Origin of the sequence: Agrobacterium sp. SORGH_AS_0745 (genome assembly GCF_030818995.1) — a bacterium.
GTDB classification, from domain to species: Bacteria; Pseudomonadota; Alphaproteobacteria; order Rhizobiales; family Rhizobiaceae; genus Agrobacterium; species Agrobacterium tumefaciens.
Genome location: NZ_JAUTBI010000003.1, coordinates 618,784 through 675,394 on the forward strand (window position 1 = coordinate 618,784; position 56,611 = coordinate 675,394).

55 protein-coding genes and 1 pseudogene (2 of these 56 running past the window's edge) are annotated in these 56,611 nt (G+C 58.9%); 22 read left to right on the top strand and 34 right to left on the bottom strand.

From position 1 onward, the window contains the following. The 3 genes in view from leuS to holA are tightly spaced (at most 46 nt apart) and all read left to right on the top strand, a layout consistent with a single transcriptional unit that may run on beyond the window. Window positions 1–1,013 carry the end of a leucine--tRNA ligase gene (gene leuS / locus QE432_RS12750; RefSeq protein WP_306624502.1) on the top strand. 1,618 nt of this gene lie to the left of the window's left edge, so only the last 1,013 of its 2,631 coding nucleotides appear in the window; the start codon falls outside the window, past its left edge; it ends in the stop codon at window positions 1,011–1,013. 46 nt (window positions 1,014–1,059) lie between these two features. Beyond that, the gene (lptE, locus tag QE432_RS12755) at window positions 1,060–1,551 is read left to right on the top strand and encodes an LPS assembly lipoprotein LptE (RefSeq protein WP_003516512.1); all 492 of its coding nucleotides are present in this window, start codon (window positions 1,060–1,062) and stop codon (window positions 1,549–1,551) included. A gap of 11 nt (window positions 1,552–1,562) precedes the next feature. Then, on the top strand, window positions 1,563–2,600 hold the full coding sequence (gene holA / locus QE432_RS12760; RefSeq protein ID WP_003516510.1) for a DNA polymerase III subunit delta: 1,038 nt from the start codon (window positions 1,563–1,565) through the stop codon (window positions 2,598–2,600). Between the two features lie 86 nt (window positions 2,601–2,686). Here the strand turns inward: holA and fdxA are convergent, their stop codons facing one another. The 4 genes from fdxA to QE432_RS12780 all read right to left on the bottom strand — a co-directional run bounded on the left by fdxA (window position 2,687) and on the right by QE432_RS12780 (window position 8,504). Continuing rightward, a complete protein-coding gene (gene fdxA, locus QE432_RS12765; protein WP_003516508.1) occupies window positions 2,687–3,025 on the bottom strand; it encodes a ferredoxin FdxA in 339 nt (112 codons plus the stop codon). Between the two features lie 158 nt (window positions 3,026–3,183). Then, on the bottom strand, window positions 3,184–3,600 hold the full coding sequence (locus QE432_RS12770; protein WP_013636959.1) for an RNA-binding S4 domain-containing protein: 417 nt from the start codon (window positions 3,598–3,600) through the stop codon (window positions 3,184–3,186). 3 nt (window positions 3,601–3,603) lie between these two features. Beyond that, window positions 3,604–6,690 carry a helicase-related protein gene (locus tag QE432_RS12775; protein WP_306625934.1) on the bottom strand — a complete coding sequence of 1,029 codons (3,087 nt, stop codon included), beginning with the start codon at window positions 6,688–6,690 and terminating at the stop codon, window positions 3,604–3,606. A gap of 461 nt (window positions 6,691–7,151) precedes the next feature. Continuing rightward, window positions 7,152–8,504 (bottom strand): ubiquinone biosynthesis hydroxylase, encoded by a 1,353-nt coding sequence (locus tag QE432_RS12780; RefSeq protein ID WP_373465137.1) that lies wholly within the window; start codon window positions 8,502–8,504, stop codon window positions 7,152–7,154. Between QE432_RS12780 and tesB the strand changes: the two genes are divergently transcribed. From tesB to QE432_RS12810, 6 genes are all read left to right on the top strand, one after another. Further along, the gene (gene tesB, locus QE432_RS12785) at window positions 8,453–9,337 is read left to right on the top strand and encodes an acyl-CoA thioesterase II (RefSeq protein WP_038492516.1); all 885 of its coding nucleotides are present in this window, start codon (window positions 8,453–8,455) and stop codon (window positions 9,335–9,337) included. The two genes, QE432_RS12780 and tesB, sit on opposite strands and share 52 nt — an antisense overlap. 211 nt (window positions 9,338–9,548) lie before the next feature. After that, window positions 9,549–9,899 (top strand): P-II family nitrogen regulator, encoded by a 351-nt coding sequence (locus tag QE432_RS12790; protein WP_019565993.1) that lies wholly within the window; start codon window positions 9,549–9,551, stop codon window positions 9,897–9,899. Between the two features lie 28 nt (window positions 9,900–9,927). After that, window positions 9,928–11,277: an ammonium transporter gene (locus QE432_RS12795; protein WP_003516494.1), complete on the top strand. Its 1,350-nt coding sequence runs from the start codon at window positions 9,928–9,930 to the stop codon at window positions 11,275–11,277. A 217-nt stretch (window positions 11,278–11,494) separates the two neighbouring features. Next, the gene (locus tag QE432_RS12800) at window positions 11,495–14,170 is read left to right on the top strand and encodes a DNA translocase FtsK (protein ID WP_306624506.1); all 2,676 of its coding nucleotides are present in this window, start codon (window positions 11,495–11,497) and stop codon (window positions 14,168–14,170) included. Window positions 14,171–14,325: 155 nt separating this feature from the next. Continuing rightward, on the top strand, window positions 14,326–15,000 hold the full coding sequence (locus tag QE432_RS12805) for an outer membrane lipoprotein carrier protein LolA (protein ID WP_013636963.1): 675 nt from the start codon (window positions 14,326–14,328) through the stop codon (window positions 14,998–15,000). 164 nt (window positions 15,001–15,164) lie between these two features. After that, window positions 15,165–15,968 (top strand): exodeoxyribonuclease III, encoded by an 804-nt coding sequence (locus tag QE432_RS12810; protein WP_013636964.1) that lies wholly within the window; start codon window positions 15,165–15,167, stop codon window positions 15,966–15,968. Window positions 15,969–15,986: 18 nt separating this feature from the next. Here QE432_RS12810 and QE432_RS12815 read toward each other — a convergent pair whose 3' ends face one another. Further along, complete coding sequence (locus QE432_RS12815) at window positions 15,987–16,442, bottom strand: cyclic nucleotide-binding domain-containing protein (RefSeq protein ID WP_013636965.1); 456 nt, start codon at window positions 16,440–16,442, stop codon at window positions 15,987–15,989. A 117-nt stretch (window positions 16,443–16,559) separates the two neighbouring features. Continuing rightward, window positions 16,560–17,243: a response regulator transcription factor gene (locus QE432_RS12820; RefSeq protein WP_003492637.1), complete on the bottom strand. Its 684-nt coding sequence runs from the start codon at window positions 17,241–17,243 to the stop codon at window positions 16,560–16,562. Between the two features lie 286 nt (window positions 17,244–17,529). On the opposite strand from QE432_RS12820, the gene QE432_RS12825 reads away from it, so the two are divergent. Further along, window positions 17,530–18,033 carry a L,D-transpeptidase family protein gene (locus tag QE432_RS12825; protein ID WP_149910453.1) on the top strand — a complete coding sequence of 168 codons (504 nt, stop codon included), beginning with the start codon at window positions 17,530–17,532 and terminating at the stop codon, window positions 18,031–18,033. A 62-nt stretch (window positions 18,034–18,095) separates the two neighbouring features. On the opposite strand, the gene QE432_RS12830 is transcribed toward QE432_RS12825, so the two are convergent. After that, window positions 18,096–18,665, bottom strand: a complete 570-nt coding sequence (locus tag QE432_RS12830; protein WP_003492641.1) for a CarD family transcriptional regulator — start codon at window positions 18,663–18,665, stop codon at window positions 18,096–18,098. Between the two features lie 541 nt (window positions 18,666–19,206). On the opposite strand from QE432_RS12830, the gene QE432_RS12835 reads away from it, so the two are divergent. Further along, window positions 19,207–23,967 (top strand): NAD-glutamate dehydrogenase, encoded by a 4,761-nt coding sequence (locus QE432_RS12835; RefSeq protein ID WP_306624509.1) that lies wholly within the window; start codon window positions 19,207–19,209, stop codon window positions 23,965–23,967. 108 nt (window positions 23,968–24,075) lie between these two features. Beyond that, a complete protein-coding gene (locus tag QE432_RS12840) occupies window positions 24,076–25,452 on the top strand; it encodes an MFS transporter (protein WP_306624511.1) in 1,377 nt (458 codons plus the stop codon). A gap of 51 nt (window positions 25,453–25,503) precedes the next feature. Here QE432_RS12840 and phaR read toward each other — a convergent pair whose 3' ends face one another. After that, a complete protein-coding gene (gene phaR, locus QE432_RS12845; protein ID WP_306624513.1) occupies window positions 25,504–26,079 on the bottom strand; it encodes a polyhydroxyalkanoate synthesis repressor PhaR in 576 nt (191 codons plus the stop codon). Window positions 26,080–26,320: 241 nt separating this feature from the next. Here phaR and QE432_RS12850 point away from each other — a divergent pair, with 241 nt between their 5' ends. The 4 genes from QE432_RS12850 (at window position 26,321) to bfr (ending at window position 29,378) form a co-directional block, all read left to right on the top strand. Continuing rightward, entirely contained in the window at window positions 26,321–27,499 is a 1,179-nt protein-coding gene (locus QE432_RS12850) for an acetyl-CoA C-acetyltransferase (protein ID WP_306624515.1), read from the top strand. A gap of 128 nt (window positions 27,500–27,627) precedes the next feature. Continuing rightward, complete coding sequence (gene phbB, locus QE432_RS12855) at window positions 27,628–28,353, top strand: acetoacetyl-CoA reductase (RefSeq protein WP_013636970.1); 726 nt, start codon at window positions 27,628–27,630, stop codon at window positions 28,351–28,353. Between the two features lie 262 nt (window positions 28,354–28,615). After that, window positions 28,616–28,927 (top strand): (2Fe-2S)-binding protein, encoded by a 312-nt coding sequence (locus QE432_RS12860; protein WP_013636971.1) that lies wholly within the window; start codon window positions 28,616–28,618, stop codon window positions 28,925–28,927. After that, complete coding sequence (gene bfr, locus QE432_RS12865) at window positions 28,893–29,378, top strand: bacterioferritin (protein ID WP_003516472.1); 486 nt, start codon at window positions 28,893–28,895, stop codon at window positions 29,376–29,378. The genes QE432_RS12860 and bfr overlap by 35 nt, the downstream gene beginning before the upstream one ends. 48 nt (window positions 29,379–29,426) lie before the next feature. Here bfr and QE432_RS12870 read toward each other — a convergent pair whose 3' ends face one another. From QE432_RS12870 to rplU, 14 genes and pseudogenes are all read right to left on the bottom strand, one after another. Then, window positions 29,427–29,939: an RNA pyrophosphohydrolase gene (locus tag QE432_RS12870; RefSeq protein ID WP_013636972.1), complete on the bottom strand. Its 513-nt coding sequence runs from the start codon at window positions 29,937–29,939 to the stop codon at window positions 29,427–29,429. Window positions 29,940–29,997: 58 nt separating this feature from the next. Further along, window positions 29,998–31,197 carry a divergent polysaccharide deacetylase family protein gene (locus QE432_RS12875; protein ID WP_025594653.1) on the bottom strand — a complete coding sequence of 400 codons (1,200 nt, stop codon included), beginning with the start codon at window positions 31,195–31,197 and terminating at the stop codon, window positions 29,998–30,000. Window positions 31,198–31,260: 63 nt separating this feature from the next. After that, the gene (locus QE432_RS12880; RefSeq protein WP_003516467.1) at window positions 31,261–32,586 is read right to left on the bottom strand and encodes a S41 family peptidase; all 1,326 of its coding nucleotides are present in this window, start codon (window positions 32,584–32,586) and stop codon (window positions 31,261–31,263) included. After that, window positions 32,576–33,982, bottom strand: a complete 1,407-nt coding sequence (locus QE432_RS12885) for a murein hydrolase activator EnvC family protein (RefSeq protein WP_065660031.1) — start codon at window positions 33,980–33,982, stop codon at window positions 32,576–32,578. Before QE432_RS12885 ends, QE432_RS12880 begins: the two co-directional genes overlap by 11 nt. 160 nt (window positions 33,983–34,142) lie before the next feature. Further along, window positions 34,143–34,625, bottom strand: a complete 483-nt coding sequence (gene rlmH / locus QE432_RS12890; RefSeq protein WP_003516464.1) for a 23S rRNA (pseudouridine(1915)-N(3))-methyltransferase RlmH — start codon at window positions 34,623–34,625, stop codon at window positions 34,143–34,145. A 158-nt stretch (window positions 34,626–34,783) separates the two neighbouring features. Further along, window positions 34,784–35,228: pseudogene (gene rsfS / locus QE432_RS12895) on the bottom strand (ribosome silencing factor). Window positions 35,229–35,322: 94 nt separating this feature from the next. Further along, window positions 35,323–35,907: a nicotinate-nucleotide adenylyltransferase gene (locus QE432_RS12900; RefSeq protein ID WP_075807713.1), complete on the bottom strand. Its 585-nt coding sequence runs from the start codon at window positions 35,905–35,907 to the stop codon at window positions 35,323–35,325. Window positions 35,908–35,949: 42 nt separating this feature from the next. Next, on the bottom strand, window positions 35,950–37,236 hold the full coding sequence (locus QE432_RS12905) for a glutamate-5-semialdehyde dehydrogenase (protein ID WP_162633734.1): 1,287 nt from the start codon (window positions 37,234–37,236) through the stop codon (window positions 35,950–35,952). Beyond that, on the bottom strand, window positions 37,229–38,398 hold the full coding sequence (gene proB / locus QE432_RS12910; RefSeq protein WP_111795588.1) for a glutamate 5-kinase: 1,170 nt from the start codon (window positions 38,396–38,398) through the stop codon (window positions 37,229–37,231). Before proB ends, QE432_RS12905 begins: the two co-directional genes overlap by 8 nt. After that, entirely contained in the window at window positions 38,395–39,462 is a 1,068-nt protein-coding gene (obgE, locus tag QE432_RS12915; protein ID WP_003516456.1) for a GTPase ObgE, read from the bottom strand. The genes proB and obgE overlap by 4 nt, the downstream gene beginning before the upstream one ends. A gap of 168 nt (window positions 39,463–39,630) precedes the next feature. Next, complete coding sequence (locus tag QE432_RS12920; protein ID WP_003516454.1) at window positions 39,631–40,221, bottom strand: GNAT family N-acetyltransferase; 591 nt, start codon at window positions 40,219–40,221, stop codon at window positions 39,631–39,633. After that, window positions 40,218–40,850 (bottom strand): GNAT family N-acetyltransferase, encoded by a 633-nt coding sequence (locus tag QE432_RS12925; RefSeq protein WP_003516453.1) that lies wholly within the window; start codon window positions 40,848–40,850, stop codon window positions 40,218–40,220. The genes QE432_RS12920 and QE432_RS12925 overlap by 4 nt, the downstream gene beginning before the upstream one ends. Before the next feature lie 131 nt (window positions 40,851–40,981). Further along, on the bottom strand, window positions 40,982–41,251 hold the full coding sequence (gene rpmA, locus QE432_RS12930) for a 50S ribosomal protein L27 (protein WP_003492686.1): 270 nt from the start codon (window positions 41,249–41,251) through the stop codon (window positions 40,982–40,984). A gap of 40 nt (window positions 41,252–41,291) precedes the next feature. Then, complete coding sequence (gene rplU, locus QE432_RS12935; RefSeq protein ID WP_003516451.1) at window positions 41,292–41,606, bottom strand: 50S ribosomal protein L21; 315 nt, start codon at window positions 41,604–41,606, stop codon at window positions 41,292–41,294. A gap of 328 nt (window positions 41,607–41,934) precedes the next feature. On the opposite strand from rplU, the gene QE432_RS12940 reads away from it, so the two are divergent. Next, on the top strand, window positions 41,935–42,375 hold the full coding sequence (locus tag QE432_RS12940) for a metallopeptidase family protein (protein WP_113157570.1): 441 nt from the start codon (window positions 41,935–41,937) through the stop codon (window positions 42,373–42,375). A gap of 21 nt (window positions 42,376–42,396) precedes the next feature. Here the strand turns inward: QE432_RS12940 and QE432_RS12945 are convergent, their stop codons facing one another. Then, window positions 42,397–42,603: a DUF1737 domain-containing protein gene (locus QE432_RS12945; RefSeq protein ID WP_003505258.1), complete on the bottom strand. Its 207-nt coding sequence runs from the start codon at window positions 42,601–42,603 to the stop codon at window positions 42,397–42,399. Then, window positions 42,600–43,511, bottom strand: a complete 912-nt coding sequence (locus QE432_RS12950) for an HpcH/HpaI aldolase/citrate lyase family protein (protein WP_306624531.1) — start codon at window positions 43,509–43,511, stop codon at window positions 42,600–42,602. The genes QE432_RS12945 and QE432_RS12950 overlap by 4 nt, the downstream gene beginning before the upstream one ends. Before the next feature lie 109 nt (window positions 43,512–43,620). On the opposite strand from QE432_RS12950, the gene QE432_RS12955 reads away from it, so the two are divergent. The 3 genes from QE432_RS12955 to leuB all read left to right on the top strand — a co-directional run bounded on the left by QE432_RS12955 (window position 43,621) and on the right by leuB (window position 45,960). Continuing rightward, on the top strand, window positions 43,621–43,851 hold the full coding sequence (locus tag QE432_RS12955; RefSeq protein WP_306624533.1) for a hypothetical protein: 231 nt from the start codon (window positions 43,621–43,623) through the stop codon (window positions 43,849–43,851). Window positions 43,852–44,016: 165 nt separating this feature from the next. Next, window positions 44,017–44,622 (top strand): 3-isopropylmalate dehydratase small subunit, encoded by a 606-nt coding sequence (gene leuD / locus QE432_RS12960; protein WP_025594665.1) that lies wholly within the window; start codon window positions 44,017–44,019, stop codon window positions 44,620–44,622. A 225-nt stretch (window positions 44,623–44,847) separates the two neighbouring features. After that, window positions 44,848–45,960, top strand: coding sequence for a 3-isopropylmalate dehydrogenase (leuB, locus tag QE432_RS12965; RefSeq protein ID WP_113556119.1), 1,113 nt, complete (start codon window positions 44,848–44,850; stop codon window positions 45,958–45,960). On the opposite strand, the gene QE432_RS12970 is transcribed toward leuB, so the two are convergent. The 3 genes from QE432_RS12970 to cobA form a co-directional block, all read right to left on the bottom strand. After that, entirely contained in the window at window positions 45,941–47,191 is a 1,251-nt protein-coding gene (locus tag QE432_RS12970; protein WP_306624536.1) for a cytochrome-c peroxidase, read from the bottom strand. The genes leuB and QE432_RS12970 overlap by 20 nt on opposite strands. Before the next feature lie 123 nt (window positions 47,192–47,314). Then, on the bottom strand, window positions 47,315–48,631 hold the full coding sequence (locus QE432_RS12975) for a cobyrinate a,c-diamide synthase (RefSeq protein ID WP_306624538.1): 1,317 nt from the start codon (window positions 48,629–48,631) through the stop codon (window positions 47,315–47,317). After that, on the bottom strand, window positions 48,628–49,416 hold the full coding sequence (cobA, locus tag QE432_RS12980) for a uroporphyrinogen-III C-methyltransferase (RefSeq protein ID WP_019565976.1): 789 nt from the start codon (window positions 49,414–49,416) through the stop codon (window positions 48,628–48,630). Before cobA ends, QE432_RS12975 begins: the two co-directional genes overlap by 4 nt. A 59-nt stretch (window positions 49,417–49,475) precedes the next feature. Between cobA and QE432_RS12985 the strand changes: the two genes are divergently transcribed. After that, a complete protein-coding gene (locus QE432_RS12985) occupies window positions 49,476–50,606 on the top strand; it encodes a cobalt-precorrin-5B (C(1))-methyltransferase (RefSeq protein WP_013636983.1) in 1,131 nt (376 codons plus the stop codon). Here QE432_RS12985 and cobM read toward each other — a convergent pair. The 3 genes from cobM to cbiE are packed head-to-tail and all read right to left on the bottom strand — an operon-like array spanning window position 50,561 to window position 53,015. Next, on the bottom strand, window positions 50,561–51,334 hold the full coding sequence (gene cobM / locus QE432_RS12990; RefSeq protein WP_111782539.1) for a precorrin-4 C(11)-methyltransferase: 774 nt from the start codon (window positions 51,332–51,334) through the stop codon (window positions 50,561–50,563). The two genes, QE432_RS12985 and cobM, sit on opposite strands and share 46 nt — an antisense overlap. After that, window positions 51,331–51,744 carry a cobalamin biosynthesis protein gene (locus QE432_RS12995; protein WP_306625937.1) on the bottom strand — a complete coding sequence of 138 codons (414 nt, stop codon included), beginning with the start codon at window positions 51,742–51,744 and terminating at the stop codon, window positions 51,331–51,333. The genes cobM and QE432_RS12995 overlap by 4 nt, the downstream gene beginning before the upstream one ends. Further along, on the bottom strand, window positions 51,738–53,015 hold the full coding sequence (gene cbiE / locus QE432_RS13000) for a precorrin-6y C5,15-methyltransferase (decarboxylating) subunit CbiE (protein ID WP_306624540.1): 1,278 nt from the start codon (window positions 53,013–53,015) through the stop codon (window positions 51,738–51,740). Before cbiE ends, QE432_RS12995 begins: the two co-directional genes overlap by 7 nt. Here cbiE and QE432_RS13005 point away from each other — a divergent pair. Next, a complete protein-coding gene (locus tag QE432_RS13005; RefSeq protein ID WP_306624542.1) occupies window positions 53,014–53,796 on the top strand; it encodes a cobalt-precorrin-6A reductase in 783 nt (260 codons plus the stop codon). The two genes, cbiE and QE432_RS13005, sit on opposite strands and share 2 nt — an antisense overlap. Here the strand turns inward: QE432_RS13005 and QE432_RS13010 are convergent. The 4 genes in view from QE432_RS13010 to cobG are tightly spaced (each overlapping or abutting the next) and all read right to left on the bottom strand, a layout consistent with a single transcriptional unit that may run on beyond the window. Continuing rightward, complete coding sequence (locus tag QE432_RS13010; protein ID WP_038492574.1) at window positions 53,763–54,524, bottom strand: precorrin-3B C(17)-methyltransferase; 762 nt, start codon at window positions 54,522–54,524, stop codon at window positions 53,763–53,765. The two genes, QE432_RS13005 and QE432_RS13010, sit on opposite strands and share 34 nt — an antisense overlap. Further along, a complete protein-coding gene (locus QE432_RS13015) occupies window positions 54,521–55,288 on the bottom strand; it encodes a precorrin-2 C(20)-methyltransferase (protein WP_111803856.1) in 768 nt (255 codons plus the stop codon). Before QE432_RS13015 ends, QE432_RS13010 begins: the two co-directional genes overlap by 4 nt. Beyond that, the gene (locus QE432_RS13020) at window positions 55,285–55,917 is read right to left on the bottom strand and encodes a precorrin-8X methylmutase (protein WP_003516424.1); all 633 of its coding nucleotides are present in this window, start codon (window positions 55,915–55,917) and stop codon (window positions 55,285–55,287) included. The genes QE432_RS13015 and QE432_RS13020 overlap by 4 nt, the downstream gene beginning before the upstream one ends. Next, a protein-coding gene (gene cobG, locus QE432_RS13025) for a precorrin-3B synthase (RefSeq protein WP_112153925.1) crosses the window boundary here: on the bottom strand, window positions 55,914–56,611 show its 3' portion. Its footprint extends 661 nt past the window's final position; the window shows 698 of its 1,359 coding nt (coding positions 662–1,359); its start codon lies off the right edge, out of view; its stop codon occupies window positions 55,914–55,916. The genes QE432_RS13020 and cobG overlap by 4 nt, the downstream gene beginning before the upstream one ends.

Consider the following 56,611-nt stretch of genomic DNA (forward strand, 5'->3'; position numbering starts at 1 on the left):
ACCAGTATATCGGCGGCATCGAGCATGCTATTCTCCACTTGCTGTATTCGCGCTTCTTCACCCGCGCCATGCGCGAGACCGGCCATGTCGGCGTCAAGGAGCCCTTCAAGGGCCTGTTCACGCAGGGCATGGTTGTGCACGAGACCTACAGCCACGGTGAAGGCCTGACCCGTGAATGGGTAGCGCCCGCCGACCTGCGCATCGAAGAGACTGACGGTGCCCGCCGGGCATTCCTCTTGTCCTCCGGGGCGGAAGTGAAAATCGGCTCGATCGAGAAGATGTCGAAGTCGAAGAAGAACGTGGTCGACCCGGATGACATCATCGCATCCTATGGTGCGGATACCGCTCGCTTCTTCGTCCTGTCGGATTCTCCGCCCGACCGCGACGTCATCTGGTCCGAAGCCGGTGTGGAAGGCTCAAACCGCTTCGTACAGCGCGTCTGGCGCATCATCGGCGAAGTCGCGACCGAACTGAAGAGCGTCACGCCGAAGCCCGCGAGCGAGGGCGAGGGCCTGGCAGTATCCAAGGCGGCCCACAAGACGCTGAAGGCCGTTCAGGAGGATCTGGACAAGCTTGCCTTCAACAAGGCGATCGCCCGCATCTACGAACTGGTCAACGCGCTCGCAGCTCCGCTGGCGGATGTCGCGGCTGGTGGCAAGCCTGATGACGTCAAGGCGGCGGCGCGTGATGCCGTCGAAATCCTCATTCGCATCATTGCCCCCATGACGCCGCATCTGGCCGAAGAATGCTGGTCGGCGCTGGGCAACGAGGGTCTCGTCGCCCAGACGCCGTGGCCAACTTTTGTACCCTCGCTGGTCGAGGAAAACGATGTGGTCATGCCCGTTCAGGTCAACGGCAAGAAGCGCGGCGAATTGACAATCGCGCGCGATGCGGATCAAGATGCGGTCCGAGCGGCCGCCCTTGCGCTGGATGCCGTCAAATCCATTCTTGCCGGTGGCGAGCCCAAAAAAGTCATCGTGGTTCCGCAGAGGATTGTGAACATTGTTGTCTGACGTTTTTTCGAGATGGAGCCGCGTTGCGGCAGCAGTTTCCGTCGTGATGATGGCCGGTCTTCTGGCAGGCTGCCAGGTCCGCCCGCTTTACGGCGAGGCTTCCGGAACCAAGGAGAGACTGGCGGCTGTCAGCATCTCGAATGCCGGCGACCGCATAACGCAGGAAGTGCGCAATCAGCTGATCTTCCTGGTGTCCGGCGGTGCGGGTGAACCGGCTACGGCTCAGTACAACGTCAAGTTATCCGTAAGCTCGAGCGCCACGTCCACGGAAGTCGAGAACTACGATCTGACGACCCGTACCAACAGCAATTATAACGGCCCTTACCCAGGCCGTGTTGTGATGAACGGTAATTACGTCCTGACGCGTATTTCCGACGGCCAGATCCTGCGCTCCGCGCGGCGTAGCGTAACGGCGCAGGTGGATCTGCCACAGCAGGAATTCGCCAAGATCAGGGCGATCCGCGACGCAGAAAACCGTGCGGCCCGGGAACTGGCTGAAATCATCCGTACCGATATCGCTGCCACCCTTGGCCGCTGAGAGCGGCGGCCGTGGCAGAGATAAAATCGCATGAATTTGAGCGCTTCGCCGAAAATCCGGCGGAGCGCTTTCGCGTTTTCGTGCTCTACGGCCCGGATCGCGGCCTCGTGTCGGAGCGGGCCAACCTCATCGCCAAAAAGACCGGCATTGACCCGGATGACGCCTTTGCATCGTTGAAGCTGAGCGCATCCGACCTGCAGGGCGATCCCGGCCGCCTTCTCGACGAGGTGAACGCCATCGGCCTTTTCGGTGGCGAAAAACTCGTCTGGATCAAAAGTGCCTCGGCTGAAAAGGCGCTGGTGGACGCTCTCCAGATTCTGGCTGAGACGCCGCCCGAAGCCAGCTTCCTCATCATCGAGGCCGGCGACATTAAAAAAGGCACGGGCCTGCGCAAGATCGCAGAACCCGCTCGCTCTATCGCAGCAATCCCGTGTTATGCGGATGACGCCCGTTCGTTGAATGCGTTGATCGATCAGGAACTGTCTGCCGACAATCTGCGCATTGCCCCGGCCGCACGGCAGAGGCTGATCGAGCAGTTGGGCGGCGATCGGATTGCCTCGCGCAACGAGATCCGCAAGCTTGCGCTCTATTGCCGCGGCGCAGAGGTGATCGAGGAAGATGATGTGCTGGCAATCATCGGCGATGCCAGCACGGTTTCGGCTGACGACGCCGTCGATGCCATCCTGAAGGGCGACAGAAACGCCTTTTTCCACGCCACCCAGAAGATCGTCTCGTCGAAGACGCCGATCTTTCTCGTGCTTCAGGGATGCCTCAAGCAATTTCAGTTGCTGGATCAGATGCGCGCCGAAATGGATGAGAAAAAGCAGCAGGCCGGGCAGGTCATGCAAACGCTTGGACGCCACATCCATTTTCGCAGGAAACCGGTTATCGAAAGGGCGTTGCGAACCTGGCAGCCAGCGGCGATCGCCCGTGAGATGAACCGCCTGCAAGCGGCCATATTGCAAAGCCGCCAGCGCCAAAGCCTGGAAGACAGCGTGGCGCTTTTGACCCTGCTATCGACCACATTGCAATCAGGCCGCGGCGGATAACTCGCTGAAGGTCGGCAAAAAGCCCTCACGCTGACGCTGCGAGGGCTTTTAAAATCATGATACCAAGGACACCAGTCGTTGAGAACTCAGTCGCCCTTACCCGGCTCGGCAGAGAAATAAAGCTCGAGCTTGCCTGTCACGCCATCCATTTCCTTGGCTTCCGGCAAGGGGTCGCGCTTGATGGTGATATTCGGCCAGATCGCCGCATATTCCGTATTCAGCTTCAGCCACTTGTCGAGACCCGGCTCAGTGTCGGGCTTGATCGCTTCGGCAGGACATTCCGGTTCGCACACACCACAATCGATGCATTCGTCAGGATTGATAGCGAGGAAATTTTCACCCTCGTAAAAGCAGTCGACAGGGCAGACTTCAACGCAATCGGTGTATTTGCAGCGGATGCAATTGTCGGTCACGACATATGTCATGATGAACTCCAGAATATGCAGGCCGGGTCTGTGGGCTTCGGAACACAAGCCGTCGCCCGGAATTCAGACAGGGCAATTTTGCAAGTGAGGTAATGCCTTTGCCTTCAGATAGCAAGGATAAACAATTCTGAAAAACCGCTAAGACTTGAAGGTTTATTCTATTCTTTGTTTCCGTCGCTGTCCGACAGGAACCTGTCGAGCGCCCTGCGCTCTTTTTTGGTGGGGCGACCGCTTCCCGGCTGACGTATCGCCTGCTCCAGCGGGCTCAGCCTGTCGGAAGGCTCGCGCGGCGGCGTCAGATCGTCGTAGAGAAGTCTGGCCTCTTCATAGGGTCCGCGCCGCTCGCCCCCGGATTTGACGACAAGCACCTTGTCCATGCGCTCGAAACCGATATCGAGCCTGTCACCGGCCTTTACCAGATGGCTGGGCTGGCGAATGGAGACACCGTTGACCTTGACCTTGCCCGACTGAATGTAACTCTGGGCAAGTGAACGGGATTTGGCCATGCGGGCAAAGAACAGCCACTTGTCCAGACGCTGACGCGTGCTTTCGAGTGGCTGTTCGTTGCTCCCCATAGCTTACTTCTTCAGCTGCTCCTTGAGAGCAGCAAGCTTGGCGAAGGGCGAATCCGGATCGATCGGCTTTTCCTTGCGCGGCGGCTTGGCTTCGAAACGCTGCTGACCCTGCGGTTTCCCGCCACGGTCGTTGCGGTCCGGCCTGTCTTTGCGCTCCCCGCGGTCCTGACGATCATTATTGCGGTTGTTGCCACGGTCGGGACGTCCGCCATCACGCTTGCGCTCGCCGTCACCGCCACGATTGGCAGCCTCGCGATTTGCTCCGTCACGATTATCGCGACGGCCTTCGCCACGACGTTCACCCTGTTCGCGTGGCGCCTGATCGCGACCCTCGCCACGGCCTTGACCGCGATTGCCAGGACGACGGTTTTCACCACGCTGGTTTTCGTTGCGACCACCCGGACGCCACAGAAGAACAGGCTTCGGCTCGGCAGCCTCGGCGCTTTCCGTCGGCGCAGCCTCGCTAACAGCAGCCTCTTGGCCCACAGCTTCCGCAACCGGCGCTTCTTCAGCAGCTTCGACAGTCGTCGTCTCGGAAACCTGCTCTTCCGAAGCCGGTTCCTCGTGTTCGGTCTCTGCGCTCTCGTCTTCCGTCACCGCTTCAGAAGCGGCCGGAGCGGCAGCACCGGTCTGGTTGGCGAGGAAGGCCTGCGCCTCTTCCGCCGTTACCTGATCGGCACGATAACCGAGACCCTTGAGGATTTCTTCCATGTCGTCGAGCGTTGCGCCGAGAATGGAAAGCATCGCGGTCGTCGTCGTGAAACGGCGGCCGTCATAAGCGCCTTCCGGACGCGGCTGCTGACCGGGCTTCCACTGCAACAGCGGACGGATGAGATCGGCCAGACGCTCGAGAATGTCGATACGCACGGCGCGCTTTCCGAGGAAACGGAAACCGGCGAGCTTGTAGAACATCCGCTCGAAGGTCGGATCCGTCACGACAGAGGTGCGGCCGGCGGCCAGCACCGGAATGAGATCGCCGTAACCCGGTTTGCCGAGACCATCGTTCTTCAGCGCCCAGAGCAGCGTGACAAGCTCCGCCGGGGCGGGCTTGAGAAGCGCGGGCAGGAAGACGTGATAGGCGCCGAAACGCACGCCGTAGCGGCGCATGGAGGCACGCGCATCCTGATCCAGCGACTTCACGTCTTCGGTGACGTCACGGCGGAACAGGACACCGAGATTTTCGACCAGCTGGAACGCCAGCCCCTTCGCCAGACCCTGAAGGTCTTCGGCGCGCGAAATATCGTCCAGTGGCTTCAGCACGGTCGCAATCTGATGATTGACGAAACGTTCGACGCGCGCCAGCGCATGATCGCGGGCATTGCCGCTCAACTGCTCGTCGGCAAAGAGGATCACGCGCGGCTTCATGATATTGTCGCCTGCCGAAAGGCGGGCCACCGGTTCGCCCAACCAGCGAACCAGACCATCGGAGCTCAAAGCGAGATCACCGTTTCCGCTGGCGTGCAGACGCGCGGCACGCGCCTCGTATTCGAGCGCGAGCGCCTTCTGCGCAGCAGCCTGCACGGCCTTCTGATCCGGCCCTTCCATTCCCGGCACCGGCGTGAACCGGAACCCGGCCAACTGGCCGACGTGATGTCCTTCTACGAAGACATCACCATTTACACTGATTTCAGCTTCAAGCATCGCATTCTCTCTCAGGCGCCTCATGAGCACAGATGTCCTGCGATCAACAAAGCGTTTCGTCAACCTTTCATGTAGAGCATCGGACAATCGATCTTCGATTTCCCGCGTCTTTTCTTGCCAGTGTGTCGGATCGGCAAGCCATCCTGGGCGGTTCGATACATAAGTCCATGTTCTGATCTGCGCAATCCTTGCAGACAAGGTATCGATCTCTCCATCGGTACGATCGGCGCGGCGCACCTGTTCGCCCATGAAATCTTCGTTCACCGTGCCACGTTTTACCAGATCGAAATAGAGCGTTGAGATCAGATCAGCATGTTGAGCGGGCGCAATGCGGCGATAATCCGGAAGCGCGCAGGCCTCCCAGAGTTTTTCCACCCGCGCCTCCGTCGTCGCCACGTCGATGATTTCAGGGTAGCGCGACAGATATTCGAGCGCCTGCTGGTCGATCGCCGGCAAGGCCCGTGACAGTCCCTGGATCGCCGGGGCAGCTTCGAGGCTCAGACGCAGATTGGTGATGGAGGAAAAATCGAAATTTTTCGTCCGCCATTGCAGCACCTTCACCGAGTCGAACTGATGGGTTTCGATACGCTCCACCAACTCGTCGTCAAATGGATCGACGCGCCCCGTCACGCCAAAGGTGCCATCGCGAAGATGGCGGCCGGCGCGGCCGGCGATCTGGCCGATCTCGCCCGGATTGAGATTGCGGAACTGATAGCCGTCGAACTTGCGGTCCTGCGCAAAGGCGACATGATCGACATCAAGGTTGAGGCCCATGCCGATGGCATCAGTCGCCACGAGATATTCTACGTCGCCGGACTGGTAGAGCCCCACCTGGGCGTTGCGCGTACGCGGCGAAAGCGCGCCCATCACAACGGCTGCGCCACCACGCTGGCGGCGTACCAGCTCGGCAATGGCATAGACCTCTTCAGCCGAAAAGGCGACGATTGCCGTGCGTTGCGGCAGGCGGGTTATCTTCTTCTGGCCCGCATAAAAAAGCTGCGACAGGCGCGGACGTTCGACCACGGTAATTCCCGGCAGCAGCTTTTCGAGGATCGGGCGCATCGTGCCCGCACCCAGAAGCAGCGTTTCCTCCCGCCCGCGCAGATGCAGCACGCGGTCGGTAAAGATATGCCCGCGCTCCAGATCACCCGCCAGCTGCACTTCATCGATGGCGACGAATGCGGCCGTCGTCTCGCGCGGCATGGCTTCCACCGTGCAGACGGAATATTTGGCTTTAGGAGGGGCGATCTTTTCTTCGCCGGTTATCAGCGCCACATTCGGCGCGCCCACCTTTTCGACAAGACGGCTATAGACCTCACGCGCCAGAAGGCGCAGCGGAAGGCCGATGACACCGTTGCCATGTGCCACCATGCGCTCGATGGCGTAATGGGTCTTGCCGGTATTGGTGGGGCCGAGAACGGCCGTGACACCGCGGCCGCTCAGGATCATGGGGCGAAAATTCAACGTACTATCCGTGAATCGACTTCATCTGCTTGCTGTACCGCCCGCCATTCACTGATACGGGCCGCACACGCAACACACATGGCAACGCCCGCCGACAAAGGCAATAGGCCTTGTCCGCAAAGTGGTAACAGGTCCTTCCCCGCCGGAATTTTCCTTTTTGATTCAGATAGTTGAAATATTAAAAAGAATCCGGCGAAACCGGAATCGATTCGGATACGGAACAGTCTGCGAACGAATCGAATACGAATCGCTGACTCCAATGGATTCAGCTTTTGTTCTCCGCAACATCTGGTTGGCAGATGCCTGCCCTATACCAGATTGTGAATCCGGATAAGTCCTTGTCCGGATTCAGCTTTGCGGCACCAGCTTCCGGCGGAAAATACCGGAATCGACTGTCAAGCGGCAATCGCTGGAAAGCCGCTCCGGCACAGGCAGGAATGGCAGTATCAGAGCGCCTCGCCGGCAAGCAGGCGCGGCGCGCCCGCATCTGTCGTACCGGCAGCCTGACCGATGAAATAGGATTTCAGACCCGGCAAACGATCGACTACACCCAGACCGAAATCACGCATGACGCGAATGGGACCGACATCATTGGAGAAAAGCCGGTTCAGCACATCCGTCGTCACACCCATCCGCAACGCGTCGAAACGCCGCCAGGACTGGTAACGATCGAGAACGTTGAGAGAGCCGATATCAAGGCCGAGACGGTCGGCCTCGACCACGGTTTCGGCCAGTGCCGCAACATCCTTGAAGCCGAGATTGAGGCCCTGACCGGAAATAGGGTGAATTCCATGCGCCGCATCGCCGGCAAGTGCAAAACGTGGCGCGACGAAGGAACGCGCCAGCGTCAAGCCCAGCGGAAAGGCGCGACGGGGACCGACGGGACGGACCGGACCGAGCTTGTGGCCGAACCGGCGTTCAAGTTCCTCCTCGAACACCAGATCGTCGGCAGCAACCAGCCTGTCGGCATCGGCCGTACGTTCGGTCCAGACAAGCGAGGAGCGGTTCCCTTTCAAGGGAAGCACGGCGAAAGGCCCCGAAGGCAGAAAATGTTCCTCCGCGCAGCCCTCATGCGGCCGCTCGTGTTCAACGGTGGTGACGATCCCGGACTGATCGTAATTCCAGTGCACGGTTTTTATTCCTGCCATATCCCGCAAAGCCGAGCGGACCCCATCGCAGGCTATGAGCAGTCGCGCTTCAAGCGACGAGCCGTCGGAAAGTGAAATAGCCGTCGATTGCGGGCCGGCGGAAAAGCCGGAAACACTGAGACCATGGCGGATTTCGACGCCGAGGCGCTCACACAGGCCTCGCAGCGCACCCACCATCGCGACATTCGGGACCATATGAGCGAAGGGCCTGCCCTCCTCCACCGCGCCGTCGAATGTCAAAAACACCGGGCGAACCGGATCGGCGGTCTTCGAATCGGTGACGATCATCTTGTGGATCGGCTGGGCCTCCGGCTCGATCTCGTTCCATACGCCGAAAACGTCAAGCATGCGCGTGGCCGCCGCGATAATGGCGGAGGCGCGGACGTCCTTCTTCCAGACATCCTCGGGAGCGGCTTCAACCACCTGCACATTAAGATGTCCGGCTGCCTGCTTAATTGCGACAGCAACGGAAAGGCCGACATAACCGCCGCCTGCCACCACCACGTCCAGCATCGCGCTTCTCCTCAAATCTTGTGCACGCATCATCGGCGCACTATAGACCATGTGACGTCTTCCTACAGCCGGAGCAGGCCGAAAAAATGTCGCATCCCTCGCAAACGTCAGATCCGATGGCCAATCTGATCTCCACACTCGATCTCGAGAAGCTGGAAGAAAACCTGTTTCGGGGTGAAAGCCCGCAAATCGGCTGGCAGCGCGTTTTCGGCGGTCAGGTCATCGCGCAGGCATTGATCGCAGCTCAACGAACCGTGGATGACGACCGTTTCGTTCATTCACTGCATTCCTATTTCATGCGCCCCGGCGACCCGCTGGTGCCCATCCTCTACCAGGTGGAGCGCATTCGCGACGGTGCGAGCTTCTGCACCCGGCGCGTGGTCGCCATCCAGCATGGCAAGGCGATCTTTTCCATGTCGGCGTCGTTCCAGATCGTCGAGGACGGATTCGATCATCAGATAAAAATGCCGGATGTGACGCCGCCCGAAAGGCTGATGAGTGAAGATGAGATGCAGGCGGCCTTCCTCGCCAACGCACCCGCTTCGATCCGCAAATACTGGAGCAACAAGCGCCCGATAGAGATCCGGCCGGTTTCGCTGACCCATTATATTTCGAAGGAAAAGCTGGAACCGCAGCAGGATATCTGGGTTCGCGCTGTCGGCAATGTGCCGGACGATCCACGTTTCCAGTCGGCCATTCTCGCTTATCTCTCGGATATGACGTTGCTCGACACGTCGCTCTATGCCCATGGGACGACAATCTTCGATCCGGCCATTCAGGTGGCGAGCCTCGATCACGCCATGTGGTTCCACCGTCCCTGCCGGCTGGACGACTGGCTGCTCTACACGCAGGACAGCCCCAGCGCCTCGGGAGCACGCGGTTTGACCCGTGGCAATATTTTCACCAGACAGGGTGAACTGATCGCCTCCGTCGCACAGGAAGGTTTGATCCGCAAAAGGGCAAATGCTTAAATAATGCGCTTTTTTAAAAAATCGCACATTTAATAGACGAAAATTGCGCCACCCAATGCCCGTTTTTCAGACGTCTGTCATATAATTTTTATATTTCAATAACTTAGATGCCGCATCAAAACTGGCACGCCCCTTGAATGTATGTCCGTAGTCGCTGTTACTGATCTGCCAGCGCGAGGAGAGTCGGCTCCGTGCCGAGGACAAACAAAGGATGGGAAACCAGATGAAAATTGTGATGGCCATTATCAAGCCGTTCAAGCTGGATGAAGTGCGCGAAGCGCTCACCGGCGTCGGCATCCAAGGCCTGACCGTGACCGAGGTAAAGGGTTACGGACGCCAGAAGGGACATACCGAGATTTATCGCGGCACGGAATATGCGGTGAGCTTTCTTCCCAAACTGAAGATCGAGATCGCGGTTGCATCAGACGTCGTCGACAAGGCTGTCGAGGCAATCGCGTCGGCTGCAAAAACCGGGCAGATCGGTGACGGCAAGATCTTCGTCTACTCTATCGAACAGGCCGTGCGCATCCGTACCGGCGAAACCAACACAGAAGCGCTTTGAAGCACGGCTGACAGGGAGTTTTCTAGCTATGCAACTCAACAAGTTTTCAACGCTCGGCAAACTGGGTGCCGGTGTGGCAGCCCTGATGGCCCCGGCAATCGCCTTTGCGCAGGATGCCGCGCCGGCAGTAGCAGCGGCGGCCCCCGTTCCGGAAAAAGCCGATACCGCATTCATGTATGTCGCGACGATCCTCGTGCTTTTCATGATCATTCCGGGTCTCGCCCTGTTTTATGGCGGCCTCGTGCGCACAAAGAACATGCTCTCCGTTCTCATGCAGTGCACGGTCATCGGCGCGGTCATGATGCTCGTCTGGGTAATCTACGGTTACTCCTTCGCCTTCGGCGGCGGCACCGGCCCGTATTTCGGCGGTTTCGGCAAGCTGTTCCTGTCCGGCGTTTCGCTTGACAGCACCTCGGCAACCTTCTCCCAGGGCGTCGTGATCTACGAATACACCTTCATCGCCTTCCAGATGACCTTTGCGGCCATCACGCCCGCGCTGATCATCGGTGCATTCGCGGAACGCGTGAAGTTCTCGGCAGTCATCCTGTTCACCATCCTGTGGGCCACCTTCGTCTACTTCCCGATCGCTCACATGGTCTGGGACGCGAACGGCCTGATCTTCGGCATGGGCGCTCTCGACTTCGCCGGCGGCACCGTCGTCCACATCAATGCCGGTATCGCCGGTCTGATCGGCGCGATCATGGTCGGCAAGCGTACCGGCTTCGGCAAGGACATGATGGCCCCGCACTCCATGACGCTGACGCTGGTTGGCGCAGCCATGCTGTGGTTCGGCTGGTTCGGCTTCAACGCCGGCTCCAACCTCGAAGCATCTGGCGGTGCGGTTCTTGCAACCATGAACACCTTCCTCGCCACTGCAGCAGCCATCGTTTCCTGGTCGCTGGTTGAAAGCTTCACCCGCGGCAAGGCTTCCATGCTGGGCGCAGCTTCGGGCATGATCGCCGGCCTCGTCGCCGTAACGCCTGCGGCCGGTTCCGTCGGACCCATGGGCGCTATCGTTCTCGGCCTCATCGTCTCGCCGATCTGCTACTTCTTCGTCTCGGTTGTGAAGAACAAGTTTGGCTACGATGACACAGCTGACGTCTTCGGTGTCCACGGCATCGGCGGCATCATCGGCGCCCTCGGCACCGGCATCTTCACGTCTCCGCTGCTTGGCGGCACGGGCAAGGCGGACTTCTCCATCTCCTCGCAGCTCTGGACGCAGTTCGTTGCCGTCGCCATCACCATCGTATGGTGCGCAGTCGTCTCGGCAATCCTCTACAAGATCGTCGACGTGATCGTTGGTCTGCGGGTTCCGGTCGAAGCGGAACGCGAAGGTCTCGACCTTGCGACCCACGGCGAAGCCGCCTACCACTCCTGATATCCGGGAAAAGGGGTTCTCCATCCCCTCTCCCAAAAGAAGGCCCGCTTCGGCGGGCCTTTTCTTTGCCGCAAATCCGGAAGCAGCTTTTAAAAAACCGCATGGTTAACACGACATTAACCAGCAAGCTGTTAGTTTTCCCTGTCAATCCGGGATCTGGTCAACTGCCGGATCTTGCCGAAACCACAAAAACTACGGGTTCAGGGACATGGGCAGAATGAATTCTCCGACATTCGACGGTCGTCACACGCGTTTCGTGCTGACGGCGTTTTTCGTGCGGCAGGTCATGGCTCTTGCCGGTTTTGCCTTGCTTGCCACGATTGCGCTGGGGATTACCGCACTTGCCACATGGAACGTGGCGGACCCGAGCCTGTCCTATGCAACAGGCAACCAACCCACCAATCTTCTCGGTTACGGCGGCGCAATCTTCGCCGATATCGTGATGCAGTTCCTCGGCCTTTCCGCAATCATCGCGCTTTTGCCGGTGATTGCCTGGGCGATCGCCCTGATCGCCGGTCGCAAGTTCAACCGGATACCCGCCCGCCTCGTCGCCTGGATCGCCGGCGCCATAGTCTGCGCCGCCTCGCTCGGCTGTTTTCCCGCGCCCGTGACATGGCCGCTGCCGAACGGCATCGGTGGCGTCATAGGCGATATGATCCTGCGCTTCCCTGCTCTCTTCATCGGCGCTTACCCCACCGGCACGATTGCGACGGTGCTGGGCGCTATATTCGCTGCTCCCGCCGCCTTGATGATGCTGTTTGCCGCCGGTCTCGTGGGACGCCCGGAAGATGACCTGGAACAGGAAGAACGCGCGCCGGTCGCAAACAAGGCCCGTGCCACCCGTCAGGTCGAGGAAGAAGACGATGACGAGGGCGAAGGCTTCTTCGCCAATATTCTCGCCTTCGGCGCAATCGCACATTACTGGTACATCTCGCAGGCCCGCCTTCGCCGCCTGTTCGGCCTGAAGTCGAAATCACTGCACGGCGAATTCGAACACCCTTACGATTTCAACGAATATGAATTCGGCACGCTGAACGAACCCTCCCGCCTCAAGACGGCGATCAACCGCCTCGACCAGCGAGCGGAACCGTCTTTCGAAGAACGCGCCGCATCCCGTCGCCAGATGTCGCCTCCCTCCATCGCGCCCGATCATGATGCGGACGGGGACGACGAACCGTCGTTGGACGCAGACGGTCGGCGATTGCCCAACGGCATTCTCTCGGACGACCACAGCTTGGACGAGAACGACCCGAAGTTCGTGGCAAGACAGGCACCTGGGCGCGGCCAGCCCAGAATAACCGCCCCTTCCGCACGCCCGAAGCCCAGCGAGCGCGTGGCAAGGGAAGCGCAGACCTCCTTTATTGCCGCAGACGGTTTCCAGCTGCCCACCGTGCATCTTCTGGCGGAACCCAAGAACGTCGTTCGCGACCATACGCTGAACGAGGAAGTGCTGGAGCAGAATGCCCGCCTTCTGGAAGGGGTTCTCGAGGATTTCGGCGTCAAGGGTGAAATCATTCACGTCCGCCCCGGCCCGGTCGTCACGCTCTACGAACTGGAACCAGCACCCGGCATCAAATCCTCGCGCGTCATTGGCCTTGCCGATGACATCGCCCGCTCCATGAGCGCGATCGCCGCGCGCGTTGCGGTCGTGCCTGGCCGCAACGCCATTGGCATCGAGCTTCCGAACCAGACGCGTGAAACCGTGTTCCTGCGTGAACTGGTCGGCAGCCGCGACTTTGAAAACAGCAAGGCCAAGCTCGCCATGGCGCTCGGCAAGACCATCGGCGGCGAACCCGTCATCGCCGATCTTGCCAAGATGCCGCATCTTCTCGTTGCCGGTACCACGGGTTCGGGCAAGTCGGTCGCCATCAACACCATGATCCTGTCGCTGCTTTACCGCATGTCGCCGGAGCAATGCCGCCTGATCATGATCGACCCGAAAATGCTCGAACTATCGATCTATGACGGTATTCCGCATCTGCTCTCCCCCGTCGTTACCGATCCGAAAAAAGCCGTCGTGGCGCTGAAGTGGACGGTGCGCGAGATGGAGGAGCGCTACAAGAAGATGTCGAAGATCGGTGTGCGCAACATCGATGGCTTCAACAGCCGTGTGCAGCAGGCGATCGACAAGGGCGAAATCCTCACCCGCACGGTGCAGACCGGCTTCGACCGCCAGACCGGCGAGGCAATGTACGAGACGGAAGAATTCGACCTGAAGCCCCTGCCCTATATCGTCGTCATTATCGACGAAATGGCGGATCTTATGATGGTGGCAGGCAAGGATATCGAAGGTGCCGTACAGCGCCTCGCTCAGATGGCGCGTGCCGCCGGCATCCATGTCATCATGGCAACCCAGCGTCCGTCCGTCGACGTCATCACCGGCACCATCAAGGCGAACTTCCCGACCCGCATCTCCTTCCAGGTAACGTCGAAGATCGACAGCCGCACCATTCTGGGCGAACAGGGCGCCGAACAGCTGCTCGGCATGGGCGACATGCTCTATATGGCCGGTGGCGGCCGCATCCAGCGCGTGCACGGTCCCTTCGTCTCCGACAATGAAGTGGAAGAGATCGTCGCCTATCTCAAGACGCAAGGCACGCCGGAATATCTGGAAGCGATCACCGAGGAAGACGATGAGGAAGGCAATGGCGGCGGCCCGGCCGGCGCCGGCAATTTCTCCGATTCGGAAGACCCCTATGATCAGGCCGTGGCTGTCGTGCTGAGGGACGGCAAGGCCTCCACCTCCTACGTCCAGCGGCGTCTCGGCATCGGCTACAACCGCGCCGCCTCGCTGATCGAACGCATGGAGCAGGAAGGCATCATCGGCCCCGCCAATCATGCCGGAAAACGCGCAATACTCGTACCAACGGAAGCAGACATCATCGAGCGGTAATGCACGTCGCCCAAAAGGCTGTCGTTGTTTCGGGATAACGACATGCGTGAGGCGAAGACGGCAACCAAGCGGGGCGAAGAAGCGTTAATACACGCTTTCAACGTCATGAAGCCGCCGCCTTTATGCGGAAAATCGCTGCGATGAAGGAGAACAGAATGAACGACCTCACTACCGGCGAGATTGCCACCGCAAACACACCAGAGAACGGCGTGACGCGACGTGGCGTGCTGACGGCGTTTTCCATGGCTGCGGTCATGGCCGGCCTGTCGCCGCTCAACGCATTTGCTCAGGCTGCCGGTAACAGCGCGACCGCGCAGAAAATTGCCAATCACTTCTCGTCGGTCAAAACCATGATGGGAGAGTTTGTCCAGTTTGGCCCGCGCGGTGAACAGACCGGCGGCAAATTTTACATCGAACGGCCCGGCAAGCTTCGATTCAATTATGAAGACCCCTCGCCCATGCGGGTCATCTCCGACGGCAAGAATGTCGTCATCGGCAACATGAAGCTGAAGACATGGGATTTGTATCCACTGTCAAAGACCCCGCTCAGCCTGCTTTTGTCCGACAAGATCGATCTGAGCAACCAGAAGGTCCGGAACGTGAAGGAAGAGTCGGACCTGACCACCATCGTACTGGGTGACAAGAGCGTGTTCGGCGATTCCACCATTACCCTGATGTTTGACCCGAAAACCTTCGATCTGAGGCAATGGACGACGACCGATGCGCAGAACAAGGACACGACTGTCATGATCTTCAACGTGCAGACGGGCGTTAACCTCGACGAACGCGTTTTCAACATCAACTACGAAGAAGTCCGCAAACGCGGCTAAAGGCCGGGCGGTCCACGGCGACAGTTCAAAAGGCGGCCCTGCGGTCGCCTTTTTTATTTTGCCGCTAAAATGCATTCCCGTTTTCATCGCGATGTTATAAGCCTGCGCCCCGGAAACATGCCTCGAAACAATCGGCTTCGAGGCTATAGAAGCGGAGCACATGCATGTCGTTTTCGATAACCACCTGGAACATCAACTCGGTCAGGCTCAGAATGCCGATCGTGGAGCAGTTTCTGGTGCGTTACAAACCCGACATTCTCTGCCTGCAGGAAACGAAATGCCCGAATGGCGAGTTTCCGATGAAGCCGCTGAAGGCGCTCGGTTACGAGCACGTCATCATCCATGGCCAGAAGGGCTACCACGGTGTGGCGATCGCTTCGAAAATTCCGCTGACAGAAGATCATCGTCAGGACTATTGCGGTATAGGCGATGCACGACACATTTCCGCGATTTTTCAGGTTGGATCGCGCCGCATACGGCTGCATAATTTTTATGTTCCGGCTGGCGGTGACGAACCCGACCGGTCGATAAACCCGAAATTCGGCCACAAGCTGGATTTCATCGAAGAGATGAAGGCGCTTCGCGCCGACGGCGTGCCCGGCACCTCGTCCATTCTCGTAGGCGATCTCAACATCGCGCCGCTTGAAAATGACGTCTGGTCGCACAAGCAACTGCTGAAGATCGTCAGCCATACACCGGTGGAAACCGACGGCATGCTCGATATCATGAAGAAGGGCAACTGGCTCGACCTGATGCGGCTGAACGTGCCTGATAGTGAAAAGATTTATACCTGGTGGAGCTACCGCGCCAAGGATTGGGAAGCCGCAGACCGTGGCCGCCGTCTTGACCATATCTGGTCGTCGCAGGATCTCGGCCCTTCGCTTGAAAAGATCGATATCTTGCGCGAAGCACGCGGCTGGAACCGGCCATCCGACCACGTTCCGGTTACGGCCCATTTCCGTTTCTGAAGCGCCAGCTCTATAAAATCAGGAGAAACGGTTCTGCAAACGGGCCGCGCCCGCCGCGAGTGCGGCGATATTATCGCGAATGCGTGCCGTCACGATATCGGCAACCTCGGGAAACTCCTCCACCAGCCGGTGAAAGAGAATGCGCGTTATCCGGATGACCTCGGAATCCTCCGCGGCAATGGCGGTGAATTTCCTCTCACAGAGCGTGAAAAGCGCCAGCTCCGAAAGAAGCGCCCCCTTGCCCGGTGTCGCCTGCAACGCGGGTTTGCCATCCCGCCCGGCCGTGAATAGCTCGAAATGGCCTGACGTCACCGCAAAGGCGCATTCGGCCGGGGAATGTTCCCGGAACAAAGTCTGACCCGCCGCCACGCGGCGGCGTTCCGCGCCGAAGGCGATCAGCCGCAACTGATCGTCGCTGAAGCCCGCAAACAACGGCACTTGCCCCAGAAGCATGATGTCATCCGTCAAGGCCATGTCGATTGCTACTCCAGAAAACCGCCTGCACCACTATAGCGGTTTTCGGATATCGGCCTTCAAAATACAAGATGTTAGAATATTCTGCGTCCTTTCGAACGCAGAAAGGGCGTTCGTTCAGGGAACGATCTTGTATCCGCCGTTCTCGGTCACCAGAATTTCGGCATTGGAGGGGTCTCGCTCGATCTTCTGGCGCAGACGATACACATGCGTTTCGAGCGTATGCGTCGTCACTCCGGAATTGTAACCCCAGACCTCTTCCAGCAAGACGTCGCGGGTGACGACGGCGCTCCCGGCTCGGTACAGATAACGGATGATCGCCGCTTCCTTTTCCGTCAGCCGGATTTTTTTGCCGTCTTCAGTTGTCAGCAGCTTCTGGCTGGGTTTGAACTGATAGGGGCCAACGGTGAAAACCGCATCTTCGCTCTGCTCGTATTGACGCAGCTGCGCCCGGATGCGGGCCAGAAGGACGGCGAAGCGGAATGGCTTCGTCACATAATCATTGGCGCCCGCTTCGAGACCGAGAATAGTGTCGGAATCGGTATCGTGCCCGGTCAGCATGATGATCGGTGCCTTGAAGCCACCCTTGCGCAGCAGCTTCACCGCCTCGCGGCCATCCATGTCAGGAAGACCGACATCCATGATCAGAAGATCGACCTGGGCAGTCTTTGCGGTCTGCATCGCCTGCGCAGCGTTTGCGCCGCTCAGAAGCGAGAATTCCTCATAGGGAGATAGTTGCTCAGTCAGCGTCTCCCGAAGATCGTCGTCGTCGTCCACCAAAAGGATAGTGCGAGCCGTCATTCGGATTCTCAGCCTTTCTTACTTTAGCGCATCGGCCCAAAAATCGCCGTTGATTTTCGGAAAGCGCAATGCGTAGTTTAAAAGAGTTAGAGCATCCATTGTGCCTCCGAAATAAGGCACGGCGCTCTAATTGTCAGCCAATTCAGCGGTTTGCCGATAAAAGGTCAACCCATTGCCATGATATTACGAAGTGCTATGACTTCACGTTAGATAACCTGCAAAGCAAAATCTCGTGAAAAACATGAGCAGACAGCCCGTAAAGCAACATAAACGCGCGTCGACGCTCATGGTTCGGCCGGCGCCTTTGAAAATAAGCAGGGCCATCGTTCAGCTCGGGCATCTCACCTTTCCCGCAGCGATCGGGCGCAACGGCCGTACCGTGCTCAAACGCGAGGGAGATGGAAAGTCACCGATTTCCGTCACGCGCCTGCTGCACGGATTTTATCGCGGCGACCGAAACGCCGCCATCGCCACGACATTGCCGATGCAACGGACACAGCAATCCATGCTTTGGTGCGACGAGCCACGCAGCGCCAGTTACAACAGGTTGGTCAAGTCCCCTTTCGCACTGAGCCACGAGGAGATGATGCGAAAGGACGGCCTTTATGACGTTTGCCTCGTCCTCGATTGGAACATCACGTCGAGAAGTCGGAACCGCGGTTCGGCAATCTTCATGCATATGATCCGCCCGGGATATGAGCCGACCGCCGGCTGCGTCGCTCTCCATCCCCGCGACATGAGGCGCATTCTGCCTCATATGCGCAAGGGTACGAAAATTCGCATCCTGTAGATCAGGCACAAAAAAACCCGCCGTTCTTGGCGGGTTTTTTTAAAAAAGGAGAAAGCCGGTGATTACGCGGCTTCTTCCTGAGAATCGTCTTCTTCGACGGCCTTGCCGCGCTTCGGACCCTTGGCAAGGTTGACTTCCACCAGGCGGACAGCCTCGGTTTCAGACATCTTGTTGACAGCAGCAATTTCGCGCGCCATGCGATCAAGAGCAGCTTCGTAAAGCTGACGCTCGGAATAGGACTGCTCCGGCTGGTTTTCCGCACGGTAAAGATCGCGCACAACTTCAGCAATCGCGATAAGATCGCCGGAATTGATTTTCGCATCATATTCCTGGGCGCGGCGCGACCACATGGTACGCTTCACACGCGCCTTGCCCTGCACCACTTTCAGCGCCCGCTCGACAAAATCGCCTTCGGAAAGCTTGCGCATGCCGATGCTCACGGCTTTAGCGACGGGAACTTTAAGACGCATCTTGTCTTTTTCGAAATCGATGACAAAAAGCTCAAGCTTCATGCCGGCAACTTCTTGTTCCTCGATGGCAGAAATGGTACCGACACCATGAGCGGGATACACAATCGCTTCACCGGTTTTGAAACCGTGATGTGCTGGAGATTTCTTCTGCTGGGTCGTCATTCGTTCTAAAAACTCCCTGTTACATACCCGGCAACGCCGGGGTTGGGTCGGTCAGGCCCTGATGAGACGGGGGAACCGTCAGGTGACTCCGCACTGGTCCAGCCGTGCACGCAAAAACACACCTTCCCGCATTGCGGGCTTCGATAACGTAAACGCTCGATATGTCACGGAAACCGCGTGCAAAAGAGGTGTTGCTTTCGTGGTGTTTTTGGGCACACAAATGCCACGCTGTGGATCAGTATCGTTGGTGTACCACAAAAATAGGCACAAATCAATAATTTGCTTCGACCGTGGCCGCAACATCACATGGCGGCCAAAGAACCACCTATAAATGGGCTACCGGAATACTGTCAAATGCTTCGTAACCGGTCCCTACCGTATAAGAAGCAAAAAAATTTCACTTCCCAACTGAAGAAACACGAAAGCCTCTTAAACTCTTCGTAATTACACGCCAATATCCGATTCGAATGAAAAGGCAAAATCCGCAAATTGACGGTGCTTTTTTACGTTAAAGTGTGATTTTTGGAGGAATCCACATCAAATGGGCTACAGAAATAATCCAAAACGCGAAAAACAGATCGAAAAAGCACGACAGCAGGCACTTGCCGAAAACGCGCCATTTCTTGATCCGGGTATACTCTATGGAAGAGCAAGCGCCGACGACATAGAATATTATTCCGCCGAAATGTTGGCCGCAAGCGCGGCGCACAGTTTCGAGGCTCTTTCGCGCTGGACTGGAGACGCGCCCCATATCAGCATCGCCCAGGTGGAGGGCGTTACCCCGCGGGATATTCCGGTAACGGTTCTGACGATTATCGGCCGCAATATGCCCTTCCTCTACGATTCCGTCATGGGCGAGGTCACAAGCAGCTATCGCGGCCTCTATCTCGCGGTCCACCCCATTCTGGTGCCGGATGCAACGGCGCAGGCGGGTTATCGCCTTGCGGAGCCTGATGACGATCCCACCGGGAATATCAGCCTCATTCAGCTGCACATCGCCCCACTGACCCAGCAGGCCGCAACGGCGCTGGAAGAAAGATTGCGTTTCGTGCTGGCGCAGGTTCAGTCCGCCTACAGAGACTGGCGGCCCATGCTGTCGAAACTCGACGAAGCCCTAGACGAATTGTCAAAACGCGGCTCCTCGCGGCGCAAGACCGAGCGCGCGGAAGCCGTCGAGTTTCTCAACTGGCTTCGCAACGACAATTTCACCTTCCTCGGCATGCGCGATTACACCTATTCCGGAAAGGGAAAGAACGCGAAAATCGAGCGCGGTGACGGCATCGGCCTCGGCAGTTTGAGCGATCCGGATGTGCGCGTGCTGCGCCTTGGCAAGGACGCCGTGACGACGACGCCTGAAATCCTCGCCTTCCTCGACGGTCCGGATTTCCTCATCGTCACCAAGGCAAATGTGAAGTCCATCGTGCATCGCCGCGCTTATATGGATTATATCGGCATCAAGCGCTTCGACGAGGATGGCAATGTCATCGGTGAATTGCGCATCGTCGGCCTTTTCACCGCCACCGCCTATACGCGTTCGGTAAAGCACATCCCGCTGCTGCGTGCCAAAATTGCGGATGTCGAGCGGCATTTCGGTTTTGATCCGAACAGCCACTCCGGCCGCATTCTGCAGAACACGCTGGAAGCCTATCCGCGCGACGATCTCTTCCAGATCGAAACGGATCTTCTGATCCGCTTCATCGAGCAAATCATGGAACTGAGCGACCGCCCACGTGTGCGCGTCCTCGCACGTATCGACCGTTTCGACCGCTTCGTCTCGGCCATCATCTTCGTGCCGCGCGAGGAATACAATTCCTATGTGCGCGAGAAAATCGGCGACTATCTGAGCAAGGTCTATGACGGGCATATTTCCGCCTATTACCCGGCCTTCCCCGAAGGCGCTGTCGCCCGCGTCCATTTCATCGTCGGCCGCACGGAAGGCAAGACGCCGCGTATCGCGCAGGACAAGCTGGAGGATGCCGTCAGCGATATCGCAGCACGCTGGATAGACCATTTCGTTGCCCTTTCCGAACCTGGTGCGCCGGTGCTGGAGGTTGATCAGGCCTATCAGGAAGCCTTCACGCCGGAAGAGGCGATTGGCGACATGGCGGATATTCTGGCCACTGTGAAGGGTGAGCCGGTCCGCATCGAATTTTACCAGCAGGAAGGCCAGTCAGCTGAGACGCTGTCGCTGAAGATCTTCCATCGGGATGGCCATCTGCCACTGTCGCGCCGTGTGCCGCTGCTGGAAAACCTCGGTTTCAACGTCATCAGTGAGCGCACCTTCGACATCGGTGTCATCTCGGATGGCGAAAAGCGCGACATCGTGCTGCATGATATGGAACTCGCCGTCGGCAAGGGCGTGACGCTCGATCTGCCGCAATACGGACAGAAACTCGAAGAAGCATTCCTTGCTGCCTTCTCGGGCAAGGTCGATAATGACAACTTCAACCGGCTGATCCTCGCCTGCGGCCTTACCGTGCGCGAAGTGTCCGTCTTGCGCGCCTATGCCCGTTATCTGCGCCAGACCGGAATCGTTTATTCCCAGGAGCATATTTCCGAAACGCTCTTTAAATATCCGGCCATTTCACGGAATATTTTCGCGCTGTTCAAGGCTGGCTTTGATCCTTCCATCGACGAGAAGAAGCGGCTGAAGAAACTGGCAGAGATGCACAAGACGATCGAAGCGGCATTGAGCGGTGTTCCCAATCTCGACGAAGACCGCACCTTGCGGCGTTATGTCAACGCCATCGACGCCACGCTTCGTACCAACTACTTCCAGAAAAACACCGATGGCACGCCGCGTGACCTGTTGGCGTTCAAGTTCGATCCCAAACATCTGGACGGCCTGCCCGATCCGCGTCCCTTCCGCGAAATCTTCGTCTACGGAACCGAAGTAGAAGGCGTGCATCTGCGCTTTGGCAAAGTGGCGCGCGGCGGTCTGCGCTGGTCGGATCGCGGCCAGGATTACCGCACGGAAGTGCTCGGTCTCGTCAAGGCGCAGCAGGTCAAGAATGCGGTGATCGTTCCCGTTGGCGCCAAGGGCGGCTTTTTCCCGAAGAACCTGCCTGTTGGCGGCTCCCGCGACGAGGTCTTCAATGCAGGCCGTGAAGCCTACAAGACCTATATCCGCACTCTTCTGTCCATCACCGACAATATCGTCGACGACGCCGTCGTACCGCCGGCCGATACGTTGCGGCTTGATGGGGACGATCCCTACTTCGTCGTCGCCGCCGATAAGGGGACAGCGACATTCTCCGATACGGCAAACGGCCTCGCCCACGACGCCGGCTTCTGGCTGGACGATGCCTTCGCATCGGGTGGTTCCGCCGGTTACGACCACAAGAAGATGGGAATCACCGCACGCGGTGCCTGGGAAACGGTAAAGCGTCATTTCCGCGAAATGGACACCGACATCCAGACCACGCCCTTCACAGTGGCAGGTGTCGGCGACATGTCCGGCGACGTTTTCGGTAACGGCATGTTGCTGTCGGAAAAGATCAGGCTGATCGCAGCCTTCGATCATCGCGACATCTTCATCGATCCGGATCCCAATACCGACAAATCCTTCGCTGAGCGCAAGCGGCTTTTCGAATTGCCACGCTCAAGCTGGCAGGATTACGACCGTTCGACGCTCTCAAAAGGCGCAATGATCATCTCGCGTTCCGAAAAATCGGTGACGCTGACGCCGGAAGCCGTCGCTGCCATCGGCATCGACAAATCCGTTGCCACACCCTTCGAGATCATGACCGCCATTCTGAAGGCGCCAACCGATCTTCTGTGGTTCGGCGGCATCGGCACCTATATCAAGGCGGCGGTGGAAACCAACGCCGAGGTGGGTGACAGGGCGAACGACCCCATCCGCGTCAACGCCACCGAGCTGCGCGCCAAGGTCATCGGCGAAGGCGCCAATCTCGGCATTACCCAGAAGGGCCGTATCGCCTATGCGCTGGCGGGTGGGCGTTGCAATTCCGACGCCATCGACAACTCGGCCGGCGTGAATTCCTCCGACGTCGAGGTCAACATCAAGATCGCCCTCGCCTCCGCGGTCAATAGCGGTCGCCTGACGATGCCGAAGCGCAACCAGCTTCTTGCCTCCATGACGCCGGAAGTGGCGCAGCTGGTGCTGCGCAACAACTACCTGCAATCGCTGGCAATCTCGCTGACGGAGCGGCTTGGGCTTGCAAACCGGGAAGAACTCGGCCGCCTGATGAGCGCGCTGGAGGCAACCGGCCAACTGAACCGCAAGGTCGAAACCTTGCCGAGCAATGCCGAGCTCAGCGAAAGATATGCCACCGGCAAGCCGCTGACCCGGCCGGAAATCGGCGTGCTGCTTTCCTATGCCAAGCTGACGCTGTTCGACGCTCTGGTGGCAAGCCCGCTGCCCGACGAACCCTATCTCCAGCATCTGCTCGCAGACTATTTCCCGGCCAAGATGCAGAAGAACTATGCAGACGATATCAAGGCGCATCGCCTGCACCGCGAAATCGTTGCGACAGCGCTCGCCAATGCCGTGGTAAACCGCGGCGGCCCTGGCTTCGTGCAGAAACTCGCCGATGCGAGCGGCCTCCTGTCGGCTGATGTCGTCAAGGCAGCGGTGATCGTGGAGGATGGTTTCGGCCTCAAACGTCTTTGGAGCGAGGTCGACGCGCTCGACGGAAAGATCGGCGGAGAAGTCCAGAACGGACTTTATGCCACGATCACCCGCATCTACTCCGATGCAAGCAGGCTTTATCTGCAAACCGGGAGCGTGGGCGCTGGAACGAGCGACATGGCAACCGAAATCGAGCGCCTGAAAACTGCCATCAAGACGCTATCGCCGGCAGCGGCGAAATATCGCCGCGAGCTTGGCGTCACGGAAATCGACGGTGTTCCCTTTGGCCTTCTGGAGGAGCTGGATACGCTTTCCCTGCTGGTCTATGTGCCTGAAATCATGCGTATCGCCGAAAATGCGGGCACGACGCTTGCCCGCGCCGCCGAAAGCTACGCCACGGTCTCCTCGACCTTCCGTGTCGCGCGGCTGCTGGATGCCAGCCAGCGCATCACACCGGCCGATCACTACGAGAGCCTGGCTCTTCTGCGCAGCCAGGACCAGATCGCCTTGTCGAGACGCCGGATCGTCATCTCGGCCCTAACCGAGTATGCGAAGGAAAAGGACCCGGTTCAGGCCTGGTATGCGGCCGACCGCGTGCGCGTCAATCGCATCGTCTCGGAACTCGGTGCACTGAGCGAAAGCGGCGATACCAACCTCGCCCGCCTGACAGTGGCGGCGGGGCTGCTTGGCGATATCGTTCAGACGCGCTGATCGACCATTCGAAAAACGCCATCCGGGTGACTGGCCCGGATGGCCATAAATGAAGCGGTTGCGCCGGCATCACGCATTTTATCCCCCCCATATCCGATAGGACGATGAATGACTGTCCCCTCCCCAAATGCGGAAACAGTGGTTGCCAAACGCGGCATCTGGGGCTGGGTCATGTTCGATTGGGCGGCACAGCCCTTTTTCACGGTCGTTACGACCTTCGTTTTCGGACCCTACTTTGTCGCCCGCCTCACCGATGATCCTATTTCGGCGCAGGCGACATGGAGCAATATGGCGACGGTCTCCTCGATCATCATCGCCCTCTTCTCCCCCATTCTCGGCTCCATCGCTGACCAATCCGGCGCAAGAAAGCCGTGGATCGCCTTTTTTGCCGCCATCAAGATCGTCAGCCTTTTATTCCTCTGGTTTGCAGCACCGGGTTCGCCGATCATCCTGCCCATCGTCTGCATGATATTCGCATCCATCGCGGCGGAGTTTTCGATCGTCTTCAACGATTCCATGATGCCGCGACTGACCAATCCGCAGAATGTCGGACGCATTTCCAATCTCGCCTGGGGCCTCGGTTATCTCGGCGGCATGGTGGTGCTGATTGCCGTGGTGACGCTTCTGGCCGCAAATCCAAAGACAGGGCTGACTATCGCCGGTATCAAGCCGCTTTTCGGTCTCGATCCCGCAACCGGCGAGGACGCCAGAATAACCGGCCCAATAGCCGCAATCTGGTATTTGCTCTTCATTCTGCCGATGTTTCTGCTGACCCCGGATGCGGACAGGGGCCTACCCTTCGGAGCGGCGATCCGCTCTGGTCTTGCGGAGCTCAAGACAACCCTGCGCGAACTTCGAGACAGACCCGTCCTGTTGCGGTTCCTGATTGCACGTATGCTTTATCAGGACGGCGTCAACGGCGTGCTCATTCTGGGTGGGGTATTTGCGGCGGGAATGTTCGGCTGGGCGACGATGGAAATCGGCCTCTTCGGCATCCTGCTCAACGTCGTCGCCATTGTGGGCTGCTTTGCGGCCGGGCGCGTCGATCAGAAACTTGGCTCGCGGATCACCATCCTTATCAGCCTGGTTCTTCTGCTCATCGCGACGGTCGGCATCGTCTCGACAGAAAAGGCCTCGACACTGTTTGGCTGGATCCAATTGCCGACAGCGGACAATGGCGGCATCTTCGCAACCGGCGCGGAAAAGGCCTATCTGCTCTATGGCATATTGATTGGCCTCGCCTTCGGTCCCGTTCAGGCCTCGTCGCGTTCCTATCTGGCGCGCAACATCACCATTGCCGAGGCGGGACGCTATTTCGGCATCTATGCGCTATCGGGCCGCGCCACCAGCTTCATGGCGACGCTGTCCTTTTCAATAGCAACCTACCTCAGTGGCTCCGCACATATTGGCATGGCCACCCTCATCGTGTTTCTGGGGTTGGGGTTTGTTCTGTTGCTGCGCGTCCCGGAACGGGCGGCAAGCTAAAGAACCGGAGAGAGCATTTGAGGGGTCTCACCCGAAATGCTCCAGCCTCCTTCAGAGCAGATCGAGTTTTTGCTGCAATGCGCGCAGCTGCGACTTCAGCTCATCGATTTCGGATGCATTCGGCTTGCGCGTTTCCTTGGGCGCCTGCGGCATTGCAAAAGGCGTGAACCCCTGCATTGCCTGCCGGAACAGTTCCGTATTGCGGCGGATCTGCTCTTCCATCATTTGCAGTGGAGCCTGGAAATTCCGCGCAAGCGACCCGTCACCGAACGCCTTGGCCATATGCTCCTGCATCTGGCTCTGCTGATCGGAGAAGGTTTTCATCGAATGTTCGAGAAATGTCGGAACGACCATCTGCATCTGGTCACCGTAATAGGAGATCAATTGCCGCAGAAACGCCGTTGGCAAAAGCGTATTGCCGGTTTTGGCTTCCTGTTCAACAATGATCTGCGTCAGAACCGCATGGGTGATGTCTTCGGATGATTTGGCGTCCTGAACCTTGAAGTCCTCGCCGCGTTTAACCATCTGCGCCAGATCATCCAGCGTCACATAGGTGCTGGTTCCGGTGTTGTAGAGCCGCCGGTTGGCATATTTTTTAATGATTGTTTCGCCGTCGTGTTTTGCCATGCCCGCCTCCTCGCGATGATGGTATTTTCTTGTTTTTTAGTGTTATTGCTCTTCCCGCGCGAAGTGTATGCGCAAAACAAGCCTCGTGACAATTGTTTTGTGCATCGCAACAGTTTGTTTTTTGCGCAGCAATTTTCCGCAAGATTCCGGCTTGATTTAGCAACATCTTTTAAAGCAACTTTCGGCATTTGACTTGTATTCAAAGCTTTGCCAGTCTCCGCCCGCAAGTGAGGAGAAACAGATGACGCCTTCAATCGTGATTGCCAGCGCTGCGCGCACTGCCGTCGGTTCTTTCAATGGTGGCTTTGCCAATACGCCCGCCCACGAGCTTGGGGCAACCGTCATCAACGCCGTCCTGGAGCGCGCCGGTGTCGCAGCCCATGAAATCGATGAGGTCATCCTTGGTCAGGTGTTGACGGCAGGCGAAGGGCAGAACCCGGCGCGGCAGGCGGCGATGAAAGCCGGCATTCCGCAGGAAGCAACCGCCTTCGGCATCAATCAGCTATGCGGTTCCGGCCTGCGCGCTGTCGCACTCGGCATGCAGCAGATCGTTACCGGCGACGCGGCCATCATCATTGCCGGCGGGCAGGAATCCATGTCCATGGCGCCCCATTGCGCCCATTTACGTGGCGGCGTGAAGATGGGCGATTTCAAGATGATCGACACCATGCTGAAAGACGGCCTGACGGATGCCTTTTACGGCTACCACATGGGCATAACCGCCGAGAACATCGCCCGGCAATGGCAGCTTTCCCGTGATGAACAGGACCAGTTCGCTGTCGCATCGCAAAACAAGGCCGAAGCCGCGCAGAGCGCCGGCCGTTTCGCAGATGAGATCGCGGCTTTCACGGTCAAGGGCCGCAAGGCAGATATTATCATCGATGCTGACGAACACATCCGTGCCGGCGTCTCGCTGGAAACCATGGCAAAGCTTCGCCCCGCCTTCGACAAGGAGGGCACGGTAACGGCCGGCAACGCCTCCGGCCTCAATGATGGCGCGGCTGCCACACTTCTGATGTCGGAGCAGGAAGCGGCAAAGCGCGGTATCAAACCGCTGGCGCGCATCGCCTCCTGGGCGACGGCGGGTGTCGATCCGCAGATCATGGGAACCGGCCCCATCCCCGCCTCACGCAAGGCGCTGGCCAAGGCAGGCTGGTCGATCGGCGATATCGGCCTCGTTGAGGCGAACGAAGCGTTTGCCGCCCAGTCCTGCGCTGTCGTGCGTGAGCTCGGTCTTGATCCTGATATCGTCAACGTCAATGGCGGTGCGATTGCCATCGGCCATCCGATTGGCGCATCCGGCGCCCGTGTGCTGAACACGCTGATTTTCGAGATGCGCCGCCGCAACGTATCGAAGGGGCTCGCGACGCTCTGCATCGGCGGCGGCATGGGTGTTGCCATGTGCATCGAGGCGCTCTGAAAAACGGCCGTGCGGCCTTCCAAAAAGCAATTCCGGTTCAGCGGCCAATAGGGTAGAAGCGGTCTCCCATTGGCCGCATTTCTGTGGCCGTTGAGCACGGCTAAAACAGTTCAGGAAATGGAGGCCATATGAGCCGGGTTGCGTTGATTTCGGGCGGGACAAGCGGCATAGGCGCAGCAATAGCCCGCGCCTTGCAGGCAGCCGGCTACCAGGTGGCCGTCAACTACGCCTTCACGACAGATAGGGCAGAGGCCTTCCAGAAAGAAACCGGCATACCCGCGTTTCAATGGGACGTGCGAGACTATGATGCCTGCGTGAAAGGAATAGCCCAGGTTGAAGAGGCCTTCGGCCCCGTCGAGGTTCTCGTCAACAATGCCGGCATCACCCGCGATGCGATGTTTCACAAGATGACACCGCAGCAATGGCGCGAGGTGATCGACACCAACCTCACCGGCGTCTTCAACATGACGCATCCCGTCTGGCCGGGTATGCGCGACCGCGGCTTCGGTCGCATCGTCAATATTTCCTCCATCAATGGCCAGAAGGGCCAGGCTGGCCAAGTCAACTATTCCGCCTCAAAGGCTGGCGATATCGGCTTCACCAAGGCGCTCGCCCAGGAAGGCGCAAGCCGCAACATTACCGTCAACGCCATCTGCCCCGGTTACATCGGCACGGAGATGGTGAGGGCTATACCGGAGAAAGTGCTGGCCGAGCGGATTGTGCCGCAAATCCCGGTCGGGCGCCTGGGCGAACCGGAAGAAATCGCGCGCTGCGTCCTGTTTCTCGTGTCGGACGAGGCTGGTTTCATAACCGGCTCCACGATGACCGCAAATGGCGGACAATATTTCGCCTGAGATCGGCACCCCTTCTAACGGGAAGGAAGCAGGTAAACTTTTCGTGATATCCGCCCTGATAATATCGCCACGCACAAAAACTTGATCGAAAAATACCGCAATATAGGAACTGCTAAACTAATGAAAATACGACAGTTTTCGTATAGTTTAGAATGAATCCAGAGTTCACTTTCGGATATCCTCGGAGGTTTTTCTTGACAGTGGGTGTCCTGTTTTGGTTTAAGAACGAAAACAACGTGTTGCGTCATACAGGCAGTCGATCATGCTGGTTTGCAGCTGCAATTACATCACCGACCACGATATCCGGGACGTCATTAACGAGCTCCTCGATGAGGACTGTTGGCAGCTTATCGTTCCGGCAAAAGTGTATCATGCCATGGAAAAACGTGGCCGCTGCTGCGGCTGTTTCCCGACTGTCGTCGACCTGATCATACAGACAACTGAAGAATATCACGCCCGTCGCCACTCGACGGAAGCAGATGTTTTTGATTTTATGTCCCGCTTGAAGCGATTCCATGAAGAGAACAGGAGAGCGGACATTGAAAGGCGACACAAGAGTCATCGAGCGGCTTAACGAAGCCCTTTTTCTAGAACTCGGTGCGGTAAACCAGTATTGGCTTCACTACCGACTTCTGAATGACTGGGGCTACACCAAGCTTGCAAAGAAGGAGCGTGCGGAATCCATCGAAGAGATGCAGCACGCCGACAAGATCATCGATCGTATCATTTTCCTGGAAGGCCATCCCAACCTCCAGACCCTGGCTCCCCTGCGCATCGGTCAGAACGTCAAGGAAGTGCTCGAAGCCGATCTGGCGGGCGAATATGACGCACGGACATCCTACAAGAAATCGCGCGACATCTGTTCCGAGGCCGGAGACTATGTCTCGATGAAGCTGTTCGAAGCCCTGCTGATCGACGAGGAAGGTCACATCGACTTCCTTGAGACCCAGCTCGAACTGCTCGGCAAGATCGGTGCGGAAAAATACGGCCAGCTCAACGCCGATTCCGCCAACGAAGCAGAATAAGCTTTCGCAATCGACCAAAGAAAAGGCGGCCAGTGGCCGCCTTTTTTATTACTTGCCGGCAAGGTGCCGGAATTCCGCAACCACTTTCTCGTAGACCGCGCGCTTGAAGGGCACGATGAGCTCTGGCAGGCTTTCCATCGGCTTCCAGTCCCAGGCGTCGAATTCAGCCGTATGCCCTGTTGGAGGTGGGTCGATCTGGATTTCGCTTTCGTCGCCATCGAAACGGAAGGCAAACCAGCGTTGCGCCTGCCCGCGATACTTGCCTCTCAGGCCGATGCCGATCAGTTCGGGCGGCAGATCATAATGGATCCAGTCGCTCGCTTCCGCCAGCAACGTCACCGTTTTCATCCCCGTCTCTTCGTAAAGTTCGCGAATGGCGGCCGTCAAAGGCCGTTCACCGTCATCGATGCCGCCCTGCGGCATCTGCCACAATTGCGGTGAACCGTCATATTCCGAATTGCCTTCCCTGATGCGCCGGCCGGCCCAGACAAGGCCTTCGGCGTTCAGAACCATAATCCCCGCACAGGGACGGTAAGGCAAATCTTCTGCTTTGATTGTCATTGGAAACCCGCACTGTCTGCGCGCCGAAAAGGCGCTAAGGAATGGCCGCGCAGAAGGTTTACTGCCCCGCCTGCTGCGAAACAAGCGCAGAAACACCAACGATCTCGATACCGCGGCCGCCCGCCTCCCGCGACCACTTCGAGATTGCAGCGATGCTTTCGTCGAAAGCCGAGGCAACGCCGATCGCCTGACCGTTACGTCGCGCGATCCGCTCCAATTCGTCCAGCTTGCGCAGGATAGTGGCTTCGGTGACCTCACCGTCAAGCAGAACATCGGCAAAGCCCTGCGGCGCGGAAATGGCTTTGGCAATCCCGCCGCTCAGCGACTGCGCCGAAGAGGCATCGTCCAGAAAAAGCAGCCCGCGCTTGCCGATATCGCGCATGACCGGCTCCAGCGCCGCCTGCTCGGAAAGGAAACGCCCGCCGAGATAATTCATGATGCCAGTATAATTGGTAATCTTCGCCATGGAGCGATGCAGCCGGTCGATATTGACCTTCGCCGGATCGCCCGCCAGTAGCGTGTCCGGGCCGGGATTGGTGCCGGGATACCCGAAGGGCTCCAGCGGTATCTGGAGAAGGATTTCATGCCCCTCACGGCGTGCTTCCTGCATCCAGCGCTGCAGGCTGTTGCCGCTTGCAGCAAAACCGAGCGTCACCTCCGGCGGCAGTTCCCGGATCGCCTTTTGCGAACCCGTCTGGCTGAGGCCGAGACCACCGACCACGATCGCCACCCGGGTGCCGCGTGCGCCGGACCATGGCCGGGCATATTGCTCCATCGGCCGCAAACCATCGGCACCGACGACGGGCAATCTGCCAAATGCGGTTTCTTCCAGCAATGCATCATTCGGCCGCGTGGCCATGCGCGGATCCTGACCGTAGGTCTGGCCGCTCATCAGCACCGGTCCGTCGCTGTCACGGGGGCGAGGAGAATAGACCGATACCACATTGCCATCCGGCATCGTCGCCCGATTTATATTGGCGCCGGAGCGGCCGCTTTCCGGCTTCAGACCAGCCGTGTCGTTGGGATCCGCCACATCGGCTGCTGCTGTTTTCGGAGCATCTTCGGGGAGCTGGGGCTGGGTGTCCGGCCCGGAAGCCGTCTTCTGCAGATTGCCGGGCGACAGGGCCGTATAGACGGAAAGCCCGCCGATCGTCAGAACTGCAAGCGCGGACAGAACCATAATGACGGAAAAGCGCCGGTTGATACCGGCGCTTTTTTTCTGTCGACCCAGAAGCGGTTTTCGCAGGTCAGAAGGCAATGAACGATCCGTCCAAACGGTTAGGCAATCGAGAAAATGCGCCGGCTGGCCGGCGCATCCATCTTACTGCTTGTTGACCACAGCCTTGTCCGGGTTCGGCGGGAACGACGGATCGGTCTTGGCACCGCGCAACAGATCCAGCGCATAATTCAGCTGGATATCGTCCTTGGCTTCCGGCGGAACGTAAGCGGAAGAACCCGAACCTTCGTCCGTTTCGCTCTGGCCCTTTATATGGCCGGTCAGGCTGGATTCACCTTCGGTCGTAACACGGCCCTGCAATTCCGGCGGCAGCGGCTGTTCGACCTTGATATCAGGCGTAATGCCCGTGCCTTGGATCGATTTGCCAGACGGTGTGTAATAAAGCGCCGTGGTCAGACGCAGCGCGCCGGCCTCGCCGAGCGGGATGATCGTCTGGACCGAGCCCTTACCGAAGGAGCGCGTGCCGACCACAGTCGCGCGACGCAGATCCTGCAGCGCACCGGCGACGATTTCAGACGCCGAAGCAGAGCCACCGTTGATGAGCACGATAACCGGCTTGCCATCGGTCAGATCGCCAGCCGTTGCATTGAAGCGACGGGTCTCGTCCGGGTTACGGCCACGGGTCGAAACGACTTCGCCACGCTGGAGGAAGGCGTCGGAAACATTGATCGCCTGATCGAGCAGACCACCGGGGTTGAGACGCAGATCGAGCACGTAGCCCTTCAGCTTGTCAGCCGGCACATCCGTCTTGATCTTCTTGATCGCCTTTTCGAGATCGTCATAGGTCTTCTCGGTAAATGAGATGACGCGGAGATAACCGACATCGCCCTCGACACGGGACTTGACCGCGCGTACGGCAATGACATCACGCATGACGGTGAATTCGAGCGGTTTGTCGGCGCCCTGGCGGATGATCGTCAGCTTGATCGGCGTCTTGACCGCGCCGCGCATCTTCTCGACCGCCTGCTCCAGCTTCAGACCGCGAACCGGCGTACCGTCGATTTCCGAAATATAGTCGCCGGCAAGAATGCCTGCGCGCGAAGCCGGCGTGTCGTCCATCGGCGAGATGACTTTGACCAGTTCATTTTCCATGGTCACTTCGATGCCGAGACCGCCGAACTCACCCTTGGTCTGGGTGCGCATGTCGTTGGCGTCCTTGGCATTCATGAAGCTCGAATGCGGATCAAGCGAGCTGAGCATGCCGTTGATGGCATTTTCGACCAGCTTCTCGTCATCCGGCGGCGTCACATATTGCGCACGCACACGTTCGAACACGTCGCCAAAGATTGACAGTTCCTTATAGGTCGAAGGCCCGGCCGCCTGTGCCGGCATGCTCGCCGAATAAATCACACTCATCGCCGTGGCGCCCATAAGCCCACCGATAAGGAGAAGCGAAACCTTACGAATCATTGTGCGCCCTTCCGGTATTTTTTGCGGTCCACCAAGGTTGGGAATCAACCGGCACACCATCTTTCCTGAACTCAATGTAGAGCGTTGGCCGGTCGGTTTCCAGCGCCAATGCTGCTGCACTCGCTACTCTTTTTGCACCCATGGAGGCGATTGGCTCTCCGGAGAACACAAACATTCCCTGCCGTGTCCTCACATTGTCCATTCCCGTCATGACCACATGGTATCCGTCACCCGTATTGAGGATGATCATTCGGCCGTAACTGCGAAAATCTCCGGCAAATACAACAAAGCCGTCTGCGGGTGCCGTCACGATGGCCTCAGGTCCGGTCGCGACGACAATTCCCTTGGAAAAGTGGCCCGTACCATCCGCATCGCCGAACCGGCGCAACACATCTCCAGCCACCGGCAGGTCCAACTTTGCCTTCAAACTCGCGAAGGGATATGCGGGCGCAATACGGTTTTTATCGGGCATTCCCGCCTCGGCTGCGGCACGCTCCTTCTCACGTTCCGCTTCGGAAAGACGGGCCACGCGCTGCTCTTCCGCACGCGCCCTTTCCATAGCTTCCCGCACCGAACTGATCTCACTTTCAAGCGAACCGACCAGACCCTCCAGGCTTGTCGCCTTGCTTGCAAGCTCCTCGGATCGCTTGCGTTCCGCCTCCAGCGCCGCGGCCGTCTGCGAATTTCTGCGGTCGTTTTCAGCAAGCAGCAAGTCGAGGCGTTTTTCCTCTTCCAGACTTGCCGTCATCATACCCGTAAGATCGTCCTTTTCGCGAGCGATTGCCTGCCTGACGTCGGTCAATTCTTTGAGAGCAGAAACCAGCTTGTCGGTCTCACCGCGAATGCCGGGCACGACGGCGCCGAGAAGAATGGCGCTGCGCACCGAGGCCAGCGCATCATCAGGCGAAACGAGAAGGGCGGGGGGAGGGTTTCTGCCCATACGCTGCAGCGCCGCCAGAACCTCCGCCAGCACGCCACGCCTCTCGCGCAGGGATGCCTTGACGCCATCTTCGCGGACCGAAAGCTTGGCCAGACGATCCTCGCCATCGCTGATTTTGGTTTCCAGTGCCTTGCGGCGCGCAGCCGACGCGATCAGCTCGTCGCGGATACGGGCGCTATCCTGATTAAGGGAAGCAATGCTTTCCTCGAGATTTCGGGTCTTGTCTTCCGAAAGTCCGATGCTGTCGACCAGCTCTTCCAGATCCTGGCGGTTCTGATCACGGCGCTTTTCCAGCGTCTGAAGCGCCTCCGGCGACGAATCACCCTCACCAGCAGGCGCGGCACCCGCATCGTCGCGCGAAAAGGCGCGTTCAACGGGGGAAATCCCCAGGACAAGGACAGCGAAAACCGCGCCCGCAAGGGCAGCGTGGCGTTTTCGTTGAGACCTCTTGTCCATTTGAACTTTCTTTGATGCCGAAGCAGGAGCGCCGATATTAGGGATTTTGCCCCAATCTTCCAAGAGGCCAGAAACAGGCTGGCTGCAAAGCCTTCCACGCCTTTCCGTCTCGCGAAGCTTCATGTTGAAATTGAGACAATTTTCCACATGAAGATCACGCTCAAACGCGATGATAGGGATGACCGGAGAGGATGGTGACGGCGCGGTAAAGCTGTTCGGCGATCAGAATACGAACGATCTGGTGCGGCCATGTGAGCTTGCCGAGATTAAGAACGGCCGCCGCTCTGTCGTAAAGTGCAGGATCTAGGCCGTCGGCGCCACCAATCGCGATCACGAGGTCGCGCTTGCCGCTATCACGCAGATCGCCAAAAAATGAGGCAAAGGCCGGGCTATCCAGCGCCTTGCCGCGCTCGTCGAGCAGCACGAGCACGGTACCATCAGCCAGATGTTTTTCCAGCATCGCCGCTTCTTCGCGCTTGCGCGTCTCCGCGTTCGATGCCCGGCTTTCCGCGACCTCGATCACGCGCGAAAACTCCAACCCGATCGCCGGGCCGGTCTTGGCAAGGCGTTCGATATAACGGGTCGCAAGATCCTTTTCCGGGCCGGATTTCAGCCGTCCCACCGCAAAAATCGAAATCCGCATCGCAAACCTGCATCCATCGTGACCCAACAGGGTCACGCTCTTAACAGCATAGCCCACGGATTCCTATGCAGCCGGCTTTCTTTCCGACCACACACATCGACCCGAAATCAAAAATGATATTCGGGAGGCCCGATGTGCGACGTCAAAGGCTCACCGCATCAATGCAGCGTGTCTTCCGGCATTTCCGGCGTCGCCCACATTTTTTCAATGTTGTAGAAGACACGGATTTCCGGACGGAACACATGAACGATGATATCGCCGGTATCGATCAGCACCCAATCTCCGGTCTCGAGACCTTCGACGCGGGCGCTTCCAAACCCTTCATCCTTCATATCCTTGAGAAGATGCTCGCAGATCGCCGAGACATGCCTGTTCGATCGCCCGGAGACCACCACCATGTAGTCCGCAAGCGCCGATTTTCCGGCAATGTCGAGAGATACGATATCTTCAGCCTTGGAGTCCTCGAGGCTCGCGAGGACGGTTTCGAGGGCGTGGTCGGCGGCATCGGCGCCACTGTCCTGACCCTTCGGGATAGCAACAAATGCTCTTCCCTTGGCGTGTACTGTTGTCAGAGGTTTTCCCTTTCCAAGAATGACAAAACAGGCACTGGCGACGCGAATCTGTGCGTCACCAGATTAAGGTGGCACCAAAGCATTAACTTTTCAAGATATGGAGCCTTCAACGGCTGTCGCATACATCATTTGTGATTATTGCGGAGCGCCGTCGAACTGAGCGTCGAACGCGGACCATGGATAAAGACCCAGGCAGGCGCCTTTTTTTTCCACAAAACACCCGCATCATCCTCATCGATCCGCGCCTGGCTATAGGCCTGCGCCATGGTGGAGGAGAGGTAGGAGAGGGTGGAACCCGGCCGGTCGATCACCGCAATCGGAAAGGTCTCGGCGATCCTTCGCCATTGTTGCCAGCGATGGAAGCTTTTCAGATTGTCGGCTCCCATGATCCAGATGAAGCGAACATGCGGATTTTTTGCTTTCACCTTGGCAAGCGTATTGGCCGTGTAGCTGATCCCCAGCGATTTTTCAAAAGCCGTCACCTTGATGCGGGGATCGCTGACCAGCCTTTCGCAGGCGGCGATACGATCCTCCAGAGATGCCAGCTCCGAGCGGCTTTTCAGCGGATTGCCTGGCGTCACCATCCACCAGAGCTGGTCTAGACCCAGCCTGCGAAGCGCTATTTCGGCAACAAGGGCATGGCCGGCATGCGGCGGATTGAAGGAGCCGCCGAACAGCCCGACGACCATGCCGCGCTCCGCATGCGGCATGGTGAGATAACGTCTGTCGAGGCGTGTTTCGACCAGCAACTATCAGGTCCGCGTCTGACCGGTGCCATGCACGCGGTATTTGAACGACGTGAGCTGCTCGACACCAACAGGGCCGCGTGCATGCATCTTGCCCGTAGCGATGCCGATTTCCGCACCCATTCCGAATTCACCGCCATCGGCAAATTGCGTGGAAGCGTTATGCAGCAGAATGGCCGAATCGAGTTCGTTGAAGAAACGCTCGACCACCGCTCGGTCCTCGGCGATCACCGCCTCCGTGTGGTTGGACGAATAGGTGCTGATGTGGTCGATCGCGCCGGAAATACCGTGCACGACAGCAACCGAAATGATCGCATCGAGATATTCGGTGCGCCAGTCATCTTCCGTTGCGGCTTTCAAGCCCTCGACAACATTACGCACGGCCTGCGAACCGCGTACTTCACAACCGGCCTCGATCAGGCCCTTGACGAGCGGTTCAAGATGCGTGGCAACAACAGCGGCATCCACCAGCAGCGTTTCCGCCGCGCCGCAAATGCCGGTGCGGCGCATCTTGGCATTCACGACGATGCGTTTCGCCATGTCGAGATCGGCCGATCCGTCGACATAGATATGGCAAATACCTTCCAGATGCGCAAAGACCGGCACACGCGCCTCGGACTGCACCCGCGCAACCAGGCTTTTGCCTCCGCGCGGCACAATCACGTCAACCGCGCCATTCAATCCACCAAGAAGCGCGCCCACGGCAGCGCGGTCGGTTACCGGTACCAGCTGAATGGCATGCTCGGGAAGGCCGGCAATCTTCAGGCCCTCGACGAGACAGGCATGGATAGCACGCGATGAATGTTGCGAATCCGAGCCGCCGCGCAGGATGACCGCATTGCCCGCCTTGAGGCAGAGCGCGCCGGCATCTGCCGTCACATTCGGGCGGCTTTCGTAAATCACGCCGATGACGCCAAGCGGCGTGCGCACGCGCTCGATCTTCAGACCGTTCGGGCGATCCCAGGCGGCAATAACTTCGCCAACCGGATCAGGCAGCGCGGCAACCGAGCGGATGCCTTCGGCGATACCGGCAATCCGCGCATCGTCAAGCGTAAGCCTGTCGATGAAGGAAGCGGCAAGGCCGCTATTATCCGCCGCCGCCAGATCTTTCCTGTTGGCGGCAAGGATCGTTTCCCTCGACGCCTCGATGGCGGACGCCATGGCGAGAAGCGCACGGTTTTTCTGATCCGTACCTGCGATGGACAACGGTCGCGAAGCAGATTTTGCCTGTGCACCGATGGTCATCATCAGTGCATCAATATCATGGCTCTGCTTCACGGCCTGTTCAGGCATGGACCTTATCCTTTTCAGTATTTTTAACTTTCACGGCGGCACCCGTCATTACCAGATCGTCGCGATGGATCATCGCCGCACGCCCCACATAGCCAAGTATCGCCTCGATCTCGTTGGACTTGTGACCGATGATAAGACGCGCCTCTTCCGCATCGTAGCCTGCAAGGCCGCGCGCGACCTCTCGGCCTTCAACGCCGATAATGGCAATCGCATCGCCGCGTCCAAAATTGCCCTTCACCACCCGCACGCCCGCGGGAAGCAGGCTTTTACCGGCATAGAGCGCTTTTTCCGCACCCGCATCCACATGAATCTCACCTGCCGGCTGCAACTGACCGGCAATCCATGTCTTTCGCGCCGTCACCGGTGTGCCTGATGGCGCAAACCACGAGGAGCGGGCGCCGTTTTCGATGGCCTTCAACGGATTGAGCGTCTTGCCGGAAGCGATGATCATGCCGCAACCGGCAGCGGTCGCGATCTTGCCGGCATCGATCTTGGTACGCATGCCGCCGCGTGAAAGCTCGGAAGCCGCACCGCCTGCCATGGCCTCAATCTCGGGCGTAATATCTGCAATCGTCTCAAGGAACTTCGCATCCGGATCAAGATGCGGCGGAGCCGTGTAAAGCCCGTCAATATCAGACAGCAATACCAGAAGATCGGCACCGGTCATGGTGGCCACGCGGGCGGCCAGACGGTCATTGTCGCCGTAGCGGATTTCGGTGGTTGCCACCGTGTCGTTTTCATTGATGATCGGAATAGCACCGATCTTCAGCAGCTGGTTGATGGTGGCGCGCGCATTGAGGTAACGGCGGCGCTCCTCGGTGTCGGACAGCGTGAGCAGAATCTGGCCAGCAACGATCTCATGCCGCGACAGGCTTTCCGACCATGCCCGCGCCAGAGCGATCTGGCCAACGGCCGCCGCTGCCTGGCTTTCCTCCAGCTTCAATGCGCCGGAGGGCAGACCGAGCACCGTGCGGCCGAGCGCGATGGCGCCAGAAGACACCACCTGAACATCTGCGCCGTTTTTCTTCAGCGCAGCGATGTCCTCGCAAATGGCGTCAAGCCAATCTTTCTTCAGCCCGCTTTTCCGGTCCACCAGAAGTGCCGAACCGATCTTGATGACGATCCGGTGGTGGCTACCCAGCGGTTTGCGGGTGAGGCTCATAGGCGATCGTCCTCTTCCTCGGCCTCGCTATCCACAGGCATTGAGCGGTCGGGAAGGGCGGTCTCGCCGCCATTGCTTGCCGAGACGATGATATCGCGAAGGGCGCGCAGCGCCTCCGTCATACCAATGTGGGCAGCGGCAGACAGAAGGAGCGGAGGACGGCCGCAGGCCTTTTCCAGTTCCTTTGCCTTCTTTTTCAGTTCTTTTTCGTCCAGCACGTCGATTTGCGACAGCGCCACGATTTCCGGCTTGTCGGTCAAGCCGCCACCATAGGCATCCAGTTCGGCCTTGACAGTCTTATAGGCCTGCCCGACCTTTTCTTCCTGCGCGGAGACGAGATGCAGAAGCACACGGGTGCGCTCCACGTGGCCGAGGAAACGGTCGCCGATGCCCACACCCTCATGCGCGCCTTCGATCAGGCCGGGAATATCGGCCAGCACGAATTCACGGCCGTCGATGGTCGCAACGCCGAGGTTCGGATGCAGGGTCGTGAAAGGATAATTGGCAATCTTTGGCCGCGCGCGCGTCACGGTCGCGAGGAATGTCGACTTACCTGCATTCGGCAGACCAACGAGACCGGCGTCAGCGATCAGCTTCAGGCGAAGCCAGAGCGTCTTTTCTTCGCCCGCAAGGCCCGGATTGGCATGGGTCGGCGCCTGATTGGTCGAAGACTTGAAATAGGCGTTGCCGAAACCGCCGTTACCGCCAGCGGCAAGACGAAAACGCTGGCCTTCCTTTGTCAGGTCGACGATCAGCGTCTCGTTGTCTTCCTCGAAAATCTGCGTGCCCACAGGCACTTTCAGAACCACGTCGGAACCCTTGGCGCCGGTGCGGGTCTTACCCATGCCGTGCTGTCCGATCGAGGCCTTGAAATGCTGCTGGAAGCGGAAGTCGATCAGCGTGTTGAGACCGTTGACCACCTCGATCCAGACGTCGCCGCCGCGTCCGCCATCGCCACCATCAGGGCCGCCGAACTCGATGAACTTTTCGCGTCGGAAGGAAACGGCGCCCGCGCCGCCATCACCGGACTTGATATAGATTTTTGCTTCATCGAGAAATTTCATCGGACTGCCGTTCTGTCGGTTTGCGGGCACATCAGCTCAAGGCGTTGTGCCAAACAAAAATATCGTCGTTTCGAATACAAGCGCTTCTCCACAAGGTCAAAGACTATCGTGCGGGAAGCGCCTGCGTGAGACAAGGCCGGTTTGCGGCAACCGGCCTTGTTTTGATTGTCAGCCGTGCTGCGGAACGAAATCCTCAGCCGTGATCGCCGTATCGATATGCGCCACCATCGCAGCACGCGCCGTGGCGTAAATCTGGTGGCAGCCGGTCACCCGGAAGCCCAGTTTTTCCTGCACGCGCAGCGAAGCCGGATTATCCGCAAACACACCGGAATGGAGAACCACACCGGGCATGCGGCGGAAGAACCGCTCGACCACGGCGGCCACCGCCTCGGTCATGTAACCCTTGCCCCAGTAGAACCGGTTCAGCCAGTAGCCGAGATGCCACTCGCCGTGCCGCAATTCGACCGAGACGACGCCGATGAGTGTATCGTCACCGCTTGTGATGGCGAAATCCCAATCGGGCAGGGTGCCTGAAGTGCGCAGGACCAGCCATTCCAGCGCATCCTGTCGATGATAGGGCGCGGGAACACGGGCCAGCATCCTGGTCACGGCAAAATCGCCAAGCGATTCCGCAATGCTGCCAGCATCGGAAAGCCGCTGCGGACGCAGCACCAGACGCGACGTCTCGATGACCGGGCAGGGGCCGGGCGGCGCGACCGTCGCAGTTGCCCGGTGACGGGTAAGCTCGATCGTGCTCATCCCATGTCCCCCCAGCTCTTCAGCGAAACCCAGGTCTTGCGGTCCAGCCTGTACCATTCTACCGGTACCATGCCGCCCAGTGCCAGCGAACCGACCATGCCGGAGCCCTGGAACTGGAAACCGCACTTCTGGATGACCCGGCGCGAGGGGATGTTGGTGACCCGGCAGCGGGCATCGATCTGGTCGATTTCACGCGTGCGGAAGGCCATGTCGATCAGCGCATGCGTGGCTTCGGTCATGTAGCCCCGGTTCCAGTAGGGTTCCCCCAGCCAGTAACCGATTTCCAGCGTCTTTTCGTCTTCCTGCGGTTCAAGCGCGCAGCAACCCAGAAACTCGCCATTGTCCATGCGGGTAATCGCATAGACGCACTTGCCGATCTCGCCAGCATTGGTGCGTCGCACGAAGTCCGCGGCGTCTTTGGCCGTGTACGGGTGCGGCATACGCGACACCATGGTCGCGATATTGGCATTGTTGGCAAGATGGGCAAGGGCGTCGATGTCTTCTTCGTGAGGCTTGCGTAAAACCAGCCTCTGCGACAGTAAAACGGGGCAATCGCTCCTCGACCGATCGGGCCTCGGCCGCTCTTCGGGTGACCGTGATTGGTCAACCCTCAACAATTCAGCTTGCATGGTTCAGTCCCTCCTGGGGGTTAAAGAAAAAGGGGAGTTGGGTGGTACCCCATCTCCCCTGTTTTCTTGACTGAACCTGATACGTCTCAGCCGGGTCGATGGGACACCGGCTGCATATGACGCTTACCGGCTTATTCTGCGGCTTCCGCTTTCGGGGCCACGGATACGAATACGCGGCCGTTGGCCTTCGTACGGAAGTTCACGTTACCTGCGGTCAGTGCGAAAATCGTGTGGTCCTTGCCGATGCCAACGTTGGCGCCCGGATGCCACTGGGTTCCGCGCTGACGCAGAATAATGTTGCCTGGAATGACAGCTTCGCCGCCGAACTTCTTTACGCCAAGGCGCTTGGATTCGGAATCGCGACCGTTACGCGATGAACCGCCAGCTTTTTTGTGTGCCATTGGAGTTCTCCTTTAAACCTTGTTTCCCGTGTCGCGCCTATCAGGCAGCAACGATGTCCGTGATGCGGACGACAGTGTGATGCTGACGATGGCCGCGCGAACGCTTGGAGTTCTGACGACGACGCTTCTTGAAGGCGATGACCTTCTTGCCGCGATTGTGCTCGACAACTTCAGCCTTGACGATGGCACCCTTGACAAAGGGAGCACCGAACTGAGCGTCGGCGCCTTCGCCGATCACGAGAACTTCGGTGAATTCTACGGTTGCGCCTGCCTCTGCTTCCAGCTTTTCGATGGTCAGCACGGCATCGGCCGCTACGCGGTACTGCTTACCGCCGGTCTTGATGACTGCGAACATTTGTTATCCTTTCATGTTCGTTCCGGCTCTGCCCGCCAAAGCAAGCTGGCCGTCTTTTTATCAGTCGGAGTAGCGGAAATCCGTCAGGACTGAATGCCCTTTTGAAAGTCTGCCGGTGAAGCCGCCTTTGAGGGGCGGAATAAACAGAAGGCGCAATACGCCATCAATTTGGGTGCGAATTACGCGAGACGTCAGTTTATGTCAAGATGACGGATGTTTGAAAAGTAACTCTAACGCCAAGAATTTCATGCTTTTTTGGCAAGCGAAGCAGTCAGGTCTCGAAATTTGCGCAGCAAGTGTTTATATGGGCCTTCAACAAGGAGCAGAAATGGCCCGCATAGACCAGACCGACGATTGGCGGGACCGCCATGCGCCGACACTTTCCGCCTTCGAGTCGCTTGCGATCGAGGCATATGGCCACCTGCCAGACGAATTCCGTGCATTGACCAAGGATCTCGTCATCGAGATCTCGGATTTCCCGACTGACGAAGTGTTCGAGGACATGGCGCTCGAAACACCGTTCGACTTGCTGGGATTGTTCGAGGGGCGCGGTATCTCCGAACGTTTCACCATGGAAACCGGCGAGATGGTGAACCGCATCACGCTTTATCGCCGCCCCATTCTCGACTACTGGGCCGAGAATGAGGAAACGCTAGGCGACATCATCACCCATGTCCTCATCCACGAGATCGGCCATCACTTCGGCCTGTCGGATGACGACATGGAGCGGATCGAAGAAAGCGCCGACGAGGCCGCGGCGGAGCGCTGAGCCCGCCGGCAGCCACTCCTCTTATTGCTCGCCGAGCTTCATATCCGGGTGGTATTCCTTGCCCTCGACCACCTTGGTCACGGCCTGGCCGCAATGCATGACGCCGCTTGCGGCGTTGAAGGCGTAGCTGGGTGAACCGGCAAGTTCCCACCCCTTGTTCAGAGCTTCGGTGACCCGGTGACAGAACTTCGCGTCATCGGGACCTGTAATGAAACGATAGACCTTCACGTCTTTTGCGCCTTTCGTTGTGCGATGATATCGGCCATGGCGACCAGCCTTTCGGCTTGGCTCACATGCAGCCGTTCGATCATCCGCCCGTTCATGTTGATGACGTTCAATTCCACAGATTCGGGTTTTGCGAAAGCGTCAATAATCGCCCTGGCTTCAGCGACAGCGGCCTCATCGGGGCCGAAGTGGCGATTGGCGGGCTCGATCTGGGCCGGGTGGATCAGCATCTTGCCATCGAAGCCCATGGCGTGGCCCTGCTCGCACTCGGTGCCAAAAGCCGCGATATCGCGAAAATCATTCGACACGCTATCGATGACATCAAGCCCATAGGCGCGGGCGGCAAGCACCACCTGCATCATCCACGGCACGAGGTAGGTTCGCCCGGGCACGGAAGGAACCCGTGTCTCCTTGCGCAGATCGTTCAGTCCGAGGACGAAAGCGGCAAGCCGTCCATCCGGCGTATGGGCAGCGTCAGCAATGGACGCTGCGTTCAACACACCGAGCGGCGTCTCGATCATCGCCCAGATTTTCAAGCCCTGGGGCGCATCGGCCTCCGCCAGAAGGTCGGCCACATCGTTAATATCGGCGGGCTGCTCTACCTTCGGTAATAATACCGCATCCGGCCAGCAGGAAAGCACGAGCTTTAAATCCTCCATACCATCCGGCGTTGACAGCGGATTGATACGGATAATGATCTCGCGTCCCGCAAAGGGCGCATCCGAAAACAGCCTGCCCAGATTCTCTCGCGCTTCGCCCTTCACATCGGGTGCAACGGAATCCTCCAGATCGAGAATAACCCCATCGCAATCGAGATCGCGGATTTTTTCGAGCGCCCTGACATTGATGGCCGGAACCGACAGCAGTGAACGGCGCGGTCTCACAGGAATATTTTCGAAAAAATTAGTCATGCCGCACTTGTGTCAAGCTTTTGTGACATCTGCAACACGACAATCCACTGAATCCTCTTGCAAGCCGGAAGAAGAAGGCCCACATTCGTCTGGAAAGAAAGGTTGAATCATGCAAGGCATCCGTTCATTTTTCATTGCCGCATCCGGCATCGCACTTCTGGCTTTGGTGGCTCTTTTTACCGCCTCGCTTACGGTCGCTTTTATCGGCGTGCTCGCCGTTCTCAGCGCTGCCCGTCTGCTTTCGGCGCGTATGAAGCCGGCACCCATTCCGGTCAAGCCCCGCAACCAGCACGACATGCGCGTCTGGAACGACGGCAAAGGCACGATCATCGATCTCTGAGATCGTTAATCCTGCCAAAATGCGAGAACGCTGCACGCGGCGTACCGAAGAATGCGGGTTTGCGCTTCTAAAGCGATCCGTTTTGCAGTATTTCCCGACAGAAAATATCCGGCGGGCGTCAGTCCACGCCGGATTTTGTGACCAGGGAAACACGGGAAGCGACAGATGGAAAAATTCACCAAGCTGACGGGCGTTGCTGCGCCCATGCCGGTCGTCAATATCGACACCGATATGATCATTCCCAAAGACTATCTGAAGACCATCAAGCGCACGGGTCTTGGCACCGGCCTTTTTGCCGAGTCGCGTTATCTAGAAGATGGCTCGCCCAATCCCGATTTTGTGCTGAACAAGCCCGCTTACCAGAACGCCCAGATCCTCGTCGCGGGTGACAATTTTGGCTGCGGCTCTTCGCGCGAACATGCACCATGGGCGCTTCTCGATTTCGGCATCCGCTGCGTGATCTCCACCAGCTTCGCCGATATCTTTTATAACAACTGTTTCAAGAACGGCATTCTGCCTGTCGTCGTCAGCCCCGAGAATCTCGAAAAGCTGCTGGACGACGCCTCGCGCGGCTCGAACGCCGTTCTGTCCATCGATCTGGAACGTCAGGAAATCAGCGGCCCTGATGGCGGCACGATCACCTTCGAGATCGATGAATTCAAGCGCCATTGCATGCTGAACGGCCTCGACGACATCGGCCTGACACTGGAGCATTCCGGCGCCATCGACACGTTCGAAAAGGCAAATGCCTCGGTCCGCCCCTGGGCCTGACCGCACTTCTATCCTCTTTTAAAAGCCGATCCCGTGCAAAACCGTACCGGATCGGCTTTTGCTTTGCTTGAAAAGCCGTTGAGGCGGGGATAAGAAGCCCCCGATCCCGTTCGGCTGGCGATGTGACTTGTGAGGCGGCAGGACGGAAACGAGTTTGACGCCGCGCTCGCCGCAATCGAAAACCCTTCATGATGGTTTCCGGCGCGCCGCCCAAGGAGGGTTCTCATGACAGTCCGCACGCTTTTCCTTCTGCCCGGTGACGGTATCGGCCCCGAGGCCATGGCCGAAGTCCGCAAGCTGATCGACTATATGAACAACGCAAAAAATGCCGGCTTCACCACGCAGGAAGGTCTGGTCGGCGGCTCCGCTTATGATGCCCATGGCGTCGCGATTTCCGACGCAGATATGGAAAAGGCCCTTGCCGCCGATGCGATCCTGTTTGGCGCCGTGGGCGGCCCGAAGTGGGATGGCGTTCCCTACGAACACCGCCCGGAAGCCGGCCTGCTTCGCCTGCGCAAGGATCTCGAACTTTTCGCCAACCTGCGCCCCGCCATCTGCTACCCGGCACTTGCCGAAGCCTCCTCACTGAAGCCGGAGCTCGTAGAGGGTCTCGATATCCTCATCGTCCGCGAACTGACGGGCGGTGTCTATTTCGGCGAGCCCAAGCAGATCATCGACCTCGGCAACGGCCAGAAGCGCGGTATCGACACGCAGATCTACGACACCTTCGAGATCGAGCGCATCGCCAGCGTCGCTTTCGAACTGGCACGCACACGCGACAACCGCGTCTGCTCCATGGAGAAGCGCAACGTCATGAAGTCTGGCGTTTTGTGGAACCAGGTCGTCACCGAAACCCACGCTGCGAAATACAAGGACGTTCAGCTGGAGCATATGCTGGCCGATGCCGGCGGCATGCAGCTGGTGCGCAAGCCCAAACAGTTCGACGTGATCGTGACCGACAACCTCTTCGGCGACATGCTTTCCGACGTCGCTGCCATGCTGACGGGCTCGCTCGGCATGCTGCCGTCGGCATCGCTTGGTGCACCGGATGCCAAGACCGGCAAGCGCAAGGCCATGTACGAGCCGGTGCACGGTTCGGCACCTGACATTGCCGGCAAGGGCATCGCCAACCCCATTGCCATGATCGCGTCCTTCGCCATGTGCCTGCGCTATTCGTTCAACATGGTAGATGAGGCAACGAAGCTCGAAACTGCAATTGCGAACGTGCTCGACAAGGGCATCCGCACCGCCGACATCATGTCCGACGGTTCCCGTCAGGTCAGCACCTCCGAAATGGGTGACGCGGTTCTCGCAGAATTCAAGGCGCTTTCGGCGTAACACTCACCGAAACCGGTTGGGCAGGCGGCACGGTCGCTTGCCCATCTTCCTTTGGCAAAAGATGTTCATATCTTTTGTCAGTCAGCGTCTTCAAAAAGGCGACGATGGCGTCCACACGCTTGTCGTCCAGCGCCGGTGCGGAAGTCAGCTCTGTCATGGCGATATTATCAGGCACTTCCGGCGCATCCCAGGTTTTACCCGTTTCAGGGTTGATCTGCCGGCTGGGTTTCTTGCTTTTGTATTTCACGTAAAACAGCACCACCGTGCGCAGATCCTTAAACACGCCATTGTGCATGTAGGGACCAGTGACAGCGACGTTGCGAAGGGTAGGCACCTTGAACTTGCCGCGCTGAGCCGGATCGCCGGCCACTGCGGGATTTTGCGCCAATCCGAGATCGACCGCATCCGGCTTGGAGCCGTTGGCTGCCCTGACCGACGTGTTGGCCGGAACACCGATGTTGAAATATTTGTGGTTGGTGAAGAGGCCGTCTTCCAAACCCTTGGCGCCACGGATTTCATGGCAGGTATTGCAATTGGTGAACTGCGTCGAGGAGATCAGAACCCGGCCTAGCTCCTCCTGATCGGTTAGCTTTTCTTCGCCGCGCAGGAAACGGTCATACCTGGAATCGAAGGTGGAGAATTCATCGGAACGCTCGAAGCTCGCCAGCGCCTTGGTCATCGCAGCAAAGGCGCCTTCGTCACTCTGGAAAACATCGCTGCCGAACTGTGTGCCGAACGCCGCAACATAATCAGGGTTTTCCTTCAGCCGTTTGACGACAGAGGCTTTATCCGGCATGCCCATTTCGATCGGGTTGAGCGGTGGTCCACCCGCCTGGTCTTCCAGCAGGGAGGCACGACCATCCCAGAATTGCCCGCCGACATACTCTCCCGCAGCGTTCCTGCCGAATGGCGGCGTGAACCGGGCATAGGCTGCAGTCGGCGCATTGCGGTCGCCCAACGACATCCCGTCATCGCCGAGAGAGACGTCCCGGCCGACCTTGTCGCTTTCGCGCGCATCGGAAAAACCCACCGCCTGCATATGGCAGGTGGAACACGCCATCGTGCGGTTCATGGAAAGATTGGCATCATCAAACAGCGCCGCGCCGAGTTTTTCAAGCGTTGCATAATCTTCGCCGCCGTGAGCCTGCATTTGACCAGCACCGATCTCGAGCGGAACCGGTATCATGGCCACGGCAAGGGCGGCAGAAATGAATAGGCGCAGTCTTTTCATTGAAATAGCGTTTCGGAAACTCGGGATGATAGTGGCTATATAGCACTTACCTATCGCACCAGACTACAAACTTTCTCAGCCCGCTCCACTTTGACGCAACCCCGCATCCGGACGCCAAATTGCTTACCCGGCTTTGGCTATCGCGTGGAAGAAAGTGCCTGAAACAAGACCCCGCCTGCCACCGGAGGGGCCGAGCGGACGACCCTGCCCGTCAGCAATCTGAGCGAAAGGCTCATCGTGACCCGGATCGATAACACGCGCATAGTGAAACTCGTGGCCGCGCAGAACCTCGCCCGCTTTGCCCAGCGGCCCATCTGCCACGATTGCAGCCTGCCGGTAACCGAGGTTCATCTTGCGCGTGGCGAAACTGGTGGCATGTGACAGAAGCCCGGTCATGGCATGGGTGACGCCATCGGCGTCTTCCAGCGCCGCTCCCAAAACCATATAGCCGCCGCACTCGCCATGCACCGGCTTCGTCTCGGCAAAACGGACAATGCCCGCTTTAAACCCGGCAGCATCGGCAAGCCTTCCAGCGTAAAGTTCGGGATAACCACCTGGCAGCCAGCAAATGTCGCAGGTCTCATCGGGTGCCTCGTCGGCCAGCGGTGAGAAGGGCACGATCTCCGCCCCCGCTGCATGCCAGTGGTTCTTGAGGTGCGGATAAAGAAAGGTGAAAGCCGCGTCGTCTGCAAGCGCGATGCGCTGGCCGGGCGGCGCAATCGCTGCCTCCACCGAGCCGGAGGGCACATCCACAGGCGCAGCGAGCGAAAGCAAGGCATCGAGATCAATGGACCTTTCCATCGCATCCGCCAGCCGTTCTATATGCGCGTCGATTTCCGGATGTTCGCTGGCCTGCACCAGCCCCAGATGCCGTTCCGGCAGGATGAGTGACGGATCACGCATGACGCATCCTGCGACAGGCAGACCGATTTTTTCGATAGCCTCCGTGCACAGCGTCCGGTGTCTTTCGCTGCCGGCGCGGTTCAGCACCACCGCCGCCATGGTGACAACAGGATCATAGTGGGCAAAACCATAGGCAACAGCAGCGGCTGTCTGCGATTGACCCGACACATCCAGCACCAGCAGCACGGGAATGCCGAACAGCCGGGCCAGATCCGCCGCAGAACCAGTGCGGTTTTCCGCCACGGGGATACCGTCGAACAGGCCCATGGCGCTTTCGATCAAAACGAGGTCAGCACCATCAGCCTGTTGCAACAAAAGGTGTCGAAGCAATTCCGGCTGCATGGCCCAGCTGTCGAGATTGAGGCCGGATGTGCCGGTGGCGAAGGCATGGAAGCCGGGGTCGATATAATCCGGCCCCGTCTTGATGCCGCGCACCTTGATGCCGCGCCGGGCAAAGGCCCTGAGCAAGCCGATTGTTACGCTGGTCTTGCCGGATCCAGAGCGCGGTGCGCCGATGATGATCGCCCGTGTGGTCATAAGGTCGGCACCCCAAGTCGGTCGCGCATCGAAACGATCTCGCCAATAACGATCAGCGCCGGCGCCTCGAATTTTTCCCGTTTTGCATCGTCAGCTATGCTTTCCAGTGTGCCGATGAAAATCCGTTCTTGCGCGGTCGTTGCCGACATGATGACGGCGACCGGCGTCTTGCCCGAACGACCGCCCTGCATCAGAAGACCGGCGATCGAGCCTATGTTCTTAAGCCCCATATAAACGACGATGGGTTCCTGTGTCTTCGCCAATGCCAGCCAATCCAGATCCTCTTCGGTCCCGGCGGCATGGCCGGTGGCAAGCGTAACAGCGCGGCTGATACCGCGCATGGTGGCGGGAATGCGCGCTGAAGCAAGGGCTGCAAGCGACGAGGTCATGCCCGGCAAGATGCGAAATGGGATGCCGGCGCGGACAAGCGCCTCCGCCTCTTCGCCGCCACGCCCGAAAATAAACGGATCGCCACCCTTAAGCCGCAACACCTTCTTACCCTGTCGGGCGAGATCAATCAGCGAGGCAGTGATGTCGTCCTGTGTTGCCGACGGCTTGCCGCCGCGCTTGCCGGCAAACACGATTTCAGCCTGGGGCCCGAGGGAAACGACATCGTCGCTCACCAGCGCGTCGCGCACGATCACATCGGCCTGCGAAAGGGCGAGCGCCACTTCGAGCGTCAGATAACGCACATCGCCCGGACCCGCGCCTGCGAGCCAGACATGCCCGGCCTCAAAGACCGGACCTTTTGCGGCGATGCTGTTCAAAACCTGCGCTATCGACATTCTTCTCGGCTGCTTTTTTAACGATGACGGAAATAGCCGTCCCGGCTATAGGAATTCATATGGAAACGGATGGAAAGACCCTTCGCCGCGGCTGGACCACGGGCACTTGCGCGGCAGCCGCCACGAAGGCGGCCTGCGCTGCCCTTCTGACCGGCGAGTTTCCTTACCCTGTCGAAGTCGAACTTCCAAGCGGCGCGAGGCCGGCATTTTCTCTCGCCACCGAGGAAAAAGGTGAAAACTTCGCAAGAGCCGGCGTCGTCAAGGATGCAGGCGACGATCCCGACGTGACCCATGGTGCGCTGATCGAAAGCACCGTGCGACGGGGAAAGCCCGGCAGCGGCATCACCTTCAAGGCCGGAAAAGGCGTCGGCACCATCACCCGGCCTGGATTGCCCCTGCCGCCTGGCGAACCCGCGATCAACCCCGTACCGCGCAAGATGATCGAAACCGCCATTCGCGAAGTAGCCGGTGACGATGCCGATTTCGAAGTCGAGATTTCCGTTCGGGACGGCGAGAAAATCGCGGAAAAGACCCTGAATGGCAGGCTCGGTATTGTCGGCGGCATTTCCATCCTTGGCACCACCGGCATCGTTATCCCGTTTTCCTGCTCGGCATGGATCCACTCCATCTGGCGCGGCATCGATGTGGCGCGCGCCACCGGCTGCACCCATCTGCTCGGCGCGACCGGCAACACCTCGGAAAAGGCGGGGCAGGCAGTGTACGGCCTGCCAGAGACCGCACTGATCGACATGGGTGATTTTATCGGTGGCATGCTGAAATATCTGCGCAGCCACCCCGTCGAACGGGTAACCATTGCCGGCGGCGTCGCCAAGATGACCAAGCTCGCCCAGGGCATGCTGGACGTGCATTCCAAGAAAGGCCTGGCCGATCTTGATGCGCTGGCGGTACTCGCAACCGAGGCTGGCGGAGATGAAAATCTTGCCCTCGCCATTCGTCAGGCCAACATGGTTGCTCACGCCTTTGAGCTGGCCGAACGCGCGGGGATAGACCTCGGCGCGATCGTTGCGGAAAAAGCCTGGGTAACAGCGGCTGCCGCTTTGAAGGTGCCCGGCATCGAGCTTGATATTCTGGTGTTCGATCGTCAGGGCACGCTCAAGGGACGCACCGCCTCCACGCCGTCGCATCAGCCCTTCGCATCTTCCTTCGGGGAGCGGAACCGCCGGACATAATCGGTACTATAAAGTGCGCTCTCGCGAAAATCCGTAGAGGCAAGCCCATGCCCGACGAAGATCAGCGCCGTCCGCTCCACCGGTTCGGCCGCCAGTTTTCCTTCGATGTCGAACAACGTGCCGCGAATGACCCGCTCATCCGGCCAGGAGGCGCGGACAACGATGGCGACTGGGCAATCGGAACCATAAAGCGGCGTCAGTTCTTCCACCACCTTGCCGATGGCATGGATGGCGAGATGGATGGCAAGTGTCGCCCCCGTCGCACCGAAGGCTTTCAGCGTCTCGCCCTCGGGCATTTTCGAAGCGCGGCCCGAAATACGGGTCAGAACAAGACTTTGCGCCACTTCCGGCACCGTCAATTCCCGCTGCAGGGTGGCAGCGGCAGCAGCGAAAGAGGGCACACCTGGAGTCACGGTATAATCGAGACCCAGCCGTTCCAGCCGGCGGATCTGTTCACCCATGGCACTCCAAACGGATAGATCACCGGAATGCAGCCGTGCCACATCCTTGCCGGCCTTTGCCGCCGCAACGAACTCCGCCTCGATCTCATCAAGCGACAGTGCTGCCGTATCGACAATGCGTGCATCCGTCGGGCAATACTCGATCAGCGCCTTCGGCACCAGCGAGCCGGCATAAAGGCAGACCGGGCAGGCAGCGATAAGATCGCGCCCGCGCACCGTGATGAGATCGGCGGCGCCCGGACCGGCGCCGATGAAATGAACCGTCATTGTTGTCCTCCATGTTCGATGGCGCGGTCATTTCGCGCGTCGCTCGTCGTGGCGATGGCTACCGTCACATCGCCAACCACGAGACGCGCCGCGACCAGCCGCGCATTTTCTCCGACGGCAGCAATTGCCGCCGCTTCACTGACGCTGGGCGTCCCGGCATGATCAAGACTTGCCTGTGAAAATGTCATTGTTTTCGAAGCAGCCGCCTCGAGCTGTTCCTTCGATACGATTTCAAGCGGCAGCGCCAGACGTTTCGCCGCTTCCGCAAGACCAGCTTCTTTTGCCTTGAGCGGCGCAGTCGCCAAGCATTCAACGGTCATGCCAAAAGCAAGCTCGGCAGCGTGCACGGCTGCTATAATTGCATCCGAACCCGTGCCTTTGCGACAGCCTATGCCAGCGACAGTCACCACGGCTTGACCCAACTCCATTGTGTCACCGGCATGGCCGGACGCCAGCCCGACATGGAGCCGACAGCAACAACGCGCGAGACATCGAGACGGATCATCGAACCACCGAACCTGGCGTGGGCCGCAAGCAGCACCGCTTCCATTTCAAGCGTCACCGCATTGGCAACCAGCCGCCCGCCTGGCTTCAAGGCCTCCATAACAGCCTCAAACACGCCCGTTTCGCTGCCGCCACCACCAATGAAGATCGCATCCGGTTGAGGCAGACCTTCAAAAGCCGCAGGTGCTGCACCGATCATGACTTCAAGCCCCGGAACGCCGAATGCCTCGGCATTGCGGGCGATACGTTCGGCTCTTTCCGGATGCTGCTCTATGGCGATGGCACGGAGCGAGGGGTGCGACAGCATCCATTCAATACCAATCGAACCCGAACCGGCACCGATATCCCACAGCAGCTCGCCCCGGCGCGGAGCCAGCGATGAAAGAGTCACGGCACGGATTTCACGCTTGGTGATCTGCCCGTCATGTTCGAACAGGCTGTCATCCAGCCCCTGCACAAAAGGCAGGACGCGTGCGCCCTCAGAAGCGACGACATCGATAGCCACGACGTTCAAAGGATCGATGTCGTCAAAGGTAAAATCGACCGCCCTGATTTGCCGCCGCCTCTCCCGCTTTCCGCCCAAAGCTTCGAGCAGGACAAATTCCGACTGGCCGAAACCGGATTGAGACAGCAATTCCGCAATGAGAGCGGGCGCGCGCTCATCAGAAGTAAGCGCGATGATCCTCGCTCCGGGATGCAGATGCGGTCGCAAAAGATCGATGGAACGCCCGTGCAACGACACGCATTCGGTCGACTGCAAGGCCCAGCCAAGCCGCGCCGCGGCCTGGGAGAAGGCTGAAGGTGAGGGATAGCAGACTGTCTCCTCCGACGGTATCCGCCGCAGAAGTGTGACGCCGGCGCCATAAAAGAACGGATCGCCGGAGGCGAGCACGCAGACCCGTCTACCGCGCAACGCCACGACATCGCTCATCTCCGCATCGAACGGCACCGGCCAAGGGCGCGCCTCACCACGAATGGCTGCAGCCGCCAGTTCCAGATGGCGTTTGCCACCGAAAACAATCTCGGCCGCCTCTATTGCCGCCACTGCATTCCGACCGAGCCCATCCAGCCCATCTTCGCCTATGCCGACGATGAAAAGCCATGGCTTGCCTTTCTTTTCAGTGGAAGCCTTCTTTTGAGTGGAAGCGTTGCCCGTTCCGGAATATTCAGACGTCATGACACGCTCCATACTCATCCTTGGCGGCACGGCGGATGCCCGCATTCTGGCCGGCAAGCTGGCGATGGACTCCGGCTACCGAATCCTGCTTTCCATGGCCGGGCGTACGCTTTCGCCAGTGGAACAGCCTGTGCCGATGCGCAGTGGCGGGTTTGGCGGTGCTGCGGGTTTGGCGGATTTCATCCGCACCGGGAATTTCGATATTCTGGTCGACGCCACCCATCCCTATGCGGCGAGGATTTCCGCAAATGCCGTGGAGGCGGCGAGACTTGCCAAAGTTCCGCTTGTAGCACTTTCTCGCCCCGCCTGGGACCGCCAACCGGATGACAAATGGCAGAGGGTCGATACCATCGAACAGTCTGTTATCGCGCTCGGCGTTGAAGGCAAGCGAGTGTTTCTGGGGCTCGGCCGGCAGGAACTTCTCCCTTTCGAGGCCGCCCCCCAACACAGCTATCTCATTCGCAGCGTTGATCCGGTAGAGCCGCCGCTGAAGGTGCCGGATGCTCGCTATATTACAGCGCGCGGCCCTTTTGCGCTGGATGAAGAGATCCGCATGCTGGAGGAAAACCGTATCGGCACTGTGGTTTCCAAGAACTCCGGCGGCAACGCCAGTTACGGTAAGATCGAAGCGGCGAGGCGGCTCGGTCTGCCGGTTATCATGATCGAGCGGCCGCCACAGCTGAACGCCGCAATCCTCGATGGCGCGAACGTGCCGGATATAGCGACTGCGCTCACCGCCATCCGCCATCAGCTTTCTCTTTTCGAAAAACGCGGCGAGTAAACCAGCGGATCTTTGTCCGAACGCTCGATCAGACGGGTTTCCACCGAACCGACGATGATGCAGGTGGCCATATCCGCCATGTCGCTCGATGCTTCCGACAAAGGCACGACCCGGATGCGCTCATCCGCACGGCCTGCCGCACGGCCAAAGATCACCGGCACCGAGCCGGGCAGATGTGCCCGCAAAAGATCGAAGGCGGTGCCAAGCTGGTGCGGGCGCGCCTTGCTGACGGGATTATAGAAAGCCATCACGAATCCGGCTTCCGCAGCCGCGATCAGCCGCTTTTCAATAATGCCCCAGGGCTTCAAATTGTCCGACAGCGAGATGGCGCAGAAATCATGCCCGAGCGGCGCGCCGGCTCGTGCGGCAACCGCAAGCATGGCCGTCACGCCCGGCACGACCGAAAAGTCTATTTCGCGCCACTCGCGCGGGCCATGTTCAATCGCCTCGCAAACAGCCGCCGCCATGGCAAAAACGCCGGGATCGCCGCCCGAAACCACGCAGACCTTGCCGCCCCCGGCTGCAAGCCGCAGAGCCTGTTCGGCACGGGAGATTTCCTCGCGATTGTCAGAGGCATGGCGACGTTGGTCGGGTCTGAGCGACAGCCGATCGAGATACGGAATGTAACCGAAGAAATCCTCCGACGCCTCAACCGCGGCGAGCGCCTCCGGTGTCACCTGCGCAGAACTGCCAGGGCCAAGGCCGACAACGACCAGCCTGCCGGTCATGGCGCTTCACCGCCAGCGGGTCTGGTTTTCCAGCCAGGTACCAGAACCAGCGAAAAATAGGGGGCGGGCGATGCGTCCCGCTCGATCAGCGGCACCGCATGGCTGTTCGCCATGGTGCCGCGCTCGACATACAGCGCTTCATTAAGCTTGCCGGCCTTTTCCAGCGCCCGGCGGATTTTCGGCAGGTTGCGCCCGACCTTCATGATCACGGCGCCATCCGTGCCGGACAGACGCTCTGTCAGAACATCTTCTGCCAGCGTGCCGGGAAGCACGCTCAAGATATCGTCACCCTGCACCAGCGGTAGACCGGCCATCGACCAGCAGCCGGACATGGCGGTAATGCCGGCAACGACCTCCGCCTCATAGGAAGGCGCAAGCCGCAGATGAAGATGCATATAGGAGCCGTAAAATAGCGGATCGCCTTCCGACAGCACGGCGACATTCCGCCCGGCATCGAGATGAGCGGCAATATCCATGGCCGACTGATCGAAAAATGCGGCGATCGCACCGCGATAATCCTCGCCATTTTTGTCGCTCTCGACGGTTACCGGATAGACCAGCGGCATTTCCAGTGTGCCCGGACGAATGAAGGCCTCAACGATACCGCGACCATTGCCGCTGCTGCCTTTCTTGCAGAAGAAGGCGAGGACATCGGCATTTTCGATGGCGCGCACGGCTTTCAGCGTCAGAAGCTCTGGATCGCCGGGGCCGGTGCCGACGCCCACGAGTTTACCCTTGGAATTTTCGAAAAGAGCCGCGCTCACAGACCTGCCCTCGCAACGGCGTTGACGGCAGCGGCCGTCATGGCCGATCCACCCATGCGTCCCTTGACGATGGCATAGGGAATGCCGAGCAAACTAGCCTCCAGCGCATCCTTCGATTCCGCCGCACCGACAAAACCGACCGGCATGCCGATGATGGCAGCTGGACGTGGAGCGCCTTTTTCAAGCATCTCCAGAAGATAGAACAGCGCTGTGGGCGCGTTGCCGATAGCAACGAGAGCACCGTCCAGCTTTTCCGCCCAGAGATCGAGTGCGGCGGCGGAACGGGTATTGCCAATCGTTTTCGCAAGCTCAGGGGTGCGCGGATCGCGAAGGGTGCAGATCACGTCATTATTGGCCGGAAGGCGGGCGCGGGTCACGCCGTGGGCGACCATTTCCGCATCGCACAGAACGGGCTTGCCCGCCAGCAAAGCACCACGTGCAGCGACAACGAAATCCGGAGAAAAACGGAAATGGCTGGCCGCTTCCACCAGCCCGCAGGCATGGATCATGCGAATGGCGATATCCGCCTGATCTTCGGTAAAGGCGGACAAATCCGCTTCCTCGCGAATGATGGCGAAGGAGCGCTCGTAAATCGCATTGCCGTCGCGAATATAATCATGGTCGGTCATCGGTCATCCTGTCGAAGCGCGGCAACGATTGCCTCCTTACCCAGACGGGCAAGCAGGTCGGCAGCGTTTTCCCCGGGCTTATGTTCTTTTTCGCAAAGACGGGCAAGCCGCGAAAGCGCCGTCCTCTGTTGCTCGAAAGGTAAAATACCGTCCTGCGGGTCGCAGGCGCGGCTCGAAAACGAAAAGGCCAGACCATCGGCGGTGCCGGAAAAGGTCAAAAACGAGGGGGCGGGATGCGCGCAACCCTTTCCGCAGCCGGAGAGATGCAGTGTGAAGGAGCCATCGAGCATGGAAGCTAGTTCCCGCGATGCAAAGGCCGCCAGATCATGTGTGGGAAAGAAAGCCGAAGCGCATCCCGGCGTGCCGGGACAGACAGCGATGGAAGACCGCGCATCACCTGCCCTTGTGATGAAACCGGCACTGTCCGCAGTTTGCATCAGCGCATCGCAAGCATTCCGCGACCCGAAAAATAGCAGGCTATGATTGAGCGACGGCCGCAATGTTTCGATATCAAATGCGCGCGCCAGTCCACAGAGCCGCGACAGATCGGAAGCACGAACTTGCGCGAAAGCAGGAGTGATACCGGCAGCAAAGGTACCATCACCGGCCGCCATCAGCCCCAGGGGCGAGGAAGGCGCAGGCATCTCGCCTTGGCTCTCGCTATCTACCAGGCGGTCTCCGCAAATCGCCTTTA

What these genes read in the sequence shown, in the direction of transcription:
- QE432_RS12795 (WP_003516494.1), top strand. Translation starts at nt 9,928, where the DNA reads ATGCAACTCAACAAGTTTTCAACGCTCGGCAAACTGGGTGCCGGTGTG.
- QE432_RS12770 (WP_013636959.1), bottom strand. Translation starts at nt 3,600, where the DNA reads ATGGGGAGCAACGAACAGCCACTCGAAAGCACGCGTCAGCGTCTGGAC.
- QE432_RS12810 (WP_013636964.1), top strand. Translation starts at nt 15,165, where the DNA reads ATGTCGTTTTCGATAACCACCTGGAACATCAACTCGGTCAGGCTCAGA.
- QE432_RS12805 (WP_013636963.1), top strand. Translation starts at nt 14,326, where the DNA reads ATGAACGACCTCACTACCGGCGAGATTGCCACCGCAAACACACCAGAG.
- QE432_RS12840 (WP_306624511.1), top strand. Translation starts at nt 24,076, where the DNA reads ATGACTGTCCCCTCCCCAAATGCGGAAACAGTGGTTGCCAAACGCGGC.
- QE432_RS12975 (WP_306624538.1), bottom strand. Translation starts at nt 48,631, where the DNA reads ATGACCACACGGGCGATCATCATCGGCGCACCGCGCTCTGGATCCGGC.
- cbiE (WP_306624540.1), bottom strand. Translation starts at nt 53,015, where the DNA reads ATGACGTCTGAATATTCCGGAACGGGCAACGCTTCCACTCAAAAGAAG.
- QE432_RS12885 (WP_065660031.1), bottom strand. Translation starts at nt 33,982, where the DNA reads ATGGACAAGAGGTCTCAACGAAAACGCCACGCTGCCCTTGCGGGCGCG.
- rpmA (WP_003492686.1), bottom strand. Translation starts at nt 41,251, where the DNA reads ATGGCACACAAAAAAGCTGGCGGTTCATCGCGTAACGGTCGCGATTCC.
- rplU (WP_003516451.1), bottom strand. Translation starts at nt 41,606, where the DNA reads ATGTTCGCAGTCATCAAGACCGGCGGTAAGCAGTACCGCGTAGCGGCC.
- QE432_RS12955 (WP_306624533.1), top strand. Translation starts at nt 43,621, where the DNA reads ATGCAAGGCATCCGTTCATTTTTCATTGCCGCATCCGGCATCGCACTT.
- obgE (WP_003516456.1), bottom strand. Translation starts at nt 39,462, where the DNA reads ATGAAATTTCTCGATGAAGCAAAAATCTATATCAAGTCCGGTGATGGC.
- QE432_RS12825 (WP_149910453.1), top strand. Translation starts at nt 17,530, where the DNA reads ATGGTTCGGCCGGCGCCTTTGAAAATAAGCAGGGCCATCGTTCAGCTC.
- leuD (WP_025594665.1), top strand. Translation starts at nt 44,017, where the DNA reads ATGGAAAAATTCACCAAGCTGACGGGCGTTGCTGCGCCCATGCCGGTC.
- QE432_RS12970 (WP_306624536.1), bottom strand. Translation starts at nt 47,191, where the DNA reads ATGAAAAGACTGCGCCTATTCATTTCTGCCGCCCTTGCCGTGGCCATG.
- QE432_RS13020 (WP_003516424.1), bottom strand. Translation starts at nt 55,917, where the DNA reads ATGACCGACCATGATTATATTCGCGACGGCAATGCGATTTACGAGCGC.
- QE432_RS13005 (WP_306624542.1), top strand. Translation starts at nt 53,014, where the DNA reads ATGACACGCTCCATACTCATCCTTGGCGGCACGGCGGATGCCCGCATT.
- cobM (WP_111782539.1), bottom strand. Translation starts at nt 51,334, where the DNA reads ATGACGGTTCATTTCATCGGCGCCGGTCCGGGCGCCGCCGATCTCATC.
- QE432_RS12905 (WP_162633734.1), bottom strand. Translation starts at nt 37,236, where the DNA reads ATGCCTGAACAGGCCGTGAAGCAGAGCCATGATATTGATGCACTGATG.
- QE432_RS12775 (WP_306625934.1), bottom strand. Translation starts at nt 6,690, where the DNA reads ATGATCCTGAGCGGCCGCGGTGTCACGGCCGTTCTCGGCCCCACCAAT.
- QE432_RS12880 (WP_003516467.1), bottom strand. Translation starts at nt 32,586, where the DNA reads ATGATTCGTAAGGTTTCGCTTCTCCTTATCGGTGGGCTTATGGGCGCC.
- tesB (WP_038492516.1), top strand. Translation starts at nt 8,453, where the DNA reads ATGTCGCATCCCTCGCAAACGTCAGATCCGATGGCCAATCTGATCTCC.
- QE432_RS13010 (WP_038492574.1), bottom strand. Translation starts at nt 54,524, where the DNA reads ATGACCGGCAGGCTGGTCGTTGTCGGCCTTGGCCCTGGCAGTTCTGCG.
- leuB (WP_113556119.1), top strand. Translation starts at nt 44,848, where the DNA reads ATGACAGTCCGCACGCTTTTCCTTCTGCCCGGTGACGGTATCGGCCCC.
- QE432_RS12950 (WP_306624531.1), bottom strand. Translation starts at nt 43,511, where the DNA reads ATGACTAATTTTTTCGAAAATATTCCTGTGAGACCGCGCCGTTCACTG.
- QE432_RS12920 (WP_003516454.1), bottom strand. Translation starts at nt 40,221, where the DNA reads ATGAGCACGATCGAGCTTACCCGTCACCGGGCAACTGCGACGGTCGCG.
- phbB (WP_013636970.1), top strand. Translation starts at nt 27,628, where the DNA reads ATGAGCCGGGTTGCGTTGATTTCGGGCGGGACAAGCGGCATAGGCGCA.
- rlmH (WP_003516464.1), bottom strand. Translation starts at nt 34,625, where the DNA reads ATGCGGATTTCGATTTTTGCGGTGGGACGGCTGAAATCCGGCCCGGAA.
- QE432_RS12835 (WP_306624509.1), top strand. Translation starts at nt 19,207, where the DNA reads ATGGGCTACAGAAATAATCCAAAACGCGAAAAACAGATCGAAAAAGCA.
- QE432_RS12790 (WP_019565993.1), top strand. Translation starts at nt 9,549, where the DNA reads ATGGGAAACCAGATGAAAATTGTGATGGCCATTATCAAGCCGTTCAAG.
- fdxA (WP_003516508.1), bottom strand. Translation starts at nt 3,025, where the DNA reads ATGACATATGTCGTGACCGACAATTGCATCCGCTGCAAATACACCGAT.
- cobA (WP_019565976.1), bottom strand. Translation starts at nt 49,416, where the DNA reads ATGTCGATAGCGCAGGTTTTGAACAGCATCGCCGCAAAAGGTCCGGTC.
- QE432_RS12850 (WP_306624515.1), top strand. Translation starts at nt 26,321, where the DNA reads ATGACGCCTTCAATCGTGATTGCCAGCGCTGCGCGCACTGCCGTCGGT.
- QE432_RS12900 (WP_075807713.1), bottom strand. Translation starts at nt 35,907, where the DNA reads ATGCCGCATGCGGAGCGCGGCATGGTCGTCGGGCTGTTCGGCGGCTCC.
- QE432_RS12830 (WP_003492641.1), bottom strand. Translation starts at nt 18,665, where the DNA reads ATGACGACCCAGCAGAAGAAATCTCCAGCACATCACGGTTTCAAAACC.
- QE432_RS12925 (WP_003516453.1), bottom strand. Translation starts at nt 40,850, where the DNA reads ATGCAAGCTGAATTGTTGAGGGTTGACCAATCACGGTCACCCGAAGAG.
- QE432_RS12820 (WP_003492637.1), bottom strand. Translation starts at nt 17,243, where the DNA reads ATGACGGCTCGCACTATCCTTTTGGTGGACGACGACGACGATCTTCGG.
- phaR (WP_306624513.1), bottom strand. Translation starts at nt 26,079, where the DNA reads ATGGCAAAACACGACGGCGAAACAATCATTAAAAAATATGCCAACCGG.
- QE432_RS12870 (WP_013636972.1), bottom strand. Translation starts at nt 29,939, where the DNA reads ATGACAATCAAAGCAGAAGATTTGCCTTACCGTCCCTGTGCGGGGATT.
- QE432_RS12860 (WP_013636971.1), top strand. Translation starts at nt 28,616, where the DNA reads ATGCTGGTTTGCAGCTGCAATTACATCACCGACCACGATATCCGGGAC.
- QE432_RS12940 (WP_113157570.1), top strand. Translation starts at nt 41,935, where the DNA reads ATGGCCCGCATAGACCAGACCGACGATTGGCGGGACCGCCATGCGCCG.
- QE432_RS12985 (WP_013636983.1), top strand. Translation starts at nt 49,476, where the DNA reads ATGGAAACGGATGGAAAGACCCTTCGCCGCGGCTGGACCACGGGCACT.
- proB (WP_111795588.1), bottom strand. Translation starts at nt 38,398, where the DNA reads ATGAGCCTCACCCGCAAACCGCTGGGTAGCCACCACCGGATCGTCATC.
- QE432_RS12800 (WP_306624506.1), top strand. Translation starts at nt 11,495, where the DNA reads ATGAATTCTCCGACATTCGACGGTCGTCACACGCGTTTCGTGCTGACG.
- lptE (WP_003516512.1), top strand. Translation starts at nt 1,060, where the DNA reads ATGATGGCCGGTCTTCTGGCAGGCTGCCAGGTCCGCCCGCTTTACGGC.
- QE432_RS12815 (WP_013636965.1), bottom strand. Translation starts at nt 16,442, where the DNA reads ATGGCCTTGACGGATGACATCATGCTTCTGGGGCAAGTGCCGTTGTTT.